The sequence below is a fragment of the Nonomuraea sp. NPDC050540 genome (assembly GCF_044457485.1).
GTDB lineage: Bacteria > Actinomycetota > Actinomycetes > Streptosporangiales > Streptosporangiaceae > Nonomuraea.
This window is the reverse complement of sequence record NZ_JBITHA010000001.1, coordinates 316,204-371,591: the sequence shown is the minus strand read 5'-3', so window position 1 is coordinate 371,591 and position 55,388 is coordinate 316,204. Positions and strand designations below refer to the sequence as shown.

Here is a 55,388-nt window from a genome sequence, read left to right as displayed (position 1 = left end):
GGGGTGGTGCTGGTGGTGACGGCGGCGCACGAGTTCGCCCCGGCGATCGGCGAGCTGGTCGGCCAGGGGCCGCGCTGGCTGCCGATCGCGCTGGCGGGCGCGTTCCTGCTGTTCACCGGCGCCACGTACGAGCACCGGCTGCGCGATCTGCGCCGCGTGCGCGGGCTGCTGGTGCGGATGCGCTAGGCGTTAGGGTCGTGCCATGGTCCGCGCCGATGCCGAACGCAACATCGAAGCCATCCTCGCCGCCGGACAACGCCTGCTGAGCGGCGATCCCGGTGCGAGCGTCGCGGAGGTGGCGAAGGCCGCGGGCGTGGGCCGGGTCACCCTTTACGGGCATTTCCCCTCCCGCGAGGACCTGGTGGACGCGGTGCTGGCCCGCGCGATCGCCGAGGCGGACCTGGCGCTCGACGACCCGGAACTGGCCACGCTGCCCGCCCCCGACGCGCTCGCCCGGCTGGTGGGCTCGTCCTGGGAGATACTCAACCGGCACAGCCGCCTGTTCGTCGCCGCCGACCGCACGCTGCCGACCGAGCGCATCCGCGAACGGCACGCCGAGCCGCTCAAGCGGGTCGAGGAGCTCATCGAACGCGGCCGCGACAGCGGCGACTTCCGTACCGACGTGCCGGTGTCGTGGCAGGTCAGCTCGTTCTTCGCGCTCCTGCACACCGCGGCGCAGGAGGTTGAGGCCGCCCGCCTCGACGGCGGGGAGGCGGGCGGCGTGCTCGTCACGTCGCTGCGGTCTCTGCTTTCGGCTCGATCCCCGTCAGCAGGTTGAACGCGCCGGTCAGCAGGTTCAGCGAGACCAGGCCGACGACCTCGGCGATGACCCGGTCGCTCCAGCCGTGCGCGCGCAGTTCCGCGACGTCCTCGTCGGTGAGCGAACTCGGGTCGGCCAGCACCCGCACGGCCACGCCGATGAGGGCCGCCTCGCGCGCGTCGGTCGAGGTCCCCTGGCGGGCGAGCTCCACGTCGCCCTCACTCAGCCCGGCCGCGAGCGCCGCGCGCTCGTGCGCCTGCTTGCACATCGCGCAACCGATCCACTCCTGTACGGCCAGCGAGATCTTCTCCGACAGCGGCCGGGGAATCTTCACCCGTTTCATGGCCCGCGAGAAGGTGAGATAGCCCTCCAGCAGCGCCGGGGAGTGGGCCATGGTGGCGACCATCTCGCCCGCCGAGCCGCGCCGTTCGATGATCTCGTTCAGCAGTTCACGGGACCTGGCCGGGGCCTGCTCGGGCTCCAGGGCGTTCAGGCGTCGCATGCTTCCTCCTCAGTTGATACCCCCTGAGGGTATAAGCAAGACCGCTCCGCTGGCTATTCCCAGTCCCAGGGAGACCGCGGCGCAGACGTAGGCCACCCACCCGTTGCCCGCCGGCTCGCCCTCCCCGCCGGCGTACAGCGGCCGGATCCAGCGCAGGTAGTAGAACAGGCTCGCCACCGTGTTGAGCGCGGCCACCACCGCCAGCCAGGCGTAGCCGCCCTGCCACGCCGCCGCGAACACCAGCACCTTGCCGACGAACACCGCCGTGGGCGGCGTGCCCACGAGCCCCAGCAGGCAGACCACCAGCGAGAACGCCAGCCAGGGCGAACGCCTGCCCAGCCCGGAGTATTCGGAGAGCCGGTCGGTCCCGGCCGCCGCGACGACCGCGAACGCGCCCAGGTTCGTGACCGCGTAGGCGGCCACGTAGAACAGCAGCGCCGGCTCAGCCAGGTCGCCGCGGCCCGCCATCGCCACCGGCACCAGCAGGTACCCGGCCTGGCTCACGGTCGAGTACGCCAGCAGGCGGCGCACGTTGTCCTGCGCGAAGGCGGCCAGGTTGCCCAGCGTCATCGTCACCGCCGCCACGACCGCCAGCAGCATGGGCTGGTCGAAGACGTCCTGGGCCAGCCGGTACAGCGCCACGAACGCGCCCGCCTTGGGCACCGTCGTCAGGAACGCCGCCACCGGCCTGGAGGCGCCCTCGGCGGCGTCGGGCACCCAGAAGTGGCCCGGTACGCCGCCCGCCTTGACCAGCATCCCGGCCAGCAGCAGCACGACGGCCACGCCGGGGGCGGCGCGGTCCAGCTCGGGGTAGGCGGTGGCGCCGGCCGTACCGTAGACGAGGGTGACGCCGGCCAGCATGAGCACGCCGAGGAAGGCGCCGAGCAGGTAGTACTTCAGCGCCGCCTCGGTGCCCGCGGCGTCCTTGGCGAAGCCGGTGAGCGCGTAGGCGGGAATGCTCGCCAGCAGGTACGCGGCCACCAGCACCAGCAGGTCGTCGGCCCCCGCCAGCACCAGCGCGCCGAGCGCGGCCAGCATGACCAGCGTGTACACCTCGCTCTCCCGCCGGTCGCCGCGGGCCCAGGATCTGGCCAGGGGGAGCACGAGCAGGGTGGTGGCGGCGACGGTGAGGCGGGCGACGTTCGTGGGCAGGTCGACGGCGAACGACTCGAAGGCCATCACGTCAGGGCCGCCGACGACGGCCAGCGTCGCGGCGAGCGAACCGGCCAGGGCCGCGGCGCAGATCCAGGCCACGACGCCCTGCCGTTCGCGCGGCACGAACAGGCCGGTCAGCAGGCCGAGCACCGCCCCGGCCAGGATGAGCAGCTCGGGGAGCAGGTCGAGCGGGTTCTCCGCCATGCCGGTCATCGGCTCACCAGGCCCACCAGCACGGCGGAGAAGGGTTCGACCGGGTCCAGCAGCCAGCGCGGAGCCAGGCCGATGACCAGGGACAACACCAGGAGCGGCGCGACGGCCGCCAGCTCGCGCGGCCGTACGTCGGAGATCTCCAGCTCGCCCGGCGCGCCGAGGAAGGCGCGGTGGAAGACGCGCAGCAGCAGCGCGGCGGTGATGAGGATGCCGAGGATGGCCAGCACTCCCGCCACGACCGCGCCCGCCCCGATCACGCCGGTGAAGATCTGGAACTCCGCGATGAAGCCCGACAGGCCCGGCAGGCCGAGTGAGGCGAACGCGGCGACCGCCACCATCGTGGTGAACACCGGAGCGGTCCCGGCGATCCCCCCGTATTTGCCGATGTCATAGCTTCTGGCCCGATCCCAGAGCACGCCGGTCAGCAGGAACAGCGCCCCCGTGATCAGCCCGTGGCTGACCATCTGCGTGACCGCGCCGCTGACCGCGAGTTCCCTGGCCCGCTCGGCGCCCGGGGCCAGCCCGGCCGCGCCGAGCGCCAGCACGATGTAGCCCATGTGGTTGACCGAGGTGTAGGCGATCAGGCGCTTGAGGTCGTCCTGGGCGAGGGCGACCAGCGCGCCGTAGAGCACGCTGACCACGCCCACCGCCATGATCACCCAGGCGTACGCGCGCCACGCCTCCGGCAGCATCGGCATCGCGATCCTGGCGAAGCCGTACGTGCCCATCTTGAGCAGCACGCCGGCGAGGATCGCCGAGCCCGCGGCCGGGGCGTCGGTGTGCGCGGGCGGCAGCCACGTGTGGAACGGCACCGTCGGCGTCTTGACCGCCAGCCCCACCCCGATCGCCAGCAGCACCACCGCCGGGACCATGGGCGGCTCAGCGGTCAGCTCGACCATGTCGAACGTCCCGCCGCCCAGGTAGAGGCCGATGAAGCCGAGCAGCAGCGCGAGCGAGCCGAGGAAGGTGTACAGGAAGAACTTCAGCGCCGACCTGGCCCGGTCGCCGTGGCCCCAGCCGGCGATCACGAAGTACATGCCGACGATCGACAGGTCGAAGAAGACGAAGAAGACCAGCAGGTCGAGCGCGGCGAACAGGCCGATGGAGACGGTCTGCAGGAACAGGAACAACGCCGCGTACGATCTCGGCCGGCGTGTCTCGCGCCACGAGTAGATGGCGCACAGCAGGAACAGCACCGCCGTCATCGCGATCAGCGGCAGCGACAGCCCGTCCACGCCGACGTGGTAGCCGGCGCCGACCGACGGGATCCAGCGCAGCCGGGTCTCGTAGCCGATGCCGCCGTCGTAACCCAGCCACATGGCCACGACCAGCGCCAGGTCCACGGCCGTGGCGCCCAGCCACACCCAGCGGGCGCTGACCCGGGGCACCACCAGCAGGGCCGCGGCCACCAGGGGCAGGAAGATCACCAGATCGAGCACGCTCACCTCACCAACGCGATCGCGACGGCCAGGATGATCAGGCCGACGGCGGCCTGGGCGAGGTAGGTGTGCACCTGGCCGGTCTGCGGGCGCCTGGCCAGCCGCCCCAGCCCCAGGGCGGCGGCGCCGACCGCCCGCACCACGCCGTCCACGCCCATCTCGAACGGCGTGCGCGCCAGCCTGGCCGCCGCCATTCCCAGCCTCGGCACCGCCTCGACGGCGCCGTCGACCACCCGGTCGTCGAACCACGCCGCCCCTCTGGCCAAGGAGAGCAGCGGCCGCCACACCACGGCCCGCGCCGCCGCCTCCAGTCCCAGCCAGCCCGTCAGCGGGCGGGGCTCGGGCGGGCGTACCAGCGCGGTGAGCACGGCGGCGGCGGCCAGCGCCCCCGACAACGCCAGCGATCCCGCGTCCACCCGCGCGGCGCCGGGGTCGCCCAGCAGCCCGGACCACCACTCCCAGACCGCGGGCAGCCCGACGACGCCCAGCACGGCGGCGCCCACCGCCAGAACCGGCAGCGGCGCCCAGGAGAGCGTCTCCGATGGCCGCCCGTCCGAGCGGGAACCCCGCCAGACCGCGACCAGCGCCCTGCCCGCGTAGGCGGCCGACAGCGCACCGGCGGCCAGCCCGACCGCGTGCAGCCAGGGGTCGTGAACGGCCGCCAGCACGCTGTCCTTCGTCACCCACAGCGACAGCGGCGGCAGCCCGGCCAGCGCCAGGGCGCCCACGGCGAAGCTCGCCCCCACCACCGGATAGCGGCGGCCCGCCCCGCGCAGCCCGGACAGGTCCTTGGTGCCGAGGACGGTCAGCCACGCGCCCGCGCCCAGGAACAGCAGGCTCTTCACCGCCGCGTGCGCCACCAGATGAGCCGCGCCCCCGGCCACCGACCCCATCACCATGAACCCTAGCTGCGCGCACGTGGAGGCGGCCAGAAGCTGCTTGAGGTCGCGCTGGGCCAGCGCCACGCCGCCGAGCAGCAGCGCGGTCAGCCCGCCCGCCCAGGCCACCAGCGGCCCCGCCCACCCCGTCGCGACGAGCAGGGGCTGCACCCTCAGCAGCAGGTACGCCCCCGCGGCCACCATCGTCGCCGAGTGCAGCAACGCCGAGACCGGGCTCGGACCGGCCATGGCCCGCGACAGCCAGAAGGAGAACGGCAGCTGGGCCGACTTGCCGAGCGCGGCCAGCACGATCCCGCCCGCCACCAGGTCCCGCCACGGCTGCGCCAGCTCGGGCAGCCCGGCCAGCCCGAGCACCTGCCCGGACGTCCCGCCCGCCGCGTACGCGGCGAAGGCGGCGCCCGCGGCCACGTACAGGCCGAGGTCGCCCGCGCGCGTGGTCACGAACGCCACCCCCGCCGAGGTCACCCGGTCGCCGTCGCGCCACCAGTAGCCGATGAGCGCGTACGACATCGCGCCCATCACCTCCCACCCCATCAGCAGCACGGTCAGCTCGGTCGCGGTGACGGTCGCGAGCATCGCGCCGACGAAGATCAGCATGAGGCCGTAGAACCTGGCCTCCCGCAGCTCGCCCGTGGCGAACACCAGCACCGCCAGCGCCACCGCCGCCACGGTCACCACCATCACGGCCGACAGCCCGTCGACCGCGAAGCCGGAGGTGAAGACCAGGGGGAAGCTCGTCGTGGGCCGGGCCACGGCGGCCCAGACGGCCAGCGCGAGGGTGGCCGCCGCGGTGGTGACGGCTGTGGCGCGCGGGGCCCGCCGTACCAGGAGGAGCAGGGCGCCGGCGGCCGCGGGCAGGATCCAGATCATCCCTTGAGGTCCCCCGCGCCGTCGGTGGTGTCCACGTCCCGGGCGCGGAAGATGGCGGTGGTCACGGCGAAGCCCATCGCCATCTCCAGTGCCATCACGGTGACCGCGACGAGCACGAGGACCTGGCCGTCGGCCGTCCGGGGTGCCACGAAGTACCAGAAGGCGCCGCCGGCCACGATGAGGCCGTTGATCATGAGCTCCAGGCCCATCATGAGCATGACGATCGACTGCTGGGACAGCGCGCCGTACAGGCCGATCGCGAACAGCGCGGCGGCCAGCAGCAGGAAGCCCTCAAGCGTCATAACGGCCCCGCCGCGTCGCCAGCACCACCGTGGAGATCATCGTGGCCAGGATCGCGACCCCGATGACCATCATGACCAGCATCTTCTGCCCCATGATCGACATGCCGAGAGCCTCGGTGGGGTCGGGCGGCGGCGCACCCCTGCGGTCCGGCCAGTCGGCCAGGAAGATCCCGGCCACCAGCAGTGCGAACACCGCGACGGAGATGGCCGCCGCGCCCTTCTTGTTGTGCAGCATCGACATGGGCATCAGCCCCGCCGGGTTCATCATGAACATGATCATGAAGACGGCCATCACCAGCATCTCCATGATCATCATCAGGATGATCAGCGCACCGAGATAGCGCAGGTCGATCAGGAAGAACGTCGCCCCGACCGCGATCAGCGAGGCCAGCAGGGCGAACGTGGCCCGCGCCATCGAATCCACCACGAACACCGCGATCCCGCTCGCCACCGCGAGCACCGCCAGGATCCAGAACGCCATCACATCACCACGATCCCGACGACGAGCAGTTGCAGCAGGGACAGCGGGATGAGCACCATCCAGGCGAACGTCATGAACCTGTCCATCCGTACGACCGGCACCCGCCGCCCGATCCCCGCGAACAAGGCCAGCACGGCCACGGTCTTCACCGCCGTCCACGCCCACGCGGGCAGCCAGGGTCCGGCCCCGCCGCCCAGGAAGAGCGGCACCGCCGCCGCGGCCGCCACCACCAGCAGCGCGTAGCGCCCGGCGAGGAACACCAGCCGATCCGGCCCGGCCAGCTCGGCCGTCACCCCACCGGCGATGCCGGCCCCCGCCGGCTCCCCCATCGGCCCCCAGAACGCCATGGCCAGGGCCGAGATCAGGTACACGAGGAACGCCACCGGCATCCACACCACGAACCAGAGCCCCCGCTGAGCCGCCACCACGTCGGCGAACCGCAGCGACCCCGCCCCCAGCGCCACCGTGATCAGCGCGAACATGTGCGGCAGCTCGTAGGCCAGCCCCTGGGCCACGAACCGATACCCCCCGACCAGCGGGAAGACCGAGTTCGCCCCCCAGCCGGCCAGCCACACCGCCGCCCACGCGCCGACCTCCATCGCGTTGAACCACACGATCCCCACGCCCAGGTCCAGCACCGCCCGCTCGCCCACGGGCAGCACGAGCGCGGCCAGCACCGCGACGACCGGCAGCGTCACCACGCCGAGCCGGGTGAGCGGCAGATCGGGCAGAAGCGTGCGCCGGCGCTGCACGACCAGCCCGCGCGCGACACCCGCCCAGTTCCTCTCGCCGAGGGCGATGGCGGCCACCAGCACCCCGAGCCCACCCACCAGCCCGGCCACCTCACCCACGCTCCTCACCTCGTTCATGGGCCGCCTCGGGGGAGAGCTGGGCCAGATCGGGATCGAGGCTGGCCACGATCAGCCTCGCCTCGGCCAGTTCGGCGCCCTCCAGAAGTCCGGGCAGGAGTTCCAGAGCGCCCCGGCTCCACCCGGCCGACCCAGGGCCGTCTCCCCGGTCGTCTCCCCGCAGTCCCTGGTCGTCTCCCGGCGGTCCCCCGTCTACGGTCAGCGGTGTGCGGTCCTGTAGCCGCCCGATCGCGTCACCGGCCGCGTCCAGCCGACGGTGGACCCGGTCCAGCACGTCTCCGGCCAGGAAGGCGTGATCCCTGTCGACCTGGCCGAGCCCACGCAGCATCCAGGCGAGCACCCGCGACCTCCGCACCCGCCGGGCGAAGCGCGCGTAGCCGGCGACCACGTCCCCGTCGTCGCGCGGGAGGCGGTCGTGTAGGAGACGGTCGCGTAGCAGGCGGGCGTGTAGGAGACGGTCGCGTAGCAGGCGGGCGTGTGGGAGACGGTCGTGTAGCAGGCGGTCGCGCAGGTGGCGGGCGGTACGGGCGGCGTCGGGCCAGCCGGCCACGGCGAGGAGGCGGCCGAGGCTGTCGAGGTGTGCCGCGGCCCGGCGGCGTTCGGCGGCGCCCCGGGTGACCGGCTCGCCCTCGGCGGCGGCCAGCCAGGGCTCGTCCCAGAAGCTCCGCCCGGCCCCGGGACGCCCCGTCACCACGACGGCCCGCTGGATGACGTCACCCTGCATGACCGTCTCGACGACGAGCCCGTCCGGCCAGTCCGCCAGCACCGGCCCGAGAGGCACGTGCAGCCGGTCAAGCATGAGCCCGTCCCGATCCGGCCCACGCCCGGCCATCGCCACCCCGCCCACAACCCCCATATGACCCTCATGCCCGCCCGAGGACCCGCCGGAGTGCCCGCCCGAGGACCCGCCCGAGGGGCCGCCGGAGTGCCCGCCCGAGGGGCCGTGCTCGTCCTTGGGTGTTTCCGTGGGGGTGAGCATGGCGCCCGCGCCGCACGACATCGTGTGCTCGGCCTCCTCGGGCCGCCAGGCCGTGGTGAGATGTTCCGCCGCGTCCCGTAGCTGGGCGGTCTCGTCGGCCAGTGACTCGCGGGCCCGTTCCAGCGCGGCCCGCACCTCCTCCGCCGTCGCGTCCGCGGGCAAGGACACGCGGGCCCTCGGCCCCGGCACGTCGTTCCACACGGTGTCGGCCGCCGCGGCCAGCCTCTCTCCCAGCGGCCCGCAGGTCACCAGGACCGCGGCCGCCGCGGGTGAGCGGGCCTGTGGCCAGCCGCACGCCTCGACCAGCAGACGAAGGCGCGTGCCGTACGGCCCGGCGACCACCAGAACCGCCGGCCGGGAGGCGGCGCGCCGCAGCAGCCACCCCCTCAGACCCACCGCAGCGCGCCTTCGCGCCAGGCGTAGACCACCCCGGCCATCAGCAACCCGAGGAAGAGGAACATCTCCACCACCGCGACCGTCCCCACCTCGGCCACGACCAGCGCCCACGGGTACATGAACACCATCTCCATGTCGAAGGCCAGGAAGATGAGCGTCCCGGCGTACCAGCGCACGTGGTAGCGGGACAGGGCGTGCTCGGCCGGCCGCGCACCCGACAGGTACGGCCCCGCGCGCAGCACTCCCCGCGGCGCGACGACCAGCGAGACGCAGTAGACGCCCGCGATGCCGACCGCGAGCAGGATCAGCACGACGAGCACGCCGGCCACCCCCTCACCAAGCTACTAAGATCCGTAGTTCCCTGATGAGTGGACGCCAACCATCACGCGCGTGGCCCCCGCCGCGTCCGGCGAGGGCCACCGCCCGGCCCGCGTGACCTGCGGCGATCATCCGGACACGGTGATCGTGTCCGCCTTGTCGTCCGCCGGGGTCTCGTCCAGGGGGCGTCTGCGGGCCAGCCGTACCCCTGCCAGGGTGACCGCCGCACCGCCCAGCCCCGCCAGCAGCAGCGCGTACGGCGGGAAGCCCGCGGCCTCGTCCGCCGCCTTCCCACCAGGCGCCGAGACCGGAGCCGGGGCGAGAGCCGACGCCGGCGCCGAGGCCGGGGCCGCCACCACCCGGTCAGCGGAGCCGCCGGCCGGGAAACCGGGCGGGCGGATCGCGCCCCAGTAGTCCTTGCCGTCCCCGCGCAGGTCCTTGGGCGGCGGGTTGACCTTCAGGGCGCCGGGCACGGTGAGCGTGCCGACGTCGTGCTCCTTGAACAGCCCTTGGATGCCCTCCACCTTCCACGTGCCCTCGGGGACGGCGATCGAGGTCACGTAGTGGCCCGCTTCCGGCCGCGCCGTACCGTCGAAGGTCATGACCTTGCCGTCGGCGGCGGTCAGCCGCAGTCCCGTCTTGCCCAGGTCGCCCTCGAACGGGTGCGTGCCGTGCTGCAGCACCCAGAAGCCGACCGTGTAGGTCGTGCCGGACTGGAACCGGTCCGGCAGCGGGTCCAGATACGTCATCGCCCAGCCGCCCGCGTTCGCCGGTGCCGCGAGCCAGCCCGCCGCCAGGACCAGCGTGGCGGAGAGCACGAACAGGAGTCTTCTCATGACTACACCTCCGCTGCTTGTACACCGCGAGCGGGACCGGAGGTTCCGGGCCGTAAACTGGCGTGCATGTATGAAGTCGTCGCCGCCCTCGTCCCGCCCGCGGTCGTGGCCACGGCCTTCCTGCTCGGGGTGCGTGCCGTACTCAAGCGGGAACGCGCCGACCGCGAACACGAGCGCTCCGAGTCCGCCACCCGCCCGGCCGCCCAGTAGTTTCTAGGTAAACCCGCTGCGAGGCCGCAGAATGGAGGGGACGGCGAGGGAGCGAGGAGTCCTGCCCCGTGCCCGCCCCCAACCGCGAGAACCTGGCAGCGATGCTGGACGTGCTCGTGTACGAGAACGTGCTCATCGCCTGGCGGCGCCTGTCGTTCGGGCGATACGAGATCGTGTCCAGGGACGGCGAGGAGATCATCCTGTCCAGCGCCCACGCGGAGATGTGGGCCGTCGGCGCGTTCGCCGTCTATCTCGCGCTGGTGGACCAGGGGCGGATCAGCCCGCGCATGCCATGAGTTTCCCGTGGTGTTCCCGATCATCCGCGCCGGTCACGACGTAGGTTGGGCGGAACGCCGTTGGGAGATGTGGAGGGTCATGGCCGAGGACGAGCGCCCGAACCGGATTCATCAGCTCTTGTTCGGAGCCATGTCGCTGGCGGGGCCGCGGGTGCAGCGACGGCTGCTGCGCGGGTACTTCGATCTCTGGCACATCCGCGCCGACCCGTGGAGCGTCACGGTGGACGCGTACGAGCGGGAGAAGTACAAGGCCACGCTGGAGCAGGTGCCCAGGCGTGACTACAGCCGGGTCCTCGACGTGGGGTGCAGCGAGGGCTGCTTCACGATGCTCGCCTCCGCGGCGCACCCGGAGGCCGAGACGGTCGGGGCGGACATCTCCCACCGCGCCCTGCGCCGGGCCCGCGAGCAGGCGGCCCGCACCGGGTCGTCGGCCACGTTCGTGCGCCTGGACATCCTGACCGAGGACGCGGGCGGGCCGTACGACCTGATCTTCGTCGGCGAGCTGCTCTACTACCTGGGCAACACCCCCGCGGTGGCCGACCGGCTCGCCGGGCTGCTGGAGCCCGGCGGCCACCTCGTCCTCACCCACTCCCGCCCGCAGGCCCGCCTCCTGCACACCCACTTCGACGGCCATCCTCAGCTGAGGAGCCTGTCGAACGAGGACGGCGAGCACGACGGCCGCTTCTACAACGTCGCGGTCTACGAGCGGACCTGAGGGCTTCCCGGAGCCTCCGGGAAGCCCTCCACGCTCAGAGGCGTTCGAGGAGCGCGCGCATCTGGGCCACCTCGGCCTGCTGGGCCGTCTCGATGGCCTTGGCCAGTTCCTTGGCCTCGGGGTCCGCGCCCTGCTGCTGCTCGGTCCTCGCCATGTCGATCGCGCCGTTGTGGTGGGCGATCATGAGCTCGGCGAACATCCGGTCGAACGCCGCCCCCTTGGCCGCGGCGAGCTTCTTCATGTCGTCCTCCGACATGATTCCGGGCATGGCGTGGTCCATGCCGCCGGTGGGCAGGGGCTTGCCCCACTCCTGGAGCCAGCCCTGCATGGTCTGGATCTCCGGGTCCTGCGCCGCCTTGATCTTCGCGGCCAGGTCCTTGATCTCCTTGTCGGCGGCGCGGCCCACGGCGAGGTCGGCCATCTCGACCGCCTGCCGGTGGTGCGGGATCATCATCTGCGCGAACATGACGTCCGCGTCGTTGAAGGCGGCGGAGGTCGCCGATGAGGTCGAGGTCGCGGCGGCCGGTGCGGGCGGCTCGCTCCCCCCGCAGGCGGTGAGCAGGACGAGCGCCCCCGCTCCCGAGGCGACGGCCAGCGAGATCCGGCGAGACGTACTGATGAACATGGTGAACTGAACTCCCGTCAAAGATGAGATAAGGCCTGACGAACACCAGGTCGGCCTATATGCGCATCACGGAGAGTTCGGTGAGCCGAGGCGGCGCCCGCGCCACCCCACGCACCCGCCACGTCCGGCGGACGGCCCGCAGGGGCCACGGCAGCATCCCGGCCCACACGACGGCGAGCAGCAAGAACACCATCGACGTCAGTACGGCCAGGCACACCACCCCGGGATCCAGCCCCGGCAGTCCATTCCCCTGGTCCAGCGCCACCGGCGCCTGTGCCACGGCGGCATGCCCCTTGTCATGGGAGAGGTGGCCGAGCGTGTGCATCCCGCACACCCCGACCACGAGCAGGACGAGCAGCAGCGTCCGCCCGAGCCGAAGCACCATGCTCACCCCCAAAACAACTACCAAAAATAGTAGCAAGGGCCGGGCGCTGCAGCACCCGGCCCCACCACCTCGCACACCGTTCAGACCACGACGGCCTCGTAGCCCACCTCTTCCACGACGTCGATGATCCGCGCGTCGGCCACACCGTCGGCGGTCACGGTCACCCGCCCGGTCGCCAGCTCCACGTCCACCTGGGACACGCCGTCAACCTTGCCGATCTCGCCCTTCACCTTGTTGGCGCAGCCGTTGCAGGTCATCCCGGTCACCGCGAACGTCGTCGTGCTCATCTCGTCCCAACCCCTTCACCATAGATACCCCCAATGGGTATGGTCAGCAACATACGCACCCGACAGCCGGGAGCGCAAGTCCTGCCAATATACCCTTAGGGGGTATAGTCCTCCCCCATGCGAACCCTCAACAAGATCATCGTGGTGGGCGCCTCGCTCGCCGGCCTGCGTGCCGTGCAGTCGCTGCGCCAAGAAGGCTTCGACGGCGAGATCACCCTCGTCGGCGCCGAGACACACCCGCCCTACAACCGGCCGCCGCTGTCCAAGGGCCTCCTGCGCGGCGACGACGACATCCTCCTGCCCGGCGCCGGCGAGCTTGACGACTCGTGGTCGCGCGGACGCACCGCCGTACACCTGAATCCCGCGACCAGGACGCTCACCCTCGACGACGGCGCCGAGCTCGGCTACGACGGCCTGGTCATCGCCACCGGCGCCCGCCCGCGCCCGATGGAGGCGGCGCACACGCTGCGGACCCTGGAGGACGCGCTGGCCCTGCGCGCCGAGCTGGAGCGCGGGCACGAGCACGTGGTGGTGGTCGGCGCCGGGTTCATCGGCGGGGAGGTCGCCTCCACCGCCCGCGAGCTGGGGCTCAAGGTCACGCTGATCGACTCGGGCCGCTACCCGATGCACGCGGGCCTGGGTGACGTGACGGCCGCGTGGCTGGCCGGGCTGCACGAGCGCAGCGGCGTCGAGCTGATCTCGGGCGTCCGGGTGCGCGCGGTCGAGGAGGGCCGGGTGCGGCTGGCCGACGGGCGCGCGATCCCGGCCGGCCTGGTGGTGGCGGGCCTGGGCGTGGTGCCGAACACCGAGTGGCTCGACGGCAGCGGGCTGCCCGTCGACGACGGGGTGCTGGTGGAGGAGACGCTGTTCGCGCGCGGGTCCGCGCGGATCGTGGCCGCGGGCGACGTGGCGCGCTGGCCCCACAGCCTGTACGGCGGCGCCATGGTCAGAGTCGAGCACTGGTCCAACGCCAACGAGCAGGGCGCCGCCGCGGCCCGCAACCTGCTGGCCGGCCCCGGGGAGTCCCGGGCGTTCACCGACGTGCCGAACTTCGCGACCAGCGTGCACGGCAGCCGCGTCCAGACCGCCGGCCTGCCGCATCTGGCCGACACCGCGACGGTCGTGACCGGCTCGCCGGAGGAGGACCGGTTCGCGGTGGCCTTCACCCGCGAGGACGTCCTGGTCGGCGCGGTGGCCGCCAACTCCCCCAAGGATCTGATCAAGCTCAAGCGCCGCATCGCGGCCAGACAGCCCATCTACGACGACCAATAGTAGTATCTGCTCATGCCCAGAACCCTCGCCTGTCTTCTCCTGATCCTGGCCGCCACCGCCTGCGCGCGGGAACGGCCCGCCACCGAACAGGATCCCGGCATCGGCCACGTCCACGGCGTCGGCGTGGACCCGGCCGACGGCGCGGTCTACCTGGCCGCCCACTACGGGCTGTTCAAGGTCACCGGCGAGCGGAGCGCCCAGCGCGTGGCCGGGCGCGTCCAGGACCACATGGGCTTCACCGTGGTGGGCCAGAAGACGTTCCTGGCCAGCGGCCATCCCGGCGAGGCCACCCCTGACGCCCCGCCGAACCTGGGCCTGATCCGCACGACCGACGCGGGCGTCACCTGGACCACCGTCTCGGAGGAGGGCAGCGCCGACTTCCACGCGCTGGAGCCCGCCGGCGCCGACCTCTACGCGTTCGACAGCGTCACCGGCCGGGTGCGCGCCAGCGGCGACGGCGGCAGGACCTGGACGCAGGGCGCCGCGGAGCAGGTGAACGACCTGGCCTTCTCGGGCGACCGCCTCTACGCGGCCACCCGGGACGGCCTCAAGGTCAGCGCCAACCGCGGCATGGACTTCGAGCCGGTACGCAAGGCGCCCCCGCTCACCCATGTGGCGGCGGCCGGGAAGCTGACCGGTGTCGACACCGGCGGCAGGATCCATTCCAGCGGCGACGGCGGGCGTTCGTGGCGGTCGGCGGGCACCCTGCCGGGCCCCGCGGTAGCCTTCGCGGCGGTCGGCGGGAACCGCCTGCTGGCGGTCACCGAGGACGGGGTCGTGCACGACTCGGGCGACGGCGGTGGTGTGTTCAACGTACTCTTCAGACCGGCGAATACCTGATGCCCGGAGAGACCTGAATGCCCAAAATGCCGAAGACCCTCGTGATCCTGGCCGCCGTGCTCGGCGTGGTCGTGCTGGCCTACGCCGTACCGGCGATCATGCTGGCCGGAGAGGTGCCACCGGGCACCAAGGTCGCGGGCGTGGACATCGGAGGGCTCTCACCCGAGGAGGCGCGCTCGCAGCTGGAACGCGAGCTTCGCCCCCGTGCCACCCGGGCGATCGAGGTGACGGCGGCGGGCAGGAAGACCCGGCTGGAGCCGTCCGAGCTCGGCCTGTCCGTGGACGTCGCGGCCACCGTGGCGGCGGCGATGGACGGCGCCTCGACCCCGGTCGGCGTCGTGCGCTCGATCTTCGGCAGCCGCGAGCTCCAGCCGGTCGTCAAGGTGGACGAGCAGGCGCTGACCGAGCGGATCACCGCCCTGGCCAAGACCGTGGACCGCAAGCCGAAGGAAGGCGTCATCTCCTACCGGGGACTGGAGCCGCGTACGGCCATGCCGAAGAAGGGGCTGGCCCTGGACCGGGCGGCGGCGGCCGGCGTCGTGCGCCGGGCCTTCCTGGGCGACGGCGGGCCGGTGGAGCTGGTCACCAGGACGCTGCCGCCGGCCGTACCGGCGAAGGAGGTGCGCCAGGTGGCATCGACCACGGCGCGTACGGCCGTCGCGGCCGACTTCACCGTGACCAGCGGCACCCGCGAGGCGGCGATCACCCGCGCCGAGATGGCCGCGGGCCTGAGCTTCACCGGCGACGGCGGCACGCTGAAGCCGGCCTTCGACGCCAAGGCGGTGGCCCCCGGCCTGGAGAAGCGGCTCGTCGAGGCGGGCCAGCTCCCCCGCGACGCCACCTTCAAGATCGTGTCCGGGCGGCCGAAGGTCGTGCCCGCGCGCGACGGCAAGGGCATCGACGACAAGGAGCTCGGGACGGCCGTGGCCGAGGCGGTGGCGGCCGGCGAGCGCACCGCCAAGGCGCCGGTCAAGGTCACGCCGGCCAGGCTGACCACCGAGGCGGCGGGCAAGCTGGGCGTCAAGGAGCGGGTCGCCTCCTACACCTCCAACCACCCGTGCTGCGCGCCGCGCGTGACCAACATCCACACGATCGCCGACATCGTCGACGGCCACGTGGTGAAGCCCGGCGAGACGTTCTCACTCAACGGCCTGGTCGGCAAGCGTGACAAGGCCCGCGGGTTCGTCGAGGCGCCCATGATCCTCAACGGCCGCTTCGTGGACGACGTGGGCGGCGGCGTCTCCCAGTTCGCCACCACGATGTTCAACGCGGTCTTCTTCGGCGGCTTCGAGGACGTCCAGCACATGCCGCACATGTACTACATCTCGCGCTACCCGGCGGGCCGCGAGTCGACGGTGTCCTACCCGCAGCCGGACTTCCGGTGGAAGAACGACTCCAAGTACGGCGTGCTGATCAAGACCTCCTACACCTCGACCTCGATCACCGTGCAGTTCTGGAGCACCAAGCGGTACGAGGTCGAGTCGCAGAGCTCCGCCCGCTACAACATCAAGAGCTTCCCCACGCTGAAGGAGTCCGGGCCCAAGTGCCAGCCGATGAGCGGCGTCCAGGGCTTCACGATCGACGTGTGGCGGATCTTCAAACGGGACGGCAAGGAACTGCGCAGGCAGAAGTTCACCACCGTCTACCAGCCCGAGCCCAAGCTCACCTGCACCCCCTGAGTCAGCGGGGCTGGTAGACACAGCGCTGCCCGGTCTGCACGGTCGCGCGCAGTTCGGCCCCGATGACCGGGTCCGCCTCCGCGATCCGGCCGATCGCCCGCCGGATCGCCTTGCCCACCGAGATCCTGGCCCGCTCGTCGGTGCCGGCGAACGACCGGGTCCGCCCGCCCAGCCCCGCCGCCGCCGCCAGCTCCGTGACCAGCCAGTCGTGCTCGGCACGCAGCGCCGTGGCGCGTTCCAGGTCGTTCATGGACTCCAGTTCGTCGATGTCGTCCTGCAACTGGCCGAGCCGTTGCTGGTAGGCGCGCTTGGCCTCCTCGTCCAGCAGCGGCTGGGTGGAGACCGCCTCGGTCGCGGCCGGCCCGGTGACCAGGTCACCGGCCCGGACCTCGCGCCCGGGGTTGGCCAGCAAGGTCGCCAGATGGCCCATGCCCACGCTGTGGTCCACGTGCGCGCAGCGGGTGCCGAACTCGAACTGCCACTGCGGCCCGCGCCTCCTGCACACCACCTTTCCGGTACGGCGGGCCGTACCGGAGGGCGAGGCGGGCAGCGCCATCCCCATCTCGGCCGCCTCCTGCGCGGCCAGTTCCAGCTCCCGCTCGGCCGGTTCGCCGCGCAGGGCGAGGGCCTGGCCGAGCCGCCAGCGCGACAACGCCACGGCGGGCCAGTGCCCGAGCGCCAGGTTGGCCCGGACGGCCTCGCCGAAGTGGATCACGGCGCGGGCGAGGTCACCGGTGGTCAGGCTGGCGACGCCCAGCGGGTGGTGCACCGAGCCGAGGCAGGCCACGCCCAGGCTGGTGATCGCCGGCAGGTGGGCGTAGGGCCGCAGCAGCTCGTACGTCTGGGTGGACAGGTCGGCGTCGCCCAGCAGGTGGGCCGCCTCGGCCACGCCGTACAGGGTGGTCAGCCACACGCTGGAGCTGGGCAGGCGGGCGAGGTCCTGACCGCGCAGGCGCGCCAGCATGTTGACGGCCAGGCGGTGCTCCCCCGCCCCCGCGGCCGCCGTGGCGGTGGCGGCGAGGTAGGAGTAGTCGAGGACGCCGAGCACCGAGGAGTTCACCAGCTCGGTGAGGATCGGCAGCAGCTCGGGCAGGCGCCCCTGGTACCAGCGCACGATCGCCACCTGGCCGCTGGGCCAGCCCGCGGCGTCGATGTCGCCGGCCCGCGCGCCGCGTTCCCCGCTCTCCGCGGCGAGCTTCTCGGCCTGGGCGAAGCGGCCGGCCCTGATGGCGAGCATCACGTCGATCGCGCTGACGATGAAGCCGACGGCCAGGTGGTCGGTCTCGTCCAGGAGCGCGCGCAGCTCGTCGAGCGAGCGTCCGGCGTGCGGGTGGCCGGCCAGGAACAGGTCGACGGTCCGCCACATCAGCCCCATCATCAGGTCGCCGCGGCGGCCGGTCCTGCTGGCCTGGCCGATCATGTCCTCGGCGAGCTCGTGGCGTAGCACGCCGTGCTCGGGGCCGAGGACGCAGTGGTGGGCGAGGCTGAGCGTCTCGGCCAGCGCCACCGGGTCGCCCGAGTGCCTGGCCTGGGTGAGCATGGCCAGGATCGCGGCGTGGCGGCCCGCGCGGTAGTCCTCCTCGCCGCACAGGCGGGCGCGCAGCCGTAGCGCCAGCGGCGAGCGCGGGTCGATCAGGGTCAGGGCATGGCGCTGCCGTACGCGGATCGTCTGCGCCTCGGCGGCGGTGCGGTGCTCGTGCACCCAGATGCCACCGAGGCCGAGTGCCGCCCTGGCGAGCGCCACGGCGTCGCCGTCGCACTCCGCCTCGTGATAGGCGGCGTCAAAGTGGTGACGTGCGGTGTTCAGGTCCCCCTCGGCGTGCAGAGCACGCTCGCCCTCGATCAGGGAGATCGTCGCCGTCCCGCATGCCCCCCATTCTCGCACCGTGCTCACAAGTCAACCCTCTCCGGTTCATGTGATTACGGGGCCCCCTTAGTTGAAGATGTCACTATAATAGAACTTCCGTCTAGTACTTTTCCGGCGTCGGCATGTTTCCCGCCACATCCGGAAACGTCAGTGGCCGTGCCCGTGGCCGTGCCCCACGGTGACCCCGGACGGCACGCCCGCCGGCACCAGGACCGACGAGACCACGGCCGCCACCGCGGCCACGATCACGCACAGCAGCAGCGCCCCGGTGAAGCCCTCGACGCCGGACGCCCCGGGCGCGAGGCTCGCCGCGGCCATCGTGGAGACCACCGCCACCCCGATCGACCCGCCGAGCTCGTGGAAGGTGTTGATCACGCCGGAGGCGACGCCCGCCTCACCGGCGGGCACGTTGGCCATGGTCGTGGTCGTCGCCGTGACGAACGCCGGCCCGATCCCGAACGCCGCCAGCACGAACCCGGGCACCAGCGTGGTCCAGACGCTCGCGTCCGGCGAGATCCGCGTCATCAGGGCCGCGCCGGCCGCGGTCAGCGCGAACGACACCAGCGCCACCGGCCGCCCGCCGACCTTCCCGACCAGCCGTCCGCCGAGGTGCGCCCCGAGCGTGATCGCGACGGCCACCGGCAGGAAGATCAGCCCGGTCGTCAGCGCGTCGTAGCCGAGAACGTGCTGCAGGTAGAGCGAGCTGACGAAGAACAGCCCGAGCATCAGGCCCGTGGCCGCCAGCATCACGAACGTCCCCGAGACCACGGCCCGCCTGGCCATCGTCTCGGCCCGCATCAGCGGCGTCCGCACGTTCCGCTCGACCAGCACGAACAGCCCGTAACCGAGTACGGCCCCGCCCAGCGCGGCCAGCGTGGAGAACGCGCCCCACCCGGCGTCGCCCGCGCCGACCAGCCCGTAGATGAGCAGCGCGGTGGCCAGCGTCACCGTCGCCGCCCCCGGCACGTCGACCCGGCGGCCGCCGGCATGGGCCTCGTCCCGTCCGACGAGCCGGGGCAGCGCCGCCAGGACCGCCAGCCCGATCGGGACGTTGACGTAGAAGACCCAGCTCCACCCCGGCCCCGCGGTCAGCAGCCCGCCGGCCAGGACGCCGACGGCCGCGCCGGACCCGCCGATGGCGCCCCAGACTCCCAGCGCCCGGTTGCGCAGCTCGCCGTGGTAGGTCCTGGTGATGACGGCCAGCGCGGACGGCGACATCAGCGCCGCCCCGACCCCCTGGAACGCCCGCCCGGCGATCAGCGTCGCCCCGTCGCCCGCCACCCCGCACACCAGCGAGGCCGCGGCGAACACCCCGAGCCCGGCCAGCAGCGTGCGCCGCGCGCCGAAGGCGTCGGCCAGCCGCCCGCCGAGCACCATCAGCCCGCCGAACACCAGCGTGTAGGTCGTCACCACCCAGGTCAGCGCCTCCCGGTCGAGCCTGAGCTCCGTCCCGATCGTGGGCAGCGCCACCTGCACCACCGTGATGTCGACGATCAGCATGAACTGCGCCAGCCCCAGCAGTCCCAGTACGGCCCAGCGGCCCATGACCACCACCTCCATAAGTCGAACATAGATGTTCAGATTATCGAGACCCTACCCCCGTAAGGCATGGGAGGAAATACGGTAGGGGGGTATGACGTTGCGATGGGTGACGAGAGGACGGGGTCACATGAACGGATACACCGAGAACAAGCAGGAGCACCTACGGCGGCTGCGCAGGATCGAAGGCCAGGCCAGGGGCCTTCAGCGGATGGTCGAGGACGACAAGTACTGCATCGACATCCTCACCCAGGTGTCGGCGACGACCAGCGCCCTGCAGTCGTTCGCCCTGGCGCTCCTGGAGGAGCACATGGCGCATTGCGTCGCCGAGGCCACCAAGAAGGGCGGCGAGGAGGCGCAGCTGAAGGTCAAGGAGGCGGCCGACGCGATCGCCCGCCTCGTCCGGTCCTGAGGTCTACGACAGCGGCGGGAGCCGTTCCGAATAGAGCCAGGACAGGAAGAACGTGTCCAGCGGCTCGGGGGCGTAGCGGCCGGCGAGTTCGGTGAAGCGGCCGGTGCTGACGGTGCCGTGGCGGTACCCGTCGGCCCACTCGCGCAGCACCGAGCGGAACGCCGGCTCGCCCAGCACCCCGCGCAGCGCGTGCAGCGTGAGCGCGCCCCGCTTGTAGACCCGGTCGTCGAACAGGCGCTTCGGCCCCGGGTCGGCGAGCACGAGGTCGGCGGGTTGCGCGCTGAGCGCGGCGTGCCAGCGGCGCGCGTGCGAGGCGGCGCTCTCACCGCCCGACTCCTCCGACCACAGCCACTCGGCGTAGGCGGCGAAGCCCTCGTGCAGCCAGATGTCGCGCCAGTGGGCCAGCGTCAGGCTGTTGCCGAACCACTGGTGGGCCAGTTCGTGCGCCACCAGCCGCTCCTCGGCGAGCTGGCTCGGCCCGAAGATCGACATGCCCTGGGCCTCGACGGGGATCTCCAGGTCGTCCTCGGTCACCACCACCGCGTACTCCGCGAACGGGTAGGGACCAAACCATTCCGTGAAGACCCGCATCATCCGGTCCTGCCGGGCCAGCATCCGCCGCGCCCGCACCGCCGCCGACGCCGGCACGGCCAGCCGCTGCGGCACCTCACCCGGCAGGTCGCCGAGCTGGTAGCGGCCGATCTGCACGCTCGCGAGATAGGAGGCCATCGGCACCGTCTCGTGGTAGACCCACGTCGTGCGCGAGCCCGCCCGCCGCGTCGAGGTGAGCTGCCCGTTGCACACCACCGTGTACGGCGTGGCCGTCGTCACAGCGATCTGGTAGGTCGCCTTGTCCGAAGGCCGGTCGTTGCACGGAAACCAGGAGGACGCGCCGGTCGGCTGGCTGGCCACGAGCGCGCCGTCCTCCAGTTGTTCCCAGCCGAGCCCGCCCCACGGGCTGGGCACCGGCCTGGGGTTGCCCGAGTAGCGGACCTCGACGGTGAACTCACGCCCCTCGGGCAACCGCCCGCCGGGAGTCAGCCGGAGCTTGCCCCCGCCGTGCGTGAACCGGCAGCGCATGCCGTTGACCAGCGCCTGGGAGACGTGCAGCGGGCCGAGGTCGAGCCGCACCTGCTCCAGCGGCTCGGCGGCGACCGCGTCCAGCTTGGCGACGCCGGCCAGCCGGTTGGGCCCCGGCCGGTAGTCGAGTGCCAGGTCGTAGTGCCGGACGGAGTACCCGTCGTCGCCACGGTCGGGGAAGTACCGCACCATCCTCCCGTCGATCACGCTGCCTGATGCCACGCGGCGACAGGGTTGCCGTACCACCGGGTCCGCGCGGGCAGCGACTCGCCGCGCATCACCAGCGAGGCGGGGCCGATCGTGGTGTTGCTCCCGACCGTGGCCGCGGGCAGCACCACCCCGTGCGGGCCGAGTGTGGAACCCTCAGCCAGCTCGACTGTATCGATGCTCATCACCCGATCGTGGAACAGGTGGGTCTGAAGCACGCAGCCGCGGTTGACCGAGGCGCCGTCACCCAGGCTGACCAGGTCGATCTCCGGCAGCCAATAGGTCTCGCACCACACGCCCCTGCCTACCTTGGCGCCCAGGGCGCGCAGCCAGACGTTCAGGCAGGCCGTACCGAGCCACGAGGTGGCGAACCAGGGCGCGGCGAGCACCTCGACGAAGTTGTCCACCAGCTCGTTGCGCCAGACGAACGCGCTCCACAGCGGCCGGTCGCCGGGCCGGATCCGGCCCATGAGCGCCCACTTGGCCAGCACGGACACCGCCGCCGCCACGAACCCGGCCGCGGCCAGCACCACGCCGCCCAGCAACACCGCGGCGGCCGGATGGAGGTCGCGCGCGATCGTGACCAGCGCGGTGACGACGAGCACGGCCAGCGCGGCCGTGGCGATCGCCGGAACCACCCGGCACACCTCCACCAGAGCCCGCGCCACCTTGAAGCGCAGCGGCGGGTCGTAGGTACGTCCCGTGTCGCCGCTCTGGGCGGTCCTGCGCAGCTTGACGGGCGGCATCCCGAGATAGGACGAACCCGCCTTGGCCTTCTTCGGCGCCGCCGACAGCACGCCGACCAGCCCGTCCTTGGGCACCTTGCGGCCTGGCGCGGTCATGCCGGAGTTGCCGACGAACGCCCGCTTGCCGATGCGCACGTGGTCCAGGCGCATCCAGCCGCCGGACAGCTCGTACGGGGCGACCTTGGTGTCGTCGGCCAGGAACGCGCCGTCGCCGACCTCGGTCATCGAGGGCAGCGCGAGCACCGTGGACAGCTCGACGTCGCGGCCCACCTTCATGCCGAGCGCGCGCAGCCACATCGGGGTGAGCCCGCTGGCGTACAGCGGGAACAGCCATACCCTGGCCATGGACATGAGGCGCTCGGTCGCCCAGGCCTGCCACGCCGTACGGCTGTGCACCGGGTGACTGCCCGCGCGCAGCCCGATCGACAGCAGCCTGACGGCCCCGAGCAGCAGCAGCGCCATGCTGACCATCGAGACGACGGTCGCGGCCGCGATGCCGGCCGGGCCGAGGACGGCGATCCCGGGCAGCACGGCCAGCAGCGGGATCAGGCTGAACGCCATCGCGGACACGCCGTAGGCCACACTCCACCGGCGGTACCTGCGGGGCGCCGGCGCCTTGGGCGTCAGCTTCCCCTTCCGTACGGCCGGCGCCCCCGCCCACCGCTGCCCAGCCGGAACGTCGCCGCCGACCGACGAGCCGGGGGCGATCTGGGCGTTCTTCCCGATCCGCGCGCCCCCCAGGACGATCGACCTGGCGCCGACGGTCGCGCCGGCCCCGATCCTGATCTCGCCGATCCTGAACAGGTCGCCGTCGAGCCAGTAGCCGGTGAGGTCCACCTCGGGCTCGATCGCGGCGGCCCTGCCGAGCTTGAGCATGCCGGTGATGGGCGGCATCGTGTGCAGGTCGGCGTCCTCGCCCACCTGCGCGCCCAGCGCCCGCGCGTAGTAGGTGATCAAGGGTGCGGAGGCGAGACCGCCCGCGCCGAGACCCGCCGCCAGCTGCTCGGCGAACCAGACCCTCAGGTGGGTGGCGCCGCCTCGGGCGTACACGCCCGGTTCGACGCCGCGCAGGACGAGCCGCGCCGCGCCCGCCGCCAGCGACAGGCGGCCGAACGGCGTCAGGAACAGCAGCGCGCCCGCGATCACCCACCACCAGCCGACCGCGAGAACGTTCGTCAGATTGCCCACGACGAGGGCGCCGACCACCCAGGGCATCGCGCGCACGGTCAGCAGCGGCAGCATCAGCGCCGTCTGGACCAGCGCCGCCCGGCGCGGCATCGGCAGCACGACGCGCGTGTTCTCCTCGACGGGCTGCTCCAGCTCTTCGAGCCGGTCGGCCAGCCCGCTGAGGGTCGGATGGTCGTAGAGGTCGGCCACCGCCACGTCCGGATACCTGCCGCGCAGCGTCGAGACCAGCCGCGCCGCCGCCAGGCTGGTGCCGCCCGCGGTGAAGAAGTCGGTGTCGGGCCCGCTGACCCGCTGGCCCAGGATGTCCTGCCACTGCTCGGCCAGCCATGCCTGGAGTCCGTCGAGGTCGGCGGCCTCCTCGTCCTCGTCGTCGAGTGGCCAGGGCAGCGCGTCGCGATCGATCTTCCCCGAGGTACGCGTGGGCAGGTGGTCCACGACCGCCAGCCGCGGCACGAGGGCGGCGGGCAGCACGGCTTCCAGCTGTTCCCGCGCGTGGGATATTTCCCCATTTATCACGATGTAGCCGACGAGAAGCTGGTGTCCTGAGGCCGTGGTCTTGACCGCGGCCGCCGCGCCGGTCACCCCCGGCAGCGCCTGGAGGGCGGCGTCGACCTCGCCCAGCTCGATCCGCCGCCCGCCCAGCTTGATCTGCTCGTCGGCCCGCCCGACGAACAGCAGCCCCTCGGGATCGGCCACCACCAGGTCGCCGCTGCGATAGGCGCGGTCCCAGCCGAGCGACTCCAGCGGCGCGTACTTCTCCCGGTCCTTGTCCTCATCGAGGTAGCGGGCCAGCCCCACGCCCCCGATGACCAGTTCGCCCGTCTCCCCCATGGCGACCGGCCTGCCCGCCGGGTCGACCACGGCCAGGTCCCAGCCCCGCAGAGGCAGCCCGATCCGCACCGGCTCCCCCTTGACCAGCGGCGCCGCGCACGCGACGACGGTGGCCTCGGTGGGGCCGTAGGTGTTCCAGACCTCCCGGTCGGGGGTACTCAGCCGGTCGGCCAGCTCGGGCGGGCAGGCCTCGCCGCCGAAGATCAGCAGGCGCACGCCGTCCAGCGTCTCGACCGGCCACAGCGCCGCCAGCGTGGGTACGGTCGACACCACCGTGATCCCGCGCTCCACCAGCCACGGCCCGAGGTCCATCCCGGTGCGCACCAGCGAGCGCGGCGCCGGAACCAGGCAGGCGCCGTTGCGCCACGCCAGCCACATCTCCTCACACGAGGCGTCGAAGGCCACCGACAACCCCGCCAGCACCCGGTCCCCAGGCCCGAGCGGGAGAAAGAGCCCGGCCTCCGCGTCAACGAAGGCGGCGGCACTGCGATGACTGACCGCCACACCCTTGGGCTTGCCCGTGGAACCGGAGGTGAAGATGATCCAGGCGTCGTCCTCAGGCTCCGGCGCCCGCGCGCCGGCCCCCGCGGGGCGCCTGCTCACGATCCCCGCCGCGCCGATCACCGCCGCGACGTCGGCCTCCTGAAAGACGAGCTCGGCCCGCTCCTCAGGATCGTCGGCGTCCACCGGCACATACGCGGCACCCGCCGTCAGCACCGCCAGAATGGCCACATAGAGATCGTTGGACCCCGACGGCACCCGGATCCCGACCCGCTCCCCCGGCCCGATGCCCATCTCGCCCAGCGAGCCGGCCAGGTGCGCCACCTCTTTGGTCAGCCGGGAGTAGTCGAGGACGCTCACGCCGTCGTCAAGCGCGGGCGCGTGGGGGTGGGCGGCGGCACTCTCATGAAGAATGTCCACGAGAGTCCGCGCGGTGGTGTTCCCACCGGCGGACAGAAAGACGGCATCCTGCGAAATCACGGCATTGACCACCAAGGCTCACCTCATGCGTAGACGATGCGGGCCCCGGTACGTGACCTCACGCGCTCGGTTGGCGGGTCGCAGCCCGTAGCGACGCTCCCCACGCCGCCGAGCCTTCAACGATCCCAGATGACGCAGATATTTCCCAATCCACGGGGGTTGTCGGAGTTTTACCGGTCATTCGCCAGTCATTCACTTACGTTGACCAGGCGCATTCACCAGCCGTTCCGCACAGCCATCAGCGCGAACCCGAGCAGGTTGAGCCCGTCCCAGGTCGAAGGCTTCGCACTGCGCTCATCTGCGGCGGCCAGTCCGATGCCCCAGACACGGTCGCGGGGACTGGCCTCCACCAGCACCCGCCCGCGCGTGCCCAGCAGGAACTCCCGCAGGCCCGCGTGCTGCCCGAACTTGGCGACGTTCCCTCGAACCACGATGCCGAACCGATGCTCGGCCCAGACCGCGTCGTCGAACCCCCGGATGGCCCGGCCCAGCGTCTTGGCCTCGCCGGGGTGCGCCGCGGCGAGGATCGCGCGGGCGGCGGCGTGATCGCCGAACAGCCAGGCCTTGTGCGCCATCATGTAGTGCTCGGCCGTGGCGAAGACCTGCCCGTCCTCGGTGAAGGAGGCCGGCCACCACTGCGACAGGCACCCGGGCCCGGCCTGACCATCGCGATCCGGCCGGTGCCCCCAGAAGAACAGGTACCGCAGAGGTCGTCCTGCCCGTTCCGCCGCGACCGCTTCGTCCACGGTCCGCGGGAGATCCCGGTCGTCCACGGCGGACACGGCGGTCAGCCCTGCTTGACCTTGAGTGCTTCCTTGCGCAACTCGGCCTGAACGGACCGCTCACGCTCCAGCCACGCGGGGTTCTCCACCTTCAGAGCCTCGATCTCGGCGGTGGTGAGCGGCTGGTCGACGCCGCCTCTGGCCAGGCCGGAGATGGAGACCCCGAGCTTCGCCGCGACGACCTGCTTGGGATGCGGGCCGTTGCGCCGCAGGTCGGCCAGCCAGGTAGGAGGCTTGGACTGCAGCTCGTTCAGCTCGTCCCTGGAGACGACGCCCTCCTGGAACTCGGCGGGAGTCGCCGAAAGCAGGACACCCAGCTTCTTGGCCGCGGTCGCGGGCTTCATCGTCTGGGTGGTCTTCGTCTTGGGCGAGGTCATGGCGTCAAGGGTAGTCACTCGGAGCGTGGTCTCCGGCCATCGGTACCCTGGGCGGGTGAATGGTGGGGAGAACGGTACGGGGTTCCGGCTGGCGTACGTGCCGGGGGTGACACCCGCGAAATGGGTCAACATCTGGGCCGAGAGAAAGCCCGAGGTGCCACTCACCCTGGTCGCGACCACCGCCGCCGAGGTCGTGCCCCTGCTGCGCGAAGGCGGCGCCGACGCCGGATTCGTCCGCCTCCCGATCGACCGCGACGGCCTCAGCGTGATCCCCCTCTACCTCGAGACCACCGTGGTGGTGGTGCCGAAGGACCACGCGGCGGCCGCGCTGGACGAGGTGACCATCGCGGACCTGTCCGGCGAAGAGGTACTCCAGCCGCTGGACGACACCATCGAGTGGACGACCCTGCCCGGCGAACCCGCCTTCACCCGCCCGCCCACGACAGCCGAGGCGATCGAGCTCGTGGCGGCGGGCACCGGCGTTCTCCTGGTCCCGCAGTCGCTGGCACGCCTCCACCACCGCAAGGACCTCACCTACCGCCCGGTCCCCGACGCCCCCCAATCCCAGATCGCCCTGGCCTGGCCCACAGAGGCGACCACCGACCTGGTGGACGACTTCATCGGCATCGTCCGCGGCCGAACGGTCAACAGCACGCGCGGCCGTACCGCCCCGGAAAAGCCGGCAGAGCGCAAGCCAAGAAAGCCCGCCCAGAGCCGCGCCACCCCGTCAGGCCGCACCAAGAAGACCCGCCGCCCACGCTGACGGAAAAGCCCCGCAGCATGATCGCTGCGGGGCTTGAAAGTGCAGGTGGACGATACTGGGTTCGAACCAGTGACCCCTCGCTTGTAAGTCACACCAGGTGAGGGCTGGATCATCGCCGATTCGTGCCCTCACCTGGGCTTATGGTCCGAGGGAGTCCGCTGCCGTCCAGCCGTGTCCGGGGCCATTGTCACGCAGTTCGTCACTCGGCCGCGACGGCTTGGCCGTACTCCAGATAGACGGTTTCGCCCTGCTCACGGGCTGCCACAGCGGCTCTGACCCGGCGGGCAAGACGCTCGATCAACAACCCGTCCAGCTCGTCGGCAGGGTGGAAGCTGTAGCCGGTCAGTTCCTTGTCGGCGAAGCTGATCCGCTTGAGCGTGTCCTCGTCGATCACACCGCCGTCGAACACGAAGAGGATCTTGTCGCCCTCCTCGGGATGGGGTGCCCAGTCCACAACGAGGAGACGCCCGATCGGCGGCTCGATGCCGAGTTCCTCACGTACCTCGCGCACACTGGCTGCGTACGGTGTCTCTCCCGGCTCGATGTACCCGCCGGGAATGTCGCGGTACTCCTTGTAGGCCGGTTGGACCAGGAGGACCCGGCCGTCGCGGTCGAAGAACAGCACTCCGGCTGCGGCCAAAGCTCGGGCGAACGGCGGCGCGTCGTGATCGCTCACCCACCCGACCCTACGCGACGTCGCCCCGTCATACGATCCGCAGGCGACGCGCCAGATCAGTGAGCTGGAAGCTCGGCTTGCCCTTCTGCCGCCTGATCCAGGAGAGCATCAGGTGACGGCCTAGGTAGTGGTAACGGACCTGTTCGGGGGCCAGCTTCTCGGCGTCCAAGAGGGTCGCGAGCGCTTCGTCGGTGCGGTTCCACAGGCTCAGAGCCTGCGCGACGGCGAGGCTGTGGCGAACGCGTCGCTCAATGGGGAGGGCACGGGTGTCGAGCTTAGGACCGATGTCGATGGCGACTTGGATGTCCCCCAGCTCGATCGCCGTGGCCACTCGGTGGATGGCGACGTTGGTGGGGCCGAATGCGGTCCATGCGTGGTTGGCGTCGGTGCCCAGTCGTGTGGCCGACTCCTGCGCCTCGGCGAGGAAGGCCCTTGTCGTCGCGCGGTCCTCCGCTCTCGCGGCGGCCATGGACCCGGCGAGGAAGAGCGTGCCGTAGACCGACAGGAGGTCCGGTGTGGCCTTGGAAAGGTCGTCGTCGAGAAGTGCGGCCGCGTCGCTGGTGAGCTGGATGGCGGCGCCGTAGCGGCCATTGGCCAGCAAGGCATGCGTGACCGAGCGCAGAAGCGAGACGGTCACGACTTGGCTGCGTGACTCCTGGGCGTATGCGAGCCCGCGCTCTGCGGCGATCCAGGCCAGGTCCGCCTCGCCCACCTTCGTCAGGATGCTGGCTGCGGCGTGGTACACCTGGCCGAGCACCATCAAGGCAGCATGCCGGGCGTCTCCGTGAGAGGAACGCTCGGCATGATGGGCCTGCGCCAGGAGCACCGGAAGACGTTCCACGACCTTGGTGTACTGGGACGACTGGTACGCCTTCCACACCTCCGCGATCTCGCTAGCGAGCCCAGCCAATGAGGGAGGCTCCTCCTGCCCGATCCGGATGGCCATCGGCGAGAGCTGCCGGTAGTCCGTGAGTGCGGCCCGTAGCGCCGGGATCGAATGGCTGCCTCGATCATCGCTCCACTCGAACAAGCTGGGTTCGGCAAGGAGATCACCTAGAGAGACGTCCAGGGCGTTTGCCATCGTCTTGATGACCGAGAGCCGGTCCAGGGAAATACGGTCGTTCTCCACCTTGCTCAACCAGTCCGTGGTGCGGCCGACCAGTCCGGCCAGGACCTCCTGAGAGAGTCCTCGTCGCCGCCGGTACCAGGCGATGCGCTGGCCGATAGTGAGGTTCCTGGCCGTTCCTCGCATGCTCACCATCCTCACGTCGGCCTGGCCCCCGACCCCGGAAAACTCTTCCGGGTCCTGCGCAGCACGCGCACCTACTGTCCCTCCTGGATGACGCTCAGTCCACGCAGAGGGAGGAGATGTCCATGGCCCACGTCGTCCCGGGAGAGATACGGGCCGCCCAACGCCTGGTCCGGGCGCTGGAACCGCACGGCATCGCGGCCGATATCCACGCTGGTTACGGCCTCGCCCTGGTCTCGGTCTGGATCGACCTGGTCATCTGGACCGACGGCCTGGTCTACCGCTGGTGGGGCGGAAGCGTGTCCGGCAGGTCCGGGCGGCGTGTCTATGCCGCTTGTCCGGCGGATGTCCCCGAGACCGCTGCCACACGTATCGCCCTGCGCCACAGAGTGTTGCGGCAAGCTCACCCGCCATGTGCACCAACCAGGCGTGAAGCCTCATGACCCATCTCGACGAGTGTCTGAGTCCGCATGTGAGGCCGATGCGCCAGGGATGTGGGCGGCTGCGGTGGTACGTGGCGGGTCCAAGTGGGAGGCGGGTTCGGGTGGAGGATTGGACGTGCGCGTGTCGGGCGACGGTGTACGAGTTGTGCCTGGCGGGTGGCCGCGCCTTCATCAGGCGCACGGTGCAAGGCGGGCCGGTGGCGAAGATCCATGAGACCGACTGGGAGTCGCTGAGGCGGACGCGGCAGACCTGGGTCGCACTGCTTGCCGGGTATGTCCGATAGGCGGTGCGCTGCGAGGCCTCTTTTCCCCCGCCCCCGATGGCTGCCGGACTGTGTGGCCCGACCGAGGTGTCAACTCCGTCTTCCCGGACGCGAGCGTCCGGCGGGTGCTGTACAGACGGAGTTGACGCCGACCGAGGGGCACGAACACTGCGGTATCGGGGGCGGGGGTACGGACCTCGGCCCGTGGGTGATCTGCCAGAGAGTGGAGTGGCCGGCGTCCGTGCGAAGCACCCCGCACGGGCCGCGTAGCGGTGGAGGCCGGTGACGGAAACGGCCTTGCTGATCCAGACTTCTGCAGGGAAGGGCTTGATCGCTTTGGCGCCGCCTTGGAGCGGTGGGCGGCGCGCGCCGGGACCGGCCCCCAGGCCGCATGCCCGGCGCGCTGACCGCCCGGAGCGGGCGGCGGCGCGGCGAGCCCTTGAACCCGTAAAGAAACGCTGAACCACCTCGCCGCCTGACTGACGATGGCCACGTCGTCCATTCGTGTGCCAGGATCACCCGCCATGAATGTCGACGCCTTCTGGGAGCTGATTGAGCAGTCCGCGCGTGTGACCAGCACGAAGGACGGGCGTTTGGGGTGGCTCCACGGGAAGCTGGCGAGGCAACCTGTCGAAGAGACCCTTGATTTCGCCTCGTGGATGCAGGAGGCCCGGCTCAAAGCCGACACGTACATGGTCTGGGGAGCCGCACGCGCCTTGGATCTGGTGGGTGGCCTCGACAGCGTTTGGTATTTCCACATGTGGCTCGTCGGTCTTGGCCGCGAGACTTTCGAGCGGGTGACCAGCGATCCGGACACCCTCGCCGAGGTGCCAGAGGTCCAGAGCTTTCTCCACCTTCAACGTCATCGCCTTCCACGCACTGACGAGGACTTGCCGGAGTTCGAGGAACTCGACTATGTAGCCGTCAAAGTGTGGCCACAGGTGACAGGCCTGGACGGGGACGCCCTTGCGGATGCCCTCCAGGCTCGGGGTTATGTGTTGGAGGCTCTGCCCAATCCCACCGACGAGGAATGGGACTTTGACGACGACGAGGAGGCGGCCCGCCGGTTGCCTCGGTGCACCAGCTACTTTCGCGAGTTGTACGGCCGCGCCTAGATCACCAGGTCGATGCCGTTGTCGCTGAGTTCCTGGGGGTGAGGTCGATGTCCGGGGTGTTGGCCACTTCGCGTTGATAGGCGATCTCGTAGCGGTCGGCCGGTGCCTTGGCTTCGGTGACCTCGATCGGGCGGCCGTTGGCGTGGGCCATGGATGACGGCGGTGTGGCCTCGGTACATCGTCAAATATGCTGCCAAGGGCGCGGAAGCCTCTAGAACCGTCGATCGCGGCCAGTACGGGCGCAAGTCTGAGGGACCTCATGGACCGCATGGGACACGACTCGGTACGCGCCGCGCTCATCTACCAGCACGGTACGGCGGAGGCCGACAGAAGGGTCGCGGACACCATGATCAACCCGATCTAGTGGCACGCGAATGGCATGAAAGCCCCGCAGCATGATCGCTGCGGGGCTTGAAAGTGCAGGTGGACGATACTGGGTTCGAACCAGTGACCCCTCGCTTGTAAGGCGAGTGCTCTACCGCTGAGCTAATCGTCCCGAACGGCACTACACCTTACGACACCAACGGCGCCGAGCGCACATTGACCGTCCAGCCGGGGCCGAGGTCGGGGCGGCCGGCGGCGCGCCAGCCCAGCAGGGACGCGCCCAGCATGCCGGCGTCCACCCCGAGCGCCGCCGGCACCAGCGGGGGCGCGTCGCGGAACGCCAGGCGCTTCACGAGCCGGGTGCGTACCGGGTCGAACAAGGCGGGGCCCGCCTCTGCCAGTCCGCCGCCCAGGACGATCATGCTGGGGTCCAGGAGGAGGGTGTAGGTGGCCAGGGCCAGGGAGAGGGCCTCCACCGCCTCGTCCCAGACCTCCACGGCGAGGGGGTCGTCGGAGGCCACGACCTCTTCCGCCTTCACGCCGGACAGGCCCGCACGCTGGCTGTAGCGGCGGCCCACGGAGGCGGCCGACGCATAGGTCTCCAGGCAGCCGAACTGCCCGCAGGCGCACTGCTCGCCGTCCGGGAAGACCGGGATGTGGCCGATCTCGCCGCCCCATCCGGACGAACCGCCGTATGGCTCGCCGCGCAGGATCAGGGCCCCGGCGATTCCGGTACCGATCGGCAGGAAGAGGAAGTCGTCCACCCCCTGCCCGGCGCCCAGAACGTTCTCCGCCAGGCCGCCGGTCTGGACGTCGTGGCCGAGCCGTACCGGAACATCGAGGGCGGTGAAGTCGGCGGCGGGCACGTCGCGCCAGCCGATGTTCGCGGAGTAGACCGCGGAGTTCTCCGACACCAGCCCGGGTACGGCGAGGCCCACCCCGGACGGGATGCCGTCACCGGATGCGGCGAGATGGCTGATGAAGTCGCGGATCGCCGTCACCGCGGCGGCCGGCCCCTCCTCGCGGGGGGTCGGGCGGCGCTCGGTGAGGAGCACCACGCCGGACTCGCTGACCAGGCCGCCCTTCATGGACGTGCCACCGACGTCGAGCGCGACGACGAACGAACTCATTGCGGACACGAAAGGAGACGATAGCGCAGCTCAGCATATGTCCGGAAAAAGTGTGGCCGCCCCGAGACCGTCACGCCCGGCCCAGCACCCGGTTCAGAGCGGCCTCGACCTCGGCCGACAGGCCGGGCGGCGATTCTGGCACCAGCGGATCCCCCGATCGCGCCTGCCGGACAGAACCACACGAGCGGCATTCGACCTCACCCAACCGGCAGATCAACGCGCTGGACCCGCAGGTGCCGCACGTGTCGAGGTCGAGGTCGTGCAGCCGTTGGCAGTCCGGGCAGATGAGCACCTGGGACTCGTCGCGCACCCCGCGCTTCCAGGGGCTCGCGCCGCGTACCGGGTCGGTCTGCCGGGCCCCGCAGTTGTAGCAGGGCATCGCATCCTCCGTTGTCACGAAATCTCGGCGAGTGCCTTGGCATAGTCGGCCACGTCGCGCGCCGTGCCGATCGGGTTCACGACCGACCAACGGACCACGCCCGCGCCGTCGATGATGAAGGTCCCCCGCTGCGCGAGCCCCTTCTGCTCATCGAACACACCGTACGCCCGCGCGACCTGTCCGTGTGGCCAGAAATCCGACAGCAGTGGGAATGTGTAGCCCTCTTGGTCCGCCCATGCACGATGGGAGAAAAGAGAGTCCACGGAGACAGTCAGAATTTGCGCGTCCGTGACAAAGTCCCGCAAGGCCGACAACTCGCTGTTGCAGACGTTGCTGAAGGCCAGCGGGTAGAAGACCAGCACGACCTCGCGGCCCCGGAAGGCGGAGAGCTTGACCGGGGCGCCGTGCTGGTCCTGGAGTTCGAAGTCGGGAGCTAGGGCGCCTACCAGTGGGTTCACACGGCCATCATGGCAGGCGCTCTGCTCCCTAGCGTCGGCCCTTGGGGCCGACGAGCCTGGTCCCCGACCAATCGGGTGCGGCGGAGATGCTGCTCGTCTGCGAAAGGCCCGCGGTAGCGGCATCCTCCCCGATGTCGCTCGGCTCCACATGGCCGTCGCGACCGGCCTTGGGAGTCAGCAGCCAGATCTGGCCGCCCTCTGCGAGTGATCGCATGGCATCGCTCAGAACGTCGAAGAGATCGCCGTCACCGTCGCGCCACCACATCAGCACCACGTCTACGACGTCGTAACTGTCCTCATCGAGCAGTTCATTGCCGGTCAGGTTCTCGATTGACGAGCGAAGCTCTTCGTCGCTGTCCTCGTCCCAACCGATCTCCTGCACCACCTGACCCGGCTTGAGGCCGAGTCGTTCGGCCAGGCCGCGCTCGCCCTGCGCCTGACCCGCGGTCGCGCTCACGTTTATCCCTCCTGCTTGAGTGGCCCCGCATTTTGCGGTTTATCGCTTCGGGACAGTCCACACGCTGTGACCCTCAGTCGTCAACGGTCGCCACGGGTACGGCGACAGGACCGTCCGAATCAACCCGACAAAAACGACAGACGAACGTGGCGTTCACGGTTGTCGACGTTCAGGTCAACGACCGCGATCGACTGCCAGGTTCCCAGCGCCAGCCGTCCCCCGAGGACCGGCACCGTCGCATAGGGCGGAATCAGCGCGGGCATGACGTGCGACCGTCCGTGACCGCGCGAACCGTGCGCGTGCCTCCAGCGATCGTCGGCGGGCAGCAGGCCGGCCAGCGCGGACAACAGGTCGTCGTCACTGCCCGCGCCGAGCTCGATCAGCGCCACCCCGGCGGTCGCGTGCGGGACGAAGACATGCAAAAGCCCGTCGCCGCCCTGCTCACGCGCGAACTCCGCGCACTGCGGGGTGATGTCGTGCACCGTCTCGCGTGACCCGGTGGTCAGCGAGATGATCTGGGATTCCACACGGAAATCCTACTGAGGCACAACGACCGCATCAGGGCCGGGAAAGACCAGCCCCGTGTGCCCGTCGTCGAACCGTACGATGTACGGCGGTCCGCCTTCCGTCCCGCGAACCTCGATGATCTCTCCGCGCCGGTCCCCTTCGCCAACGGTGTTCCCGTGCATGAGGAGCCGGTCGCCTACCGTCGCGTTCATACTTCACACATTGGTACGACAGACGCGCTTGGGAAAGAGGTGCAACCGGCACTCCCATCGGAGCGCGCCGCAATCCTGACCCAAACGTTACTTCCCCCAAGATCAACTTGCTTGTTTCCTCAAGATCAACCCACGCGTTTCTGTTACGGCGGTGCCGCCCCCACGCCACCCACCGCCGTGGGCGGGCGCCGATCGTGGGGGTCGCTTCTCACGTCGGACGTGGTCCCCGCCGCCACGGCCCTTCGTATCCCCCTTCCCACGGCCCCCCGCCCCCCGCCTTCGATGTCCGGCCCACAGCAACCCACCGGTCTCCGCAGGGCTTCGGCTGGGCGCCGTTGAGGGGCGCCGAGCTCCGCCGTACCCCCATCCCGCCGACGCGGCGCGGAAAGAGCGTGGGGGTGGCGCGCCCCCCGGGCAGAGCCGACGGTGGGGTGGGACGGACAGCATGCGACACAAGCAGGCCGAGGGGGCCGAAGGGGGGCGAGGGGGCTTGAGGGGTGCACCAGTGGTTCTCCACTCTCGCGCCATCTCTCCGGGGTAGACCTGAAGGGCGCGCCCATCCACCACAAGCCCGTCGGTTTTGCCCGGTCGCCGACCCGGAAAGGGGGTGTTCTAAGCTCTGCGCCGACCCCCGCGGCAGGCCATCACGATTCGGGCTGGCAAATCGGGAAATCTCGTAGCTTTTCTAGTCTTGTTAAATTGGCATGCCGATGTAACCTGTGGTGGCGATTCGTCCTACCATCGGTGGTCTAGGCCACCCCTTGGGCTCCTGCCAGCAGGGACGTCCTGGTTACTCGTGAGTAGAGATGCACTTTCTACGGCAAGCGACCAGGATGGAAGGCGACCCACGACCCAGACATCAGACCTCGGAAGGCGAGACCCAGTGGCTTCCGGACGCCAGCGTTTCTCGATCATCAGCGACGGCCTACCCAGCCAGCTGCCTGATGTCGACCCCAGCGAGACCAACGAGTGGCTCGAGTCGCTCGACAACGTCGTCAAGGCGGAGGGCCGCACCCGCGCCCGCTACCTGATGCTCCGCATGCTGGAGCGCGCCCGCGAGCACCAGGTCGGCGTGCCGGGCCTGCGCAGCACCGACTACCTCAACACGATCCCGCCGGAGCGCGAACCCTGGTTCCCCGGCGACGAGCACGTCGAGCGCCGCATCCGGGCCTACATCCGGTGGAACGCGGCGGTCATGGTCTCCCGGGCCAACGCGCGCACCAACGTGGGCGGCCACATCGCCACCTACGCCTCGGCCGCCTCCCTGTACGAGGTCGGCTTCAACCACTTCTTCCGCGGCAAGGACCACGGCGAGTCGGGTGACCAGGTCTTCTTCCAGGGACACGCGGCGCCGGGCATCTACGCCCGCGCCTTCCTGGAGGGCCGCCTCAACGAGGCTCAGCTCGACGCGTTCCGCCAGGAGCTGAGCCACGGCTTCCACGGCCTGCCCTCCTACCCGCACCCGCGGCTCATGCCGGACTTCTGGGAGTTCCCCACGGTCTCCATGGGTCTGGGCCCGATCAGCGCGATCTACCAGGCGCGGTTCAACCGCTACCTGCTCAACCGCCAGATCAAGGACACCAGCCGCAGCCATGTCTGGGCCTTCCTGGGCGACGGCGAGATGGACGAGCCCGAGTCGCTCGGCGCGATCGGCCTGGCCGCGCGTGAGGAACTCGACAACCTCACGTTCGTCATCAACTGCAACCTGCAGCGCCTCGACGGCCCGGTACGCGGCAACGGCAAGATCATCCAGGAGCTGGAGTCATACTTCCGCGGCGCCGGCTGGAACGTCATCAAGGTCGTCTGGGGCCGCGACTGGGACCCACTGCTGGCCGCCGACGTCGACGGCGTGCTGGTCAACCAGATGAACACGACGCCTGACGGCCAGTTCCAGACGTACTCGGTCGAGTCCGGCGAGTACATCCGCGAGCACTTCTTCGGCGGCGACCCGCGCCTGCGCAAGATGGTCGAGCACCTGACCGACGACGACATCCGCAAGCTGTCGCGCGGCGGCCACGACTACCGCAAGGTCTACGCGGCGTTCAAGGCGGCCCGCGAGCACGTCGGCCAGCCGACGGTCATCCTCGCCCAGACCATCAAGGGCTGGACGCTGGGCAAGGACTTCGAGGCGCGCAACGCCACGCACCAGATGAAGAAGATGACCAAGGCCGAGCTCAAGGAGTTCCGCGACCGGCTGTACCTGCCGATCCCGGACTCGGCTCTGGAAGGCGACCTGCCGCCGTACTTCCACCCGGGCGAGAACGACCCGGAGATCGAGTACATGAAGGAGCGCCGCGCGGCGCTCGGCGGCGTGCTGCCCAAGCGGGTCCTGCGCGCCAAGCCGGTCAAGCTGCCCGGCGACGAGGTCTACCAGCAGTTCTCCAAGGGTTCTGGCAAGCAGCAGGTGGCCACGACGATGGCCTTCGTCCGCCTGCTCAAGGACCTCATGCGCGACAAGGAGATCGGCAAGCGGTTCGTGCCGATCATCCCGGACGAGGCGCGGACGTTCGGCATGGACGCCATGTTCCCGAGCGCCAAGATCTACAACCCGCACGGCCAGACCTACGAGGCCGTGGACCGGGAGCTGCTGCTGTCCTACAAGGAGTCGGAGCAGGGCCAGATCCTGCACGAGGGGATCAACGAGGCCGGTTCGATGGCCTCGGCCACGGCGGTCGGCACGTCGTACGCCACGCACGGCGAGCACATGATCCCGATCTACATCTTCTACTCCATGTTCGGCTGGCAGCGCACCGGCGACCAGATGTGGCAGATGGCCGACCAGATGACGCGCGGCTTCCTGCTGGGCGCCACCGCCGGCCGCACCACCCTGAACGGCGAGGGCCTGCAGCACGAGGACGGCCACACGCCGCTCATCGCCTCGACGAACCCGGCCGCCGTCTCCTACGACCCGAGCTGGGCCTACGAGACCGCGTACATCGTCAAGGAGGGTCTGCGCCGAATGTACGGCGAGGAGCAGGAGAACGTCTTCTACTACCTCACCGTCTACAACGAGCCCTACATCCAGCCCGCCGAGCCGGCGAACCTCGACATCGAGGGGCTGCTCAAGGGCCTGTACAAGTTCGCCGAAGGACCTCAGACGCAGGGGCCGAAGGCCAACATCCTGTCCTCGGGCGTGGCGGGGCCGTGGGCCATGGAGGCTCAGCGCCTGCTGGCCGAGGAGTGGGGCGTGTCGGCCGACGTCTGGTCGGCGACCTCGTGGACGGAGCTGCGCCGCGACGCGCTGGCCTGCGAGGAGCACAACCTGCTCAACCCGGACGCCGAGCAGCGCGTGCCGTACGTCACGCAGAAGCTGTCCGGCGCGCAGGGGCCGTTCGTGGGCGTCAGCGACTACATGAAGGCCGTGCAGGACCAGATCGCGCAGTGGGTGCCGGGTGACTGGAGCTCGCTGGGCACCGACGGGTTCGGGCTGTCCGACACGCGCTCGGCCCTGCGCCGCCATTTCCACGTGGACGCGGCCTCGATCACCCTGGCCGTGCTCACGCGGCTCGTCAAGCGTGGCGAGCTCGACGGTGAGGTGCTGCGCGAGGCGATCGCCCGCTACCACCTGAAGAACGGCGTCACCGAGGCCGGTGGCGCGGAGAGCAACGACGCCGAGTCCATGGGCGTCTGACGACGATCTGGCGCTCCCGGGAAGTTTTTTCCGGGAGCGCCGTCATATTCGGGCGTCACCTTCGTGAGAGAAGATGAGGCGGCACGTTCAGGAGGGGTGCGTGCCGCCTCCCCCTTTTCGCGTATTGTGGGCTCTACTTCCCCCTTGCGACACGAGGGGAATGCCTTATATGCGCCGTGTTCTTGCCGTCGTCACGTTCTCCGTGCTGGCCACGTCCTGTACCAGCACCGCGGAGCCGCAGGCCGTCGCACCCCCGGAGAAGATCAACTGGGGTGCCTGCACGGACATCGTCCGTCCCGATGGCCAGCCGCCCGCCAAGGAAGACGCCACCCAGCAGTGCGGCAAACTGTCCGTCCCGCTCGACTACACCAAGCCGGACGGCGACAAGCTGGACATCGCGCTGATCCGCGTCCCGGCCACCGACAAGGCCAACCGGATCGGCTCGCTCCTGTTCAACTTCGGCGGCCCCGGCGGTTCCGGCGTCGACACGCTGGCCCAGGCGGCCAAGTCGTTCGGCACGCTGAACGCCCGCTACGACCTGGTCAGCTTCGATCCCCGCGGCGTCGAGCGCAGTTCCGGCGTGCGATGCGGCGGCAGCGCGGAGATGGACACGTTCACCGCCATGAACACGCTGCCCGCCAACGCGGAGACGAACGCGGCCAGCACGAAGGCGAACAAGAAGTTCGCGAGCCTGTGCGAGCAGGACTCCGGCAAGATCCTGCCGTTCGTCGGCACCGTCAGCGCCGCCCGCGACATGGACCGCATGCGCGCCTCACTCGGCGACGCGCAACTCCACTACCTCGGCATGTCGTACGGCACGCTCCTCGGCGGCGTCTACGCCACCCTGTTCCCGAAGAACGTCGGCCGGATGGTCCTGGACGCTCCCCTCGACCCGACCGTCACCTTCGAGCAGCGCACCCTCGTCCAGACCGCCGGATTCCAGAAGGCGTACGAGAGCTTCCTGAAGGCGTGCGTGAAGGAGGGCTGCGAGCTCGGCGGCAGCGTCGAGGCGGGCAACAAGAACGTGGACCGGCTCATGACCGAGCTGTCCGAGAAGCCGATCAAGGTCGGCGACCGCGACCTCACCCAGGGCCTGGCCTCGACCGGCGTGGCCGCGGCCCTGTACTCGGAGTTGACCTGGCCCTTCCTGGAGACCGCTGTCAGCCAGGCCATGAAGGGCGAGGGCGAGGCGCTCATGTACCTCGCCGACTCCTACACGGGCCGCACGCCGGACGGCAAGTACACCACCCAGATGACCAGCTTCCCCGCCATCACCTGCGTCGACAGCGCGGAGCGCCCGGACAAGGCGACGCTGGACCGGACCGAGGCGGCCGCCCTGAAGATCTCGCCGCTGTTCGGGAGCGCGGGGGCCGGGCAGCTGTGCTCGATCTGGCCGGTGCCCGGCAGCGACGAGGCCAGGCACGTGGACGCCACCGGGTCGGGGCCCATCCTGGTGGTGGGCGGGAAGGGCGACCCGGCGACGCCGTACGAATGGGCGCCCAAGCTCACCGAACAGCTCAAGACCGCCACGCTCGTCACCTACACCGGTGAGGGGCACGGGGCGTACCTGTCGGGCAGCCAGTGCGTCAAGGGCATCGTGGACGGCTATCTGCTGCAGGGCACGGTCCCGCAGAAGAACGCGACCTGCGAACGCTAGAGCATGGCCCTGGGCGCGCCGCCGTTCGGCGGGAGGCGGCGTGCCCAGGGCGGGTGGTGACCGGCGCCACCGGCCGGGCGGGGCGGCGGGGGAAGCGCCGCGATGTGCCCGGCCGTCGCGTCAGCCCCTCTGGCGGAACACGCCGAACTGGTTGCCCGAGGTGTCCCGTAGGTAGGCGAAGTCGGTGCCCGCCCCGTCGTCGATGACCTTGGTGACGACCTTGCCCCCCAGCGACTCGGCCTGCGCGCAGGCGGCCTCGACGTCGGCGACCTGCACGTGGAAGACCGCGTGAGCGGGGAACTCCCCCTTGGTGTTGAACAGGCCGCCTGAGGGCCGCTCCGCGCCGGCGGAGCTGATCATGCGGTAGTCCGGCCCGTCGCCCCCGCCGGGCGTGAACGTCCATCCGAACAGCCCGCCGTAGAAGCGCTCGGCTCCGTCGGGGTCGTCGGTGGCCACCTCGAACCAGGTGACGGTGTTATCCACGTTGTCCTCCTTCATCTTTCGAACAAGAAAACGATAAAACATGGATGCGACAACCCTATGTCGGTGTTTTCGAATGATTAGTCGATCACCGTGCCGCGCACGATCATCTCCGGCACGTCCGTGGCGAAGCCTTCGAGCGGCCGCTCCGGCGCCTTCTCCGCGGTGACGGAGGCGGCCGCGATGCGGTCGAGGCGGAAGACCCGCACGTCGTCGCGGAGCCTGCACCAGGCCACCAGATACCAGAAGCCGCCCCGGCCGCCCAGGAACACCCCCGGCTCCACCTCCCGGGTGGTCAGGGCGCCCTTCCTGTCGACGTAGTCGAGGCTGAGGACGCGCCGGCGCAGCAGCGCGTCCTCGATGGCGCGCGAGACGCCCTCGCCGCCGAGCGGCAGGATCTCCTCGGGCGGGTCGGCCGGCGCCATCAGCCGCACCCGCCGCGCCAGCTCCCTGGCCAGCTCGCCCTCGGGCCCCGGCATGGCCGCCACGACCTTGCGCAGGGCGCTGCGGGCCTGCTGGGCGAAGGGCTGGTCGTCGCCGGCGCGGCTTAACGCCACCGCTATCGCGACGGCCTCGGGCGGGGTGAAGTTGAGCGGCGGCAGCGACATCTTCTTGTCGATCGCGTAGCCGCCCTTGCGGCCGGTCGAGGCGAAGATGGGCACGCCGGACTCCTGGAGCGCCAGGATGTCGCGCTCGATGGTGCGCGCGCTCACCTCGAACCGCTTGGCCAGCTCCCTCGCCGAACGGGATCTGGGGGCGATCGCGCGCAGGTCCTCCACCAGGGCGTAGAGCCGATCAGTCCGGTTCACGATCCCGACGGTACGCCGCAGCACCGACAAACTCGGGGTTCCCGCACTTCGGGGCAGGTTCTTCTGTCCTCACCGCCAGGTGGTCACCCGCGGGTCCACTCCAGCAGCCGATCCAGTGGCCACGTGTTGACGATGCGCTCGGGCTCGATCCCGCACAGGGCGGCCCGCTCGCACCCGAACCGCTGCCAGTCCAGCTGCCCCGGCGCGTGCGCGTCGGAGTCGATCGAGAACAGGCAGCCCCACTCGTACGCCTGCCGCATCAGCCGCTTGGGCGGGTCCAGCCGGTCGGGCCGCGAGTTGATCTCCACCGCCACCCCGAACCGCCTGCACGCCTCGAACACCAGCTCGGCGTCGAACTCCGACTCCGGCCGCAGCCCGCCCCGCTTGGTCCCGGCCTTGACGATCCGGCCGGTGCAGTGGCCGAGCACGTCCACGCGCGGGTTGGCGATGGCGGTGACCATCCTGCGGGTCATCTCGTAGCGGTTCATGCGCAGTTTGGAGTGCGCGCTGGCGACCACGACGTCCAGCCGGTCCAGCAGCTCGGGCTCCTGGTCGAGGGTGCCGTCGGGGTTGACGTCCACCTCGATGCCGGTCAGGACGCGAAACGGCGCGAGCTCCTCGTTGAGGCGCTCCACCAGGTCGAGCTGGCGCTTCAGCCGGGCGGGCGACAGGCCGTTGGCGACGGTGAGGCGGGGCGAGTGGTCGGTCAGTGCCAGGTACTCGTGGCCGAGCGACTTGGCGGCGGCCGCCATCTCCTCGACCGGCGAGCCGCCGTCGGACCAGTCGGAGTGGCTGTGCAGGTCGCCTCGGAGCGCGGCGCGCAGGGCGGCGGTGTCGGCGTCCAGGTCGCTGCCCTCGGTGGCCCGCAGGCGCCGCAGATAGGTGGGCGTCTGCCCGGCGAGCGCCTCGGTGACGGCCAGCGCGGTGACCTTGCCGATGCCGGGCAGGCCGGCGAGGGCGCCCGACTCGGCGAGCCGTACCAGCTCGTCGGGGGGCAGGTCCGCGACGACGGCGGCGGCGCGGCGGAAGGCGCGCACGCGATAGGTCGGCTCGCCCGCCCGCTCCAGCAGAAAGGCGATGTCCCGTAGAGCCTGCACCGGATCCATAGGTAGACAAATACCCCAACCAGGGACTCAAGCGTTTTGAAAGCGATGACTTATAGAGATTGAAGCGGACAAACAGCATCGATAGGCTAACTGGCCACCATAGATCTGGAGCTCGATGACCGCCCCGCCAGCCGCCCGCCCAGGCAAGTCCTCCAAGGTGATCACACTGACCGTGATCGGCATCGTGTCGGTCGTGGTGGTCGGCTACTGCGCGGCTCAGGGCGACGACGACGTGACCGCCGACTGCGTCGAGGCCACCAGCCTGAACAGCGGATCCTACGAGGTCGTCGACGACGACTACTGCGACGACGACCACTACTCCTCCGGCGGCGCCTACCGCGCCTACCACTGGTACTACGGCGGCACCCGCAGCGGCGCCCTCGTCCACGGCGGCAGCACGATCCGGCCCTCCAACGTCACGATCAGCAGCCGCGACGGCAAGTCCATCCAGCGGGGCGGCTTCGGCAGCCGCTGGAGCGGGGGCAGTTGACGTGAGCCGGCGCCTGGCCTCCCAGAACGTCTCGATCGGCGCGGTGGCCACGCTGTCGGCACTGATGCTCGGCGCCTGCGCGCAGCAACCGCCTCCGGTGTACGAGCGGTCGCCGGTGACCGTGCACGAGGACGACGAAGAGGACGAGGTCACCGCGCACTGCGTGGTGCGCGACAGCGAGGACGACGGCCGCTACACGGTGGCCGGCGACGAGAAGTGCGACGGAGCGGGCAGGCACGGCACGTACATGTGGTACTACGGCGGAACCAGAACCAATCGCCACGTCACCGACGGCTCGCCCCGGCGCCCGCGCGGCGTCCACATCACCACCCGCGACGGCGACGAGATCGGCAAGTCGGGCCGCATCTCGCGCGACGGCTTCGGCGGGCGTACGACGGTGGGAGGCTGAGCGGTGCGACGCGAGACGGGCACGCCCCGCGACGGGTGGGAGAAGACGATCGAGAGCCAGGGCCTGGCCTACCACCGGGCCGCGCACCCGGCGGGACTGACCCGGCCCTACTGGGACGAGTCCGCCCACTACGTCTTCACCATGGTCGAGGTCCTGGCACTGGAGTCGCAGGTCGAGGAGCTCCACCAGATGTGCCTGCGCGCGGTGGAGCACGTGGTCTCGACCGGCCGCTACGCCGACTTCGCCATCCCCGAGTGGGCGCGCGAGGACGTCGCCCGCTCGTGGGAACGGCGCGACGACCACCTGTACGCCCGCTTCGACCTGCGCTACGACGGGACGGGCCCGGCCAAGCTGCTGGAGTACAACGCCGACACGCCCACCTCGCTGGTGGAGTCGTCGGTGGTGCAGTGGTTCTGGCTGAAGGACACCCACCCCGATGACGACCAGTGGAACTCCGTCCACGAGCGGCTCATCGACCGCTGGAAGGACCTGCGGCTGCCACCCGGCCCCACTCACTTCGCCTGGACCAACATGGACGAGACGGGCGAGGAGGCCATGACGCTGGCCTACCTGCAGGAGACCGCCGAGCAGGCCGGACGCCCCACCGTGGCCATCGCCATGGAGGACATCGGCTGGGACGGCGCCGGCCGCCGCTTCGTGGACCTGGAGCAGCGCTGGATCCGGTCGGCGTTCAAGCTCTATCCGTGGGAGTGGATGCTGGCCGACGACTTCGGCAGGCACGCGGTACGGCACGCCACCTGGATCGAACCGCTGTGGAAGACCCTGCTGTCGAACAAGGCGCTGCTGGCGCTCCTGTGGGAGCTGTACCCCGGCCACCCGAACCTGCTGCCCGCCTACCTCGACGGGCCGCGCGAGATGTCGTCCTACATCGCCAAGCCGCTGCTCGGCAGGGAAGGCGCCTCGATGCGCATCGTGACCCCCACGGGCGGCCAGGAGACCACCGGGACCTACGGCGCGGAAGGCTACGTCTACCAGGGCTTCGAGGCCCTGCCCGTCTTCGACGGCCAGCGTCCCGTGCTGGGCGCCTGGGTCGTCGCCGACGAGTCGGCCGGCCTGGGCATCCGGGAGACCACCGGCTACATCACCGACGACACCTCCTCCTTCGTACCTCACCGGATAGCGAGCTGACGTGACCCTTCTCGAAACCCTTGCCCGCGGCGCCGGATTCATCGCCTCCTACGCCGCGCTCGGCGTCATCCTGATGATCGTCGGCTTCTACGTCATCGACCTGGCCATCCCCGGCAAGCTGAGCCAGATCATCAAGACCGACCGCAACCCCAACGCCACCCTCCTGACCACCTCGGGCCTGGCGGCGGTGGGCCTCATCGTGGCCGCCTCCATCTGGGCCTCCGGCGGCCGCCTCGTCGAGGGCCTGGCGACCACCGCGGTCTTCGGCCTGGTCGGCATCGCCGTACAGACGGTGGCGATGCTCGTGTTCGACAAGATTGTCGGCATCGAGGTGCGTGAGCTGGTCAAGGAGCCCGAACTGCAGCCCGGCGCGCGCCTGCTGGCGGTGACCCATCTGGCGATCGGCCTGATCACCGCCGTCGCGGTCATCTGAACCGACCTGGCACCCTAGAAGGGTGACGACCCGGGAAGACACCACACGGCGGCTTGAGCGCGCGATGGGCGCCCTCGGCACCGCGGCCATGGCGCGCATGGACGATCGGCTGCCCTGGTTCCGCGCGCTCAGCGCGGAGGACCGATCCTGGGTCGGGCTGGTGGCGCAGGCGGGCATAGCCGCGTTCGTCGAGTGGTTCCAGCACGCCGACGAGAAACGCCCCACCCCCAGCATCGAGTTCTTCGGTACGGCCCCGCGCGAGCTCAAGCGGGTCATCTCGCTCCAGCAGACGGTCGACATCATCAGGGCGGTGGTCGAGGTCGTCGAGACGCAGACCGACCAGCTGGCCGCCCCCGGCGGCGAGGACCAGCTCCAGCAGGCCATGCTCCGCTACACGCGCGACGTGGCCTTCGCCGCCGCCCACGTCTATGCCCGCGAGGCCGAGGCCCGCGGCTCCTGGGACTCCCGCCTGGAGGCGCTGATCGTCGACGCCCTGGTGCGCGGCGAGGTCGACGACGGCCTCCACTCCTGGGCGGCCGCGCTCGGCTGGACCTCCTCGCCGGTCGTCGTCATCGCCGGGCGCGCCCCCGAGGGCGACCCGCGCGCGGTGATCGACGGCCTGCGCGAGAAGGGCCGCCGCATCGGCATGGACCTGCTCGCCGGCGTGCAGGCCGACCGGCTGATCGTGATCGTGGGCGGCGCGGAGGGCGTCGAGGAGGCGGCCAGGCCGGTCGTGGCCCGCTTCGGCGAGGGCCCGATCGTGATCGGCCCCGAGGTGCCCGACCTGCACGCCGCCGCCCGTTCGGCCAGTGCCGCGCTGGCCGGGCTCAAGGCCTCGTCGGGCTGGCCGGACGCGCCCCGTCCCGTGCACGCCGAGGACCTGCTGGCCGAACGCGCGCTCGACGGCGACGACGACGCCAGGCGGCAGCTGGTGGAGAACGTCTACCTGCCGCTGGCAGGCACGCCGCTGCTCGACACCCTCGCCACCTACCTCGAACAGGGCACCTCGCTGGAGGCGACGGCCAGGCTGCTGTTCGTCCACCCCAACACGGTCAGGTACCGGCTGAAGAAGATCACCGAGCTCACCGGATACCAGCCGACCGAGGGCAGGTCGGCCTTCACGCTGCAGGTCGGGCTCATCCTTGGACGCCTGTCGGAGAGCGCGGTAACCTGGCGAGCCCTAACGTAACGCGGCTGTTACCCCCACTGTAGAGTTCCTACAAAACCGCCTGGACAAAGTTCGTACGGATCTCCAGCCGCGTGTCGAACTTCTACAGGGCATCGTGGATTTCGTGCTTGTACTCGTCGCTCCGGGCCAAGGCGCCCAGTCACCCGGCTTCCTCACACCCTGGCTTGAGCTGCCCGGACTCGCCGATCGCCTGGCCGCGTGGTCCGACGTCGCGGGCATCGACCTGATCGCCTACGGCACCACCGCCGGCGAGGACGAGATCAAGGACACCGCCGTCGCCCAGCCGCTGCTCGTGGCCACCGCGCTGGCCTCGGCCGAGGCGCTCGGCGCGAGCCCCGACCTGCTGGCCGGCCACAGCGTCGGCGAGCTGGCCGCCGCCGCGCTCGCCGGGGTCATCAGCGCCGAGCAGGCGCTCGACCTGGTCCGCGTACGCGCCCAGGCCATGGCCAAGGCCGCCGCCGTCACCGAGACCGGCATGACCGCCATCCTGGGCGGCGTGGAGGAAGAGGTCCTGGCCGCCCTTCGGGAGCACGGCCTGACCCCCGCCAACATCAACGGCGCCGGCCAGATCGTCGCCGGCGGAACACTCGAGCAACTCGCCGCGTTGAAGGAGCAGGCGCCGGCGCGCGCCCGGCTCATTCCGCTGAAGGTCGCCGGCGCGTTCCACACCACCCACATGGCCGCGGCCGTGACCGCGATGCGCGAGAGCGCCGCCGCGATCACCCCGGCCGACCCGCGGGTGAAGCTTCTGTCGAACGCCGACGGACAGGTCGTCGCGGGTGGCGCCGACTTCGTCGAGCGGCTCATCAACCAGGTGAGCAACCCCGTCAGATGGGACTCCTGCATGGCCACGATGACCGAGCTCGGCGTCACCACGATGATCGAGCTGCTGCCCGGCGGCACGCTGACCGGGCTGGCCAAGCGTGGCATGCGCGGTGTTCAGACCGTGGCGCTGAAGACTCCGGACGACCTCGACGCTGCCAGGGAGCTGATCAAGTGAGGATTCCCGACGCCGCACCGGGAGCCAGGATTCTGGCCCTGGGCCACTACCAGCCCGCCGGCATCGTCACCAACGACGACCTGGCCAAGACCATGGACACCAACGACGAGTGGATCCAGTCCAGGGTCGGCATCAAGGAGCGCCGGGTCGCCGGTCCCGAGGAGTCCCTTGAGGACATGGCCGCCCAGGCCGGCGGCAAGGCCCTCGCGGCCAGCGGCCTGTCGGCCGACGAGATCGACCTGGTCATCGTCGCCACCTGCACCCTGGAGACCCAGATCCCCAACGCGGCCGCCATCGTGGCGCACCGCCTGGGCATCCACTCGCCCGGCGCGTTCGACGTCAACGCCGCGTGCGCCGGCTTCTGCTACGCGCTGGCCACCGCCAGCGCCGCCGTCCGCGGCGGCGCCGCGCGCAACGTGCTGGTGATCGGCGCGGAGAAGCTCTCCCAGTGGGTCGACTGGACGGACCGCTCCACAGCCGTGATCTTCGCCGACGGCGCGGGCGCGGCCGTGGTGGGCCCCTCCGACGTGCCGCGCATCGGCCCCGTCGTGTGGGGCAGCTCGGGCGACAAGTCCGACGCGATCATCATCGACGAGCGCGACACCTTCCTGCGCCAGGAGGGCCAGACGGTCTTCCGCTGGGCGACCACGACCCTGCACCCGGTGGCCAAGGAGGCCTGCGAGCGCGCCGGGGTCGACCCGGCCGACCTGTCGGCCTTCGTCCCCCACCAGGCGAACCTGCGCATCATCGAGGCGATCGCCCGCAAGATCGGCGCCCCGGACGCGGTCGTCGCCCGCGACATCGTGACCGCGGGCAACACCTCGGCGGCCTCGGTCCCCATGGCGCTCTCGCGCATGATCGAGCGCGGGGAGGTCCGTTCCGGCGGGCTCGCCCTGCTGCTCGGGTTCGGCGCCGGGCTCACCTATGCGGGACAGGTCATCGAAATTCCGTAGGATCCGGTACGGCTGCGCCGTACCGGCACGCAAAGGCTTGTGCGGCGATGCCGTACATCATCAAGAAAACTCAGAAGGAGAACTAGCGAGATGGCGACCGAGCAGGAGATCCTCGAAGGCATCGGCAAGATCATCAACGAGATCACCGGCATTCCGGCCTCGGATGTGACTCCCGAGAAGAACTTCGTGGACGACCTCGACATCGACTCCCTGTCCATGGTCGAGATCGCCGTGGCCGCTCAGGACGAGTTCGGTGTGGAGATCCCCGACGACCAGCTCAAGAACCTGAAGACGGTCAAGGACGTCCTCACCTACATCCAGGGCTGAACCGCCCTCTTCCTCTGATCGACAAGGAGCGTAAACACGTGAGTGCAAACCGGGTACGTGTCGTCGTCACCGGGCTCGGCGCGACCACGCCCGTCGGTGGAGACGTCACCTCGACCTGGTCGGCGCTCCTCGCCGGTCAGTCTGGTGTGGAGACTCTCACCGAAGACTGGGTCGACCACGTCCCCGTGAAGTTCGCGGGCAAGGCGGCGGTCGACCCGGCCGAGGTCCTGCCCAGGCCCGAGGCCCGGCGGCTCGACCGCAGCGAGCAGTTCGCGCTCGTCGCCGCGCGTGAGGCGTGGCAGGACGCGGGCGCGCCCGAGATCGCTCCCGAGCGGCTCGGCGTCGTGGTCTCCAGCGGCATCGGCGGCATCAGCACCACCCTGTCCGCCTACGACACGTGGAAGGAGAAGGGCTGGAACCGCCTTTCGCCCTTCACCGTGCCGATGCTCATGCCCAACGGCCCCGCCGCGTGGATCGGCCTCGATCTCAAGGCCCAGGCCGGCGTGCACGCGACGGTGTCGGCCTGCGCCTCGGGCGCCGAGGCCATCGGCTACGCGATGGACATGATCCGTTCCGGCCGCGCCGACGTCGTCGTCGCCGGCGGCACCGAGGCGGCGATCCACGGCCTCAACATCGCCGCGTTCGCCGCCGCCCGCGCGATGTCCACGCGCAACGACGACCCTCAGGGCGCCTCGCGTCCCTGGGACCGTGGCCGTGACGGCTTCGTGCTCGGCGAGGGCGCCGGCATCGTGGTCCTGGAGTCGGAGGAGCACGCCCGCGCCCGCGGCGCGCGCATCTACGCCTACGCCGCCGGCGTCGGCTACTCCGCCGACGCCCACCACATCACCCAGCCCGAGCCCGACGGCCGCGGCATCATCCAGGCGATGACCCAGGCCCTCGGCGACGCGGGCGTGAGCGGCCTGGACGTCAGGCACGTCAACGCGCACGCCACCTCGACGCCCGCGGGCGACGTGGGCGAAGTGGTGGCCATCGCCAAGGCGATCGGCACCCACCCGCTGGTGACCTCGACCAAGTCGATGACGGGTCACCTGCTCGGCGGCGCGGGCGGCATCGAGTCCGTCTTCACGATCAAGGCCATCCGCGACCGGATCGTGCCGGCCACCATCAACCTCTCCGATGTCGACGACGGCATCGAAGTGGATCTCGTCTACGGCCAGAACCGCGCGCTGCCCGAAGGCGACATCGCCGCGGTGAACAACTCGTTCGGCTTCGGCGGTCACAACGTGACCGTCGTGTTCGCATCGCACTGAGGAGTTCTCGATGACCGTGCTGGACAACCGGGTGGTGACGCATGGCTCCGATTCGGAGCCCGCTGATCCGCGCGACCCCTTCGTCCGTCTCTCCGCGCTGCTCGACGAGGGTTCGCTGCGGTTGATCACTCCTCAGGACAAGAGCGGCGTTCTGGCCGCCATGGGCCGCGTCGAGGGTGTCCCCGTCGTCGCGTTCTGCAGTGACGCCCGCTTCCAGGGCGGCGCGATGGGCAGCGAAGGCTGCGAGCACATCGTGCACGCCTACGACGTGGCCGTCCGTGAACGGGTGCCGGTCCTCGGGATCTGGCACTCCGGTGGTGCGCGACTCGCCGAAGGCGTCGAGTCGCTGCACGCCGTCGGCCGGGTCTTCTTCGCGATGACCAAGGCCTCCGGCGTCGTCCCGCAGATCTCCGTCGTGGTCGGCGCCGCCGCCGGCGGCGCGGCCTACGGGCCCGCGCTGACCGACATCGTCATCCTGGCCGACCAGGGCCGGATCTTCGTGACCGGTCCCGACGTCGTCCGCAGCGTCACCGGCGAGGACGTCGACGCCGCCGCGCTGGGCGGTCCCGAGCCCCATGGCAAGCGCAGCGGCGTCGTGCACGTCGTCACCAAGACCGAGACCGAGGCGTACGTGAAGGCCCGCGAGCTGGCCTGCCTGCTCGGCCACCAGGGCCGGGTACGCCTGCCGGGCGTGGAGGAGGTCGACTTCAGCACGCTGCTGCCGGAGTCCCCCCGCCGCGCCTACGACGTCAAGCCGCTCGTCAACGGCCTGCTGGACGAGCAGGGCGTGGAGCTGCACCCCAAGTGGGCGCCGAACGTGGTCACCTCGCTGGGCCGCCTGGGCGGCCGCACGGTCGGCGTGATCGCGAACAACCCGCTGCGGCTGGGCGGCTGCCTCGACGCCACCTCCGCCGAAAAGGCCGCCCGATTTGTTCGCATGTGTGATGCTTTTGGGGTGCCGCTGGTCGTCCTCGTGGACGTCCCCGGCTACCTGCCCGGCGTCGGCCAGGAACACGACGGCGTGGTCCGCCGCGGCGCCAAGCTCCTGCACGCCTTCGCCGAAGCCTCCGTCCCGCGCGTGACGCTCGTGACCCGCAAGGCGTACGGCGGGGCCTACATCGCCATGAACTCCCGCGCCCTGGGCGCCACCAAGGTCTTCGCCTGGCCGACCACCGAGATCGCCGTGATGGGCCCGGTGGCCGCCATCCGCGTGCTCAAGCGCCGCGAACTGGCCGCCGTGCCGGAGGAAGAGCGGCCGGAGCTGGAGCAGCGGCTGGCCGAGGAGCACAAGAAGCTCGCGGGCGGCCTTGAGCGTGCCCAGGACCTGGGCGTGATCGACGAGGTCATCAAGCCGGAGGAGACGCGCGGCGCCATCGCCAAGCTCCTCGCCCAGGCCACTCCGGCGCGCGGCGCGCACGGGAACATCCCGCTGTAGGGGAGCCTTCCGGCGTCCTGGATACTCGGTCTGTGAAGTATGTCCTGGCCGGGGGTTCCGGCGCCCTGGGGCGGAGCCTGTCGGTGGACCTGGTCGCGCGTGGTCATGACGTGGTCGTCGTGACCAGGCGGCCCCGGCGCGGCTGGCCGTTCCGGATGGTGGGGTGGGACGGCGACCTCGCGGCCGAGATGAGCGGGTCGGTACTGATCAACCTGGCGGGCGAGCTGGTCGACCGCCCGCCCACCCCGGCCAACGTGGAGTTGCTGACGCGGTCCCGCGTGGAGCCGACGCGCGCCTTGGCGCTGGCCGCGGCCGGCGGACCGCCCGCCGTCTGGCTGCAGCTCAGCACGCTGGCGATCTACGGCGAGGGCGGGGAGAGCGAGCTGACCGAGCAGTCGCCGCCCGCCGACGGCCCACCACAGATGGCGGGAGTGGCCAAGGCCTGGGAGGCCGCGGCCGAGGGGGCGCCGTGCGGGCGGCAGGTGATCCTGCGGACCGCGGTGGTCTTCGACCGTGGCACCCCGGCGCTCGACCGGCTGACGGGCCTGGTGCGATGGGGGCTCGGCGGGCGCGTGGGCGGCGGACGGCAGTGGGTGAGCTGGCTGCACGCCGCGGACTTTCTCGCGATCGTACGGCGGGCGGCGGAAGACCCGGCGCTGTCCGGAGTGGTCCACGCCACCAGCCCGCGGCCGGTGCGCAACGCCGAGATGATGGCCGCCTTCCGCCGCGTCCTACGACGCCCTCCCGCGCCGCCCACTCCCGAGCCGATGGTGCGGCTCGGCTCCCGCGTGCTCCGCACGGACCCGGCGCTCGCGCTGACCGGGCGGCGCTGCGTACCGGCGCGGCTGACCGGGATGGGGTTCCGGTTCCGGCATCCAGAACTGGAAGAAGCGATCGGCGACCTCCTCCAGCCGTCCTAGACGGCGGCGTGGAGCCAGCGGACGGGGGCGCCGTCGCCCGCGTAGCGGAACGGCTCCAGTTCCTCGTCCCACGGCCGCCCGAGCAGGAGGTCGAGTTCGTCCTCCAGGACGGTACGGCCCTGCGCGGACTTCATCATCGCCGCCCGCAGCCGGTCCTCCGGGATCATGATGTCGCCGGAGGCGCCGATCACCGCCGTGAAGGCGCCGAGGGTCGGCGTATAGGCGTGACGGGAGCCGTCGATGCCGGGTGAGGCATCCTCGGTGCACTCGAAGCGGATGCGCTGCCAGCCCATGAGCGAGGAGGCGATGGCCGCGGCGAAGCCCGGATGGCCTTCCCACTCCGCCTGCGCGCGGACGGCGTTGGGCGCGGCGGTTTGCGGCGTCCACGTCAGGTCTACGGGCACGCCAAGGATACCCGCGACCGCCCATTCAATGTGCGGGCACAGCGCAGGCTGAGCCGAGTGGACGTACAGCACGCCACGAGCAGACACCGGACCTCCCGTTTCGGTACGAGGTGCGCCTTCCCCAACGGCCTCGTCCCAGGATGATCACAAGTGACTAGGGAGAGACTACCGTCGGTCGCAATCCGACACCAGAGGGGGGCCATACCAAGTTGTTGCGGCGGTGGCACGTGACACCGCGCCCGGCGCGGAAAGATACCCGATCATGGACATGCAATCTGCCGGGCAGGCCCTCATCCGGCCAGGTCAGCTCCTTGTCGACCGCAGCGCGACATCGGCGGCGGGCCGCTGGACGCAGGCCGTGGCGGAGGCCGACGGCGTGTGCACCCTGCGCTTGACGCCGGGAGTGGATCCGTGCGAGCTGGCGCTGGACCTGCGCGGGCGCGGGCACCGGGCCTCGCCCAACCACGTCTTCGCCGGGCAGCCGTTGTTCTTCGGCGGACCGGCCACGCGGCCCTTCCCCGTCGCGCCGGTGCCGTTCAGGCCGGGCGGGGAGCGCTCGCCCGTCGTGGTCGGGCTGCTGGACACGGGCGTGGCGCCGCACCCGTGGTGGTCGCGCAGCGCGTGGTACGGCGAGCTGGGCAAGGAGGCCGCCGACGCGACCACGGGCAACCAGGCGGGCCACGGGACGTTCATCGCCGGGCTTCTGGTGCGCCGCGCCCCCGGCGTGGCGCTCAAGGTCCGCCGGGTGCTGGACAGCGAGGGGCTCGGCGACGAGGCGGGCATCGTGCGGGCCCTGCACCGGCTGCGCTCCGCGCCGCGGCCCGTGTGCGTCCTGAACCTGTCCTTCGGCGGCCACACCTTCGACGACCAGCCGCCGCCAATGCTCGCCGACGCGCTCGGCGCGCTGCCCGGCACGGTGGCGGTCGCCTGTGCCGGCAACACCGCCGGCGACCGTCCCTTCTGGCCGGCGGCGCTGCCGTCGGTGATCGCCGTGGGCGCGCTGGATGCCGGGGAGGAGCACCGCTCGCCGTTCTCCGCCCACGGACCCTGGGTGAACGCCTGCGCCAGGGGCGAGTGGCTGGCGAGTAGTTATCCGGGTTTCGAGGGATATGCCACATGGAGCGGCACTTCGTTCGCCACGGCGCTGGTGGCGGGAGCCGTGGCCGCGCTGGCGCGGGAGGCGCTGGCCGAGGAGGCGGCGGGTCAGATCTTGGCCGGGGACCGGCAAATTCCCGATCTGGGGGTCGTGGTTCCCGCGAGTCTGTAGAGTTTACGCTCAGTCCCCAGGTCAACACGAAGGGCAATGTGAGGGTTCTTCGTGACGCAGCATCCGGGCGGAAGGAGGCCGTATGGGCGACCCGCGCGCGGTAGCGGAATTGCTGGCAGCAGCGGCCGACGGCGACCGGATGGCCTGGGACGAACTCGTGGCCAGGTTCACTCCGCGCATGTGGTCGGTCGTCCGCGCCTGCGGGCTCAACGACGCCGATGCCGCGGATGCCGTCCAGGGTGCCTGGCTGCGCCTTGTCGAAAACCTCCACACCATCCGTAATCCCGCCGGACTGGGTGCCTGGCTGACAACCACGGCCAGGCGCGAAGCGCTGCGCGTTCTCCGCAGGGAGCTTCTTCCGCTCCCGCTCGACCTCGCGGAGGATTCGGATCCGGCGGCGGCCATCCTGGAAGCCGACGCCCACCGCCTGCTGTGGCAGGCCATCTCCTCACTCAACGAGCCCTGCCGGACGCTCCTGACTCTGATGGCGCACCGCGTCGGCAATCAGCAGTCAGCCGTACGGCTCGGGCTTCCGTTAGGCAGCATCGGGCCGAGTCGAGAACGCTGCCTTAAAAAACTGCGCACCCTGATCTCACACGAGGAGACGGTGCATTGAGTAACGACGACTACCTCCTGGCGGCGCTAAGGCTCGCCGCAGGGAACGACCCAGTTCCCAATCACGTATCCGCAGCCGCGAGCGAGGCCTACTCGCTTCGGATCCCACATGTGGTGACCGCCGCCTCCATCGAGTGCGTCGCCATGCGGACCGTGCGGGGGGTGGCAGGTCCGACAACAGTGCGGTTCGCCACCGACGACATCACCTTCGACCTGGAGCTCACTGTGAACGACGGGCTCATCGATGTGGCAGGGCAGATCCTGCCGTATCCAGGCGAAGGCAGTCATGTCGATGTGCGAACTCCGCACATGACCATGAGCCGGCGGCTGGCCGGAACGGGGCAATTCGCCGTCACGGGAATGCCCCCCGGCTGGTTCAACGTAGTCTGCCATCGTCCGGGCAAGGCGCCCGTGGCGACCAGGTGGCTGCGTATCCGGCCGTGACCAGAGAGGTCGCGCTGTAGTTACGGGGCGGCGGAGCCACCGCCGTCCCGCAGCGCGCCGCCTCACCTCCATCTCGACCTATCTCAGCACTTCACCGGGCCAAGGCATGACCGCTGAGCAGGCAGACTCCCCCATCAATCCAGACCTCCGACCGGCGCGCCCAGACGCGGCGCCCGACATCCTGGCGGCGGCCGAGGCCGCCGTGTCCAGATCCGTGGTCGACCCCGAGCAGGCGCTCGCCGCGGGCCGCCTCGTGCTGGTCGCGGCCGAGCACACCGGCGCCGTCGAGGCGGCCGTGGTCGCTCTGCGCGCCATGGGCCTGGCCGCCCGCGAACTGGGCGACCTGCAGGCCGCCGAACGGCACCTGCGCAAGGCCATCGCCACGCCCGCGGCGCCGCCGCGACGCGTGGCCCAGGCCAGGCTCTCCCTCGTCACCGTGCGCACCGAACGCGGCCATCCCCTGCAGGCGCTGCGCGTCGCCGCGCTCGCCTGGGCGTACCTGTGCCCGCTCGACCGCGCCAAGCTCGACACGCAGCGGGCCGTCGCCTTAGCCCACCTCGGCCGATACCAGGAGGCCATCGCCGCCTGCGACCGTTCCCTGGAGACGCTCGCCACCGCCCCCGGCACCGTCGACGACCGCCGGTTCCTGGCCGGTGGCCTGCTCAACCGCGGCCTCGTGCGCGCCTACCGCGGCGACTGGCACCGCGCCACCCAGGACATCACCGCCTGCCTGGAGATCTCCCGCGCCGCCGGGCTGGCCCACCTCACGCGCCTGGCCGCCGCCAACCTGCCCTTCCTCGCGGTACGGCGCGGCGACCTGGCAGCCGCCTTCGCCCACTACCGGGCGGGCGAGGACACGCTGTTCGGGTATCCGGAGCGCCTGGCCACGATGCGGGCCGACTTCGCCGGCGCACTGCTGGCCGCGCACCTGCCCGGGGAGGCCCGGGCGTTGCTGAGCCTCGCCGTACCCGAGCTGGAGGCTTCCGGCGCGCACGCCGCGCTGGCGGAGGCGCGGCTGAAGCTGGCACAGGTCGAACTCCTCACCGGCGACCCGCAGCGCGCCGCCGAGGTCGCCGCGCGGGCCG

The 55,388-nt window shown here is 70.9% G+C and carries 61 protein-coding genes and 1 tRNA gene (2 of these 62 only partly in view); 29 read left to right on the top strand and 33 right to left on the bottom strand.

All coding sequences use genetic code 11. The features are described 5' to 3' along the window. Positions 1–186, top strand: partial view of an SCO7613 C-terminal domain-containing membrane protein gene (locus ACIBI5_RS01730; RefSeq protein ID WP_397242116.1) — the end only. It extends 4,110 nt beyond the left edge of the window; only the last 186 of its 4,296 coding nucleotides appear in the window; its start codon lies off the left edge, out of view; the stop codon is at positions 184–186. A 16-nt stretch (positions 187–202) separates the two neighbouring features. Continuing rightward, positions 203–778: a TetR/AcrR family transcriptional regulator gene (locus ACIBI5_RS01725; protein WP_397242114.1), complete on the top strand. Its 576-nt coding sequence runs from the start codon at positions 203–205 to the stop codon at positions 776–778. On the opposite strand, the gene ACIBI5_RS01720 is transcribed toward ACIBI5_RS01725, so the two are convergent. The 10 genes from ACIBI5_RS01720 to ACIBI5_RS01675 form a co-directional block, all read right to left on the bottom strand. Next, on the bottom strand, positions 729–1,262 hold the full coding sequence (locus ACIBI5_RS01720; protein ID WP_397242112.1) for a carboxymuconolactone decarboxylase family protein: 534 nt from the start codon (positions 1,260–1,262) through the stop codon (positions 729–731). The genes ACIBI5_RS01725 and ACIBI5_RS01720 overlap by 50 nt on opposite strands. Before the next feature lie 9 nt (positions 1,263–1,271). Then, complete coding sequence (locus ACIBI5_RS01715; protein ID WP_397242110.1) at positions 1,272–2,630, bottom strand: NADH-quinone oxidoreductase subunit N; 1,359 nt, start codon at positions 2,628–2,630, stop codon at positions 1,272–1,274. After that, entirely contained in the window at positions 2,627–4,075 is a 1,449-nt protein-coding gene (locus ACIBI5_RS01710; RefSeq protein ID WP_397242108.1) for a NuoM family protein, read from the bottom strand. The genes ACIBI5_RS01715 and ACIBI5_RS01710 overlap by 4 nt, the downstream gene beginning before the upstream one ends. Further along, a complete protein-coding gene (locus ACIBI5_RS01705) occupies positions 4,072–5,838 on the bottom strand; it encodes a proton-conducting transporter membrane subunit (protein ID WP_397242106.1) in 1,767 nt (588 codons plus the stop codon). The genes ACIBI5_RS01710 and ACIBI5_RS01705 overlap by 4 nt, the downstream gene beginning before the upstream one ends. Beyond that, positions 5,835–6,140, bottom strand: coding sequence for an NADH-quinone oxidoreductase subunit NuoK (gene nuoK / locus ACIBI5_RS01700; protein WP_379609576.1), 306 nt, complete (start codon positions 6,138–6,140; stop codon positions 5,835–5,837). Before nuoK ends, ACIBI5_RS01705 begins: the two co-directional genes overlap by 4 nt. Beyond that, positions 6,130–6,621, bottom strand: a complete 492-nt coding sequence (locus ACIBI5_RS01695) for an NADH-quinone oxidoreductase subunit J (RefSeq protein ID WP_397242103.1) — start codon at positions 6,619–6,621, stop codon at positions 6,130–6,132. Before ACIBI5_RS01695 ends, nuoK begins: the two co-directional genes overlap by 11 nt. Further along, positions 6,621–7,490: an NADH-quinone oxidoreductase subunit H gene (locus ACIBI5_RS01690; RefSeq protein ID WP_397242101.1), complete on the bottom strand. Its 870-nt coding sequence runs from the start codon at positions 7,488–7,490 to the stop codon at positions 6,621–6,623. Before ACIBI5_RS01690 ends, ACIBI5_RS01695 begins: the two co-directional genes overlap by 1 nt. Further along, positions 7,465–8,865, bottom strand: coding sequence for a hypothetical protein (locus ACIBI5_RS01685; RefSeq protein ID WP_397242099.1), 1,401 nt, complete (start codon positions 8,863–8,865; stop codon positions 7,465–7,467). The genes ACIBI5_RS01690 and ACIBI5_RS01685 overlap by 26 nt, the downstream gene beginning before the upstream one ends. Beyond that, positions 8,856–9,185: an NADH-quinone oxidoreductase subunit A gene (locus ACIBI5_RS01680; RefSeq protein WP_397242097.1), complete on the bottom strand. Its 330-nt coding sequence runs from the start codon at positions 9,183–9,185 to the stop codon at positions 8,856–8,858. Before ACIBI5_RS01680 ends, ACIBI5_RS01685 begins: the two co-directional genes overlap by 10 nt. Positions 9,186–9,311: 126 nt before the next feature. Continuing rightward, on the bottom strand, positions 9,312–10,019 hold the full coding sequence (locus tag ACIBI5_RS01675) for a hypothetical protein (RefSeq protein ID WP_397242095.1): 708 nt from the start codon (positions 10,017–10,019) through the stop codon (positions 9,312–9,314). Between the two features lie 66 nt (positions 10,020–10,085). On the opposite strand from ACIBI5_RS01675, the gene ACIBI5_RS01670 reads away from it, so the two are divergent. The 3 genes from ACIBI5_RS01670 to ACIBI5_RS01660 all read left to right on the top strand — a co-directional run bounded on the left by ACIBI5_RS01670 (position 10,086) and on the right by ACIBI5_RS01660 (position 11,240). Continuing rightward, a complete protein-coding gene (locus ACIBI5_RS01670; RefSeq protein WP_184974673.1) occupies positions 10,086–10,229 on the top strand; it encodes a hypothetical protein in 144 nt (47 codons plus the stop codon). 68 nt (positions 10,230–10,297) lie between these two features. Further along, the gene (locus ACIBI5_RS01665) at positions 10,298–10,525 is read left to right on the top strand and encodes a hypothetical protein (RefSeq protein WP_397242093.1); all 228 of its coding nucleotides are present in this window, start codon (positions 10,298–10,300) and stop codon (positions 10,523–10,525) included. A 79-nt stretch (positions 10,526–10,604) separates the two neighbouring features. Further along, positions 10,605–11,240, top strand: coding sequence for a class I SAM-dependent methyltransferase (locus tag ACIBI5_RS01660; protein WP_397242091.1), 636 nt, complete (start codon positions 10,605–10,607; stop codon positions 11,238–11,240). A gap of 34 nt (positions 11,241–11,274) precedes the next feature. Here the strand turns inward: ACIBI5_RS01660 and ACIBI5_RS01655 are convergent, their stop codons facing one another. The 3 genes from ACIBI5_RS01655 to ACIBI5_RS01645 all read right to left on the bottom strand — a co-directional run bounded on the left by ACIBI5_RS01655 (position 11,275) and on the right by ACIBI5_RS01645 (position 12,537). Next, positions 11,275–11,865 (bottom strand): DUF305 domain-containing protein, encoded by a 591-nt coding sequence (locus ACIBI5_RS01655; protein ID WP_397242089.1) that lies wholly within the window; start codon positions 11,863–11,865, stop codon positions 11,275–11,277. A 55-nt stretch (positions 11,866–11,920) separates the two neighbouring features. Beyond that, positions 11,921–12,250 (bottom strand): hypothetical protein, encoded by a 330-nt coding sequence (locus ACIBI5_RS01650; protein ID WP_397242087.1) that lies wholly within the window; start codon positions 12,248–12,250, stop codon positions 11,921–11,923. A gap of 80 nt (positions 12,251–12,330) precedes the next feature. Continuing rightward, positions 12,331–12,537: a heavy-metal-associated domain-containing protein gene (locus ACIBI5_RS01645; protein WP_184974662.1), complete on the bottom strand. Its 207-nt coding sequence runs from the start codon at positions 12,535–12,537 to the stop codon at positions 12,331–12,333. A gap of 117 nt (positions 12,538–12,654) precedes the next feature. On the opposite strand from ACIBI5_RS01645, the gene ACIBI5_RS01640 reads away from it, so the two are divergent. The 3 genes from ACIBI5_RS01640 to ACIBI5_RS01630 are packed head-to-tail and all read left to right on the top strand — an operon-like array spanning position 12,655 to position 16,328. After that, complete coding sequence (locus ACIBI5_RS01640) at positions 12,655–13,809, top strand: NAD(P)/FAD-dependent oxidoreductase (RefSeq protein ID WP_397242084.1); 1,155 nt, start codon at positions 12,655–12,657, stop codon at positions 13,807–13,809. Between the two features lie 12 nt (positions 13,810–13,821). Next, entirely contained in the window at positions 13,822–14,649 is an 828-nt protein-coding gene (locus ACIBI5_RS01635) for a F510_1955 family glycosylhydrolase (protein ID WP_397242082.1), read from the top strand. A 26-nt stretch (positions 14,650–14,675) separates the two neighbouring features. Beyond that, positions 14,676–16,328 (top strand): VanW family protein, encoded by a 1,653-nt coding sequence (locus ACIBI5_RS01630; RefSeq protein ID WP_397242080.1) that lies wholly within the window; start codon positions 14,676–14,678, stop codon positions 16,326–16,328. Between the two features lies 1 nt (position 16,329). Here ACIBI5_RS01630 and ACIBI5_RS01625 read toward each other — a convergent pair whose 3' ends face one another. Beyond that, positions 16,330–18,222, bottom strand: a complete 1,893-nt coding sequence (locus tag ACIBI5_RS01625; RefSeq protein ID WP_397242078.1) for a hypothetical protein — start codon at positions 18,220–18,222, stop codon at positions 16,330–16,332. 120 nt (positions 18,223–18,342) lie between these two features. After that, positions 18,343–19,755, bottom strand: coding sequence for an MFS transporter (locus tag ACIBI5_RS01620; protein WP_397242076.1), 1,413 nt, complete (start codon positions 19,753–19,755; stop codon positions 18,343–18,345). A 109-nt stretch (positions 19,756–19,864) separates the two neighbouring features. Between ACIBI5_RS01620 and ACIBI5_RS01615 the strand changes: the two genes are divergently transcribed. Further along, positions 19,865–20,146, top strand: a complete 282-nt coding sequence (locus ACIBI5_RS01615) for a metal-sensitive transcriptional regulator (protein ID WP_379609562.1) — start codon at positions 19,865–19,867, stop codon at positions 20,144–20,146. A gap of 3 nt (positions 20,147–20,149) precedes the next feature. Here ACIBI5_RS01615 and ACIBI5_RS01610 read toward each other — a convergent pair whose 3' ends face one another. The 4 genes from ACIBI5_RS01610 to ACIBI5_RS01595 form a co-directional block, all read right to left on the bottom strand. Next, a complete protein-coding gene (locus ACIBI5_RS01610) occupies positions 20,150–21,448 on the bottom strand; it encodes a M1 family metallopeptidase (RefSeq protein ID WP_397242073.1) in 1,299 nt (432 codons plus the stop codon). After that, positions 21,430–25,119, bottom strand: a complete 3,690-nt coding sequence (locus ACIBI5_RS01605) for a Pls/PosA family non-ribosomal peptide synthetase (protein ID WP_397242071.1) — start codon at positions 25,117–25,119, stop codon at positions 21,430–21,432. The genes ACIBI5_RS01610 and ACIBI5_RS01605 overlap by 19 nt, the downstream gene beginning before the upstream one ends. Positions 25,120–25,394: 275 nt before the next feature. Next, entirely contained in the window at positions 25,395–25,961 is a 567-nt protein-coding gene (locus tag ACIBI5_RS01600) for an NADAR family protein (RefSeq protein ID WP_397242069.1), read from the bottom strand. Between the two features lie 5 nt (positions 25,962–25,966). Then, positions 25,967–26,338 carry a DUF5997 family protein gene (locus tag ACIBI5_RS01595; RefSeq protein ID WP_397242067.1) on the bottom strand — a complete coding sequence of 124 codons (372 nt, stop codon included), beginning with the start codon at positions 26,336–26,338 and terminating at the stop codon, positions 25,967–25,969. Between the two features lie 55 nt (positions 26,339–26,393). On the opposite strand from ACIBI5_RS01595, the gene ACIBI5_RS01590 reads away from it, so the two are divergent. Next, the gene (locus tag ACIBI5_RS01590) at positions 26,394–27,101 is read left to right on the top strand and encodes a LysR family substrate-binding domain-containing protein (protein ID WP_397242065.1); all 708 of its coding nucleotides are present in this window, start codon (positions 26,394–26,396) and stop codon (positions 27,099–27,101) included. Between the two features lie 199 nt (positions 27,102–27,300). On the opposite strand, the gene ACIBI5_RS01585 is transcribed toward ACIBI5_RS01590, so the two are convergent. Both ACIBI5_RS01585 and ACIBI5_RS01580 read right to left on the bottom strand, forming a co-directional pair. Further along, complete coding sequence (locus tag ACIBI5_RS01585; RefSeq protein WP_397242063.1) at positions 27,301–27,777, bottom strand: NUDIX domain-containing protein; 477 nt, start codon at positions 27,775–27,777, stop codon at positions 27,301–27,303. A gap of 28 nt (positions 27,778–27,805) precedes the next feature. Next, positions 27,806–29,029 (bottom strand): helix-turn-helix domain-containing protein, encoded by a 1,224-nt coding sequence (locus ACIBI5_RS01580; protein ID WP_397242061.1) that lies wholly within the window; start codon positions 29,027–29,029, stop codon positions 27,806–27,808. A gap of 122 nt (positions 29,030–29,151) precedes the next feature. On the opposite strand from ACIBI5_RS01580, the gene ACIBI5_RS01575 reads away from it, so the two are divergent. Beyond that, entirely contained in the window at positions 29,152–29,469 is a 318-nt protein-coding gene (locus ACIBI5_RS01575) for a hypothetical protein (protein WP_397242059.1), read from the top strand. Between the two features lie 787 nt (positions 29,470–30,256). Beyond that, a complete protein-coding gene (locus tag ACIBI5_RS01570; RefSeq protein ID WP_397242057.1) occupies positions 30,257–30,847 on the top strand; it encodes a DUF4240 domain-containing protein in 591 nt (196 codons plus the stop codon). A 1-nt stretch (position 30,848) separates the two neighbouring features. On the opposite strand, the gene ACIBI5_RS01565 is transcribed toward ACIBI5_RS01570, so the two are convergent. From ACIBI5_RS01565 to ACIBI5_RS01530, 8 genes are all read right to left on the bottom strand, one after another. Beyond that, positions 30,849–30,998: a hypothetical protein gene (locus ACIBI5_RS01565; protein WP_397242055.1), complete on the bottom strand. Its 150-nt coding sequence runs from the start codon at positions 30,996–30,998 to the stop codon at positions 30,849–30,851. A 273-nt stretch (positions 30,999–31,271) separates the two neighbouring features. After that, positions 31,272–31,343: transfer RNA gene (locus ACIBI5_RS01560), tRNA-Val, on the bottom strand. 16 nt (positions 31,344–31,359) lie between these two features. Continuing rightward, on the bottom strand, positions 31,360–32,301 hold the full coding sequence (locus ACIBI5_RS01555) for an ROK family protein (RefSeq protein ID WP_397242053.1): 942 nt from the start codon (positions 32,299–32,301) through the stop codon (positions 31,360–31,362). 70 nt (positions 32,302–32,371) lie between these two features. Beyond that, the gene (locus tag ACIBI5_RS01550) at positions 32,372–32,698 is read right to left on the bottom strand and encodes a hypothetical protein (RefSeq protein ID WP_379609548.1); all 327 of its coding nucleotides are present in this window, start codon (positions 32,696–32,698) and stop codon (positions 32,372–32,374) included. Next, positions 32,695–33,138: a peroxiredoxin gene (locus ACIBI5_RS01545; protein ID WP_184974634.1), complete on the bottom strand. Its 444-nt coding sequence runs from the start codon at positions 33,136–33,138 to the stop codon at positions 32,695–32,697. The genes ACIBI5_RS01550 and ACIBI5_RS01545 overlap by 4 nt, the downstream gene beginning before the upstream one ends. Positions 33,139–33,166: 28 nt before the next feature. Continuing rightward, positions 33,167–33,595, bottom strand: coding sequence for a DUF3052 domain-containing protein (locus ACIBI5_RS01540; protein WP_184974631.1), 429 nt, complete (start codon positions 33,593–33,595; stop codon positions 33,167–33,169). Between the two features lie 119 nt (positions 33,596–33,714). After that, on the bottom strand, positions 33,715–34,122 hold the full coding sequence (locus tag ACIBI5_RS01535; RefSeq protein WP_397242050.1) for a secondary thiamine-phosphate synthase enzyme YjbQ: 408 nt from the start codon (positions 34,120–34,122) through the stop codon (positions 33,715–33,717). A 9-nt stretch (positions 34,123–34,131) separates the two neighbouring features. Beyond that, positions 34,132–34,314, bottom strand: a complete 183-nt coding sequence (locus ACIBI5_RS01530; RefSeq protein WP_184974625.1) for a DUF1918 domain-containing protein — start codon at positions 34,312–34,314, stop codon at positions 34,132–34,134. Positions 34,315–35,197: 883 nt separating this feature from the next. On the opposite strand from ACIBI5_RS01530, the gene aceE reads away from it, so the two are divergent. Continuing rightward, positions 35,198–37,945 carry a pyruvate dehydrogenase (acetyl-transferring), homodimeric type gene (gene aceE / locus ACIBI5_RS01525; RefSeq protein ID WP_397242048.1) on the top strand — a complete coding sequence of 916 codons (2,748 nt, stop codon included), beginning with the start codon at positions 35,198–35,200 and terminating at the stop codon, positions 37,943–37,945. A 169-nt stretch (positions 37,946–38,114) separates the two neighbouring features. Next, positions 38,115–39,602: an alpha/beta hydrolase gene (locus ACIBI5_RS01520; RefSeq protein ID WP_397242046.1), complete on the top strand. Its 1,488-nt coding sequence runs from the start codon at positions 38,115–38,117 to the stop codon at positions 39,600–39,602. A 120-nt stretch (positions 39,603–39,722) separates the two neighbouring features. Here ACIBI5_RS01520 and ACIBI5_RS01515 read toward each other — a convergent pair whose 3' ends face one another. The 3 genes from ACIBI5_RS01515 to ACIBI5_RS01505 form a co-directional block, all read right to left on the bottom strand. Continuing rightward, positions 39,723–40,085, bottom strand: a complete 363-nt coding sequence (locus ACIBI5_RS01515; protein WP_397242042.1) for a VOC family protein — start codon at positions 40,083–40,085, stop codon at positions 39,723–39,725. Positions 40,086–40,162: 77 nt separating this feature from the next. Further along, on the bottom strand, positions 40,163–40,891 hold the full coding sequence (locus ACIBI5_RS01510) for a helix-turn-helix transcriptional regulator (RefSeq protein WP_397242040.1): 729 nt from the start codon (positions 40,889–40,891) through the stop codon (positions 40,163–40,165). A gap of 83 nt (positions 40,892–40,974) precedes the next feature. After that, entirely contained in the window at positions 40,975–41,997 is a 1,023-nt protein-coding gene (locus ACIBI5_RS01505; protein ID WP_397242038.1) for a PHP domain-containing protein, read from the bottom strand. A gap of 115 nt (positions 41,998–42,112) precedes the next feature. Between ACIBI5_RS01505 and ACIBI5_RS01500 the strand changes: the two genes are divergently transcribed. The 11 genes from ACIBI5_RS01500 (at position 42,113) to ACIBI5_RS01450 (ending at position 51,573) form a co-directional block, all read left to right on the top strand. Further along, a complete protein-coding gene (locus ACIBI5_RS01500; RefSeq protein ID WP_397242036.1) occupies positions 42,113–42,487 on the top strand; it encodes a hypothetical protein in 375 nt (124 codons plus the stop codon). A gap of 1 nt (position 42,488) precedes the next feature. Continuing rightward, positions 42,489–42,896: a hypothetical protein gene (locus ACIBI5_RS01495; protein WP_397242034.1), complete on the top strand. Its 408-nt coding sequence runs from the start codon at positions 42,489–42,491 to the stop codon at positions 42,894–42,896. Positions 42,897–42,899: 3 nt separating this feature from the next. Continuing rightward, entirely contained in the window at positions 42,900–44,045 is a 1,146-nt protein-coding gene (locus ACIBI5_RS01490; protein WP_397242032.1) for a glutathionylspermidine synthase family protein, read from the top strand. Position 44,046: 1 nt separating this feature from the next. Continuing rightward, positions 44,047–44,478, top strand: a complete 432-nt coding sequence (locus ACIBI5_RS01485) for a DUF350 domain-containing protein (RefSeq protein WP_379609537.1) — start codon at positions 44,047–44,049, stop codon at positions 44,476–44,478. A gap of 64 nt (positions 44,479–44,542) precedes the next feature. Continuing rightward, a complete protein-coding gene (locus ACIBI5_RS01480; RefSeq protein WP_184974587.1) occupies positions 44,543–45,667 on the top strand; it encodes a CdaR family transcriptional regulator in 1,125 nt (374 codons plus the stop codon). A 103-nt stretch (positions 45,668–45,770) separates the two neighbouring features. Then, complete coding sequence (locus ACIBI5_RS01475; protein WP_397242030.1) at positions 45,771–46,667, top strand: ACP S-malonyltransferase; 897 nt, start codon at positions 45,771–45,773, stop codon at positions 46,665–46,667. Beyond that, entirely contained in the window at positions 46,664–47,620 is a 957-nt protein-coding gene (locus ACIBI5_RS01470; protein WP_397242028.1) for a beta-ketoacyl-ACP synthase III, read from the top strand. The genes ACIBI5_RS01475 and ACIBI5_RS01470 overlap by 4 nt, the downstream gene beginning before the upstream one ends. Positions 47,621–47,710: 90 nt before the next feature. After that, a complete protein-coding gene (locus ACIBI5_RS01465; RefSeq protein ID WP_397242026.1) occupies positions 47,711–47,947 on the top strand; it encodes an acyl carrier protein in 237 nt (78 codons plus the stop codon). A 38-nt stretch (positions 47,948–47,985) separates the two neighbouring features. Further along, entirely contained in the window at positions 47,986–49,218 is a 1,233-nt protein-coding gene (gene fabF / locus ACIBI5_RS01460; protein WP_397242024.1) for a beta-ketoacyl-ACP synthase II, read from the top strand. 10 nt (positions 49,219–49,228) lie between these two features. After that, positions 49,229–50,653, top strand: coding sequence for an acyl-CoA carboxylase subunit beta (locus ACIBI5_RS01455; protein ID WP_397242022.1), 1,425 nt, complete (start codon positions 49,229–49,231; stop codon positions 50,651–50,653). Between the two features lie 32 nt (positions 50,654–50,685). Continuing rightward, positions 50,686–51,573, top strand: a complete 888-nt coding sequence (locus ACIBI5_RS01450; RefSeq protein ID WP_397242019.1) for a DUF1731 domain-containing protein — start codon at positions 50,686–50,688, stop codon at positions 51,571–51,573. Here the strand turns inward: ACIBI5_RS01450 and ACIBI5_RS01445 are convergent. Next, entirely contained in the window at positions 51,570–52,064 is a 495-nt protein-coding gene (locus tag ACIBI5_RS01445; protein WP_379609531.1) for a DUF3145 domain-containing protein, read from the bottom strand. The genes ACIBI5_RS01450 and ACIBI5_RS01445 overlap by 4 nt on opposite strands. Before the next feature lie 175 nt (positions 52,065–52,239). Between ACIBI5_RS01445 and ACIBI5_RS01440 the strand changes: the two genes are divergently transcribed. From ACIBI5_RS01440 to ACIBI5_RS01425, 4 genes are all read left to right on the top strand, one after another. Next, on the top strand, positions 52,240–53,244 hold the full coding sequence (locus ACIBI5_RS01440) for a S8 family peptidase (protein ID WP_397242017.1): 1,005 nt from the start codon (positions 52,240–52,242) through the stop codon (positions 53,242–53,244). Positions 53,245–53,326: 82 nt separating this feature from the next. Next, positions 53,327–53,860 carry an RNA polymerase sigma factor gene (locus ACIBI5_RS01435; RefSeq protein WP_397242015.1) on the top strand — a complete coding sequence of 178 codons (534 nt, stop codon included), beginning with the start codon at positions 53,327–53,329 and terminating at the stop codon, positions 53,858–53,860. Then, complete coding sequence (locus ACIBI5_RS01430) at positions 53,857–54,303, top strand: hypothetical protein (protein ID WP_397242013.1); 447 nt, start codon at positions 53,857–53,859, stop codon at positions 54,301–54,303. Before ACIBI5_RS01435 ends, ACIBI5_RS01430 begins: the two co-directional genes overlap by 4 nt. 202 nt (positions 54,304–54,505) lie before the next feature. Then, on the top strand, positions 54,506–55,388 hold the beginning of the coding sequence (locus tag ACIBI5_RS01425) for a CHAT domain-containing protein (RefSeq protein WP_397242011.1). The gene runs 1,730 nt beyond the window's last position; 883 of the gene's 2,613 nt are visible here — the first part of the coding sequence; it begins with the start codon at positions 54,506–54,508; its stop codon lies off the right edge, out of view.

What these genes read in the sequence shown, in the direction of transcription:
- ACIBI5_RS01725 (WP_397242114.1), top strand. Translation starts at nt 203, where the DNA reads ATGGTCCGCGCCGATGCCGAACGCAACATCGAAGCCATCCTCGCCGCC.
- ACIBI5_RS01720 (WP_397242112.1), bottom strand. Translation starts at nt 1,262, where the DNA reads ATGCGACGCCTGAACGCCCTGGAGCCCGAGCAGGCCCCGGCCAGGTCC.
- ACIBI5_RS01715 (WP_397242110.1), bottom strand. Translation starts at nt 2,630, where the DNA reads ATGACCGGCATGGCGGAGAACCCGCTCGACCTGCTCCCCGAGCTGCTC.
- ACIBI5_RS01705 (WP_397242106.1), bottom strand. Translation starts at nt 5,838, where the DNA reads ATGATCTGGATCCTGCCCGCGGCCGCCGGCGCCCTGCTCCTCCTGGTA.
- nuoK (WP_379609576.1), bottom strand. Translation starts at nt 6,140, where the DNA reads ATGACGCTTGAGGGCTTCCTGCTGCTGGCCGCCGCGCTGTTCGCGATC.
- ACIBI5_RS01695 (WP_397242103.1), bottom strand. Translation starts at nt 6,621, where the DNA reads ATGGCGTTCTGGATCCTGGCGGTGCTCGCGGTGGCGAGCGGGATCGCG.
- ACIBI5_RS01690 (WP_397242101.1), bottom strand. Translation starts at nt 7,490, where the DNA reads ATGAACGAGGTGAGGAGCGTGGGTGAGGTGGCCGGGCTGGTGGGTGGG.
- ACIBI5_RS01675 (WP_397242095.1), bottom strand. Translation starts at nt 10,019, where the DNA reads ATGAGAAGACTCCTGTTCGTGCTCTCCGCCACGCTGGTCCTGGCGGCG.
- ACIBI5_RS01670 (WP_184974673.1), top strand. Translation starts at nt 10,086, where the DNA reads ATGTATGAAGTCGTCGCCGCCCTCGTCCCGCCCGCGGTCGTGGCCACG.
- ACIBI5_RS01660 (WP_397242091.1), top strand. Translation starts at nt 10,605, where the DNA reads ATGGCCGAGGACGAGCGCCCGAACCGGATTCATCAGCTCTTGTTCGGA.
- ACIBI5_RS01655 (WP_397242089.1), bottom strand. Translation starts at nt 11,865, where the DNA reads ATGTTCATCAGTACGTCTCGCCGGATCTCGCTGGCCGTCGCCTCGGGA.
- ACIBI5_RS01650 (WP_397242087.1), bottom strand. Translation starts at nt 12,250, where the DNA reads ATGGTGCTTCGGCTCGGGCGGACGCTGCTGCTCGTCCTGCTCGTGGTC.
- ACIBI5_RS01645 (WP_184974662.1), bottom strand. Translation starts at nt 12,537, where the DNA reads ATGAGCACGACGACGTTCGCGGTGACCGGGATGACCTGCAACGGCTGC.
- ACIBI5_RS01640 (WP_397242084.1), top strand. Translation starts at nt 12,655, where the DNA reads ATGCGAACCCTCAACAAGATCATCGTGGTGGGCGCCTCGCTCGCCGGC.
- ACIBI5_RS01635 (WP_397242082.1), top strand. Translation starts at nt 13,822, where the DNA reads ATGCCCAGAACCCTCGCCTGTCTTCTCCTGATCCTGGCCGCCACCGCC.
- ACIBI5_RS01630 (WP_397242080.1), top strand. Translation starts at nt 14,676, where the DNA reads ATGCCGAAGACCCTCGTGATCCTGGCCGCCGTGCTCGGCGTGGTCGTG.
- ACIBI5_RS01620 (WP_397242076.1), bottom strand. Translation starts at nt 19,755, where the DNA reads ATGGAGGTGGTGGTCATGGGCCGCTGGGCCGTACTGGGACTGCTGGGG.
- ACIBI5_RS01615 (WP_379609562.1), top strand. Translation starts at nt 19,865, where the DNA reads ATGAACGGATACACCGAGAACAAGCAGGAGCACCTACGGCGGCTGCGC.
- ACIBI5_RS01595 (WP_397242067.1), bottom strand. Translation starts at nt 26,338, where the DNA reads ATGACCTCGCCCAAGACGAAGACCACCCAGACGATGAAGCCCGCGACC.
- ACIBI5_RS01580 (WP_397242061.1), bottom strand. Translation starts at nt 29,029, where the DNA reads ATGCGAGGAACGGCCAGGAACCTCACTATCGGCCAGCGCATCGCCTGG.
- ACIBI5_RS01575 (WP_397242059.1), top strand. Translation starts at nt 29,152, where the DNA reads ATGGCCCACGTCGTCCCGGGAGAGATACGGGCCGCCCAACGCCTGGTC.
- ACIBI5_RS01570 (WP_397242057.1), top strand. Translation starts at nt 30,257, where the DNA reads ATGAATGTCGACGCCTTCTGGGAGCTGATTGAGCAGTCCGCGCGTGTG.
- ACIBI5_RS01565 (WP_397242055.1), bottom strand. Translation starts at nt 30,998, where the DNA reads ATGGCCCACGCCAACGGCCGCCCGATCGAGGTCACCGAAGCCAAGGCA.
- ACIBI5_RS01555 (WP_397242053.1), bottom strand. Translation starts at nt 32,301, where the DNA reads ATGAGTTCGTTCGTCGTCGCGCTCGACGTCGGTGGCACGTCCATGAAG.
- ACIBI5_RS01530 (WP_184974625.1), bottom strand. Translation starts at nt 34,314, where the DNA reads ATGAACGCGACGGTAGGCGACCGGCTCCTCATGCACGGGAACACCGTT.
- ACIBI5_RS01520 (WP_397242046.1), top strand. Translation starts at nt 38,115, where the DNA reads ATGCGCCGTGTTCTTGCCGTCGTCACGTTCTCCGTGCTGGCCACGTCC.
- ACIBI5_RS01505 (WP_397242038.1), bottom strand. Translation starts at nt 41,997, where the DNA reads ATGGATCCGGTGCAGGCTCTACGGGACATCGCCTTTCTGCTGGAGCGG.
- ACIBI5_RS01500 (WP_397242036.1), top strand. Translation starts at nt 42,113, where the DNA reads ATGACCGCCCCGCCAGCCGCCCGCCCAGGCAAGTCCTCCAAGGTGATC.
- ACIBI5_RS01480 (WP_184974587.1), top strand. Translation starts at nt 44,543, where the DNA reads ATGGGCGCCCTCGGCACCGCGGCCATGGCGCGCATGGACGATCGGCTG.
- ACIBI5_RS01465 (WP_397242026.1), top strand. Translation starts at nt 47,711, where the DNA reads ATGGCGACCGAGCAGGAGATCCTCGAAGGCATCGGCAAGATCATCAAC.
- ACIBI5_RS01455 (WP_397242022.1), top strand. Translation starts at nt 49,229, where the DNA reads ATGACCGTGCTGGACAACCGGGTGGTGACGCATGGCTCCGATTCGGAG.
- ACIBI5_RS01440 (WP_397242017.1), top strand. Translation starts at nt 52,240, where the DNA reads ATGGACATGCAATCTGCCGGGCAGGCCCTCATCCGGCCAGGTCAGCTC.
- ACIBI5_RS01435 (WP_397242015.1), top strand. Translation starts at nt 53,327, where the DNA reads ATGGGCGACCCGCGCGCGGTAGCGGAATTGCTGGCAGCAGCGGCCGAC.